The sequence below is a fragment of the Ruegeria sp. HKCCD7251 genome, assembly GCF_013031165.1.
In the GTDB taxonomy this organism is placed as follows: domain Bacteria; phylum Pseudomonadota; class Alphaproteobacteria; order Rhodobacterales; family Rhodobacteraceae; genus Ruegeria.
Genome location: NZ_WPZC01000007.1, coordinates 1 through 57,671, shown reverse-complemented (window position 1 = coordinate 57,671; position 57,671 = coordinate 1). Strand labels below are relative to the sequence as shown.

Below are 57,671 nucleotides of genomic sequence, written 5' to 3'. Positions count from 1 at the left end.
GCCCTTTCAAAAGAAAAATCCGAATGTCACGATCACCGTACGCTCGGGGAATAGCGAAGAGATTCTGGAAGAGCTAAGGGCTTATAACGCGGAAATTGGCGTAGTGGGCAGCCTTTCTCCCGGCAAGGATATGGATGTCTTAAGTCTTGGTTCCACTGAGATCGTGGCCTTTGCCGCACAGGGTGTTCTCTTGGCGTCGAAGCCGACACTGTCTCTAGAAGAGCTATCAAATCTACCGTTAATTTTCCGCGAGACGGGATCAAAAACGCGCCAGAAACTTGAAGACGAGGCCAAAAAACATGGGATAACGTTGAAGCCCGCGATTGTAGCTGAGGGGCGCGAAGCGATACGGGAGCTTGTGGCCTCGGGCGCAGGTATCGGTTTTGTCTCGCAGGCGGAATATGGTCATGATGACCGTCTCCGGCAAATCAAACTTAAAGGCATCAACCTGCAGATGGGCGAGAGCATTATATCGCTGTCTCAGAGGCGCGAAGTGAAGATCATCCGCGCCTTCACAGAGTTTGCGCAACGTACCTTGGAAGAAAACCCCGCCAACGATTGATTGGCGGGGCTTGGTATCAGCAGGAGTGGCCGTCAGCGACTGCGCCAGGCCTGAGTGCGTTTTAATATCCCTTTAGATGCAATCAGGTGAATGATCCGGGCCGCAGCATTGGTATAAAAGATCATCATGCCCATCGCCGCAGCTGGTGCAATATCCCCGGCATCATCCATGTTCAGTACTGCGATAGACGCGAGCGTCGTTTTAGGCGAGTAAAGGAACACGACCGCTGACACAGTCGTCATTGCATTTACGAACAGATAAATGGATATGTCCAAAACTGCTGGCAGGCAAACTGGAACCGTAACACGCGCAAACAGTTTCATCGTTGGCTGTTTGAGCGAGGCCGAAACGGACTCGAACTCGCGGTCCATTTGTTTCAGCGCGGTCACCGCCGTCAGGTGCGATACAGTGTAAAAGTGCGTTACTGTACAGATCACCAGTATTGCCATGGTGCCGTAGATGCCGTTCAAGGGGTTTGAAGGGTTGTTGAAGAAGAAGATGTAGGACAGCCCCAGCACCATACCAGGAATTGCCATCGGCAACATCGCAAACATCTGAAAGATCGATCTGCCGGTGCGGAACCCTTTCGACTTTTCAACCAAATAGGCCCCGAAGAACACGACGGTGGTGCCGATTACTGCGGTCAACAGGGCCAGCCGGATCGAATTGAAATACGATCCCCATCCACCGCCATCCATCTTGTCGAACTGATAGTTCCGCAGGCTCAGGCTCAGGTCGTAGGGCCAGAACTTGATCAGCGCCGCGAACTGGCACACCGCCAGAAGACCGACAATGAACAGGCCGATCAGGCTGCAATAAATCAGGAACAGCCGGTCCGCTTTTGGGTTTGGGGTTGCCTGGTACGGCACCGACCGTGCGGACAGCAGCGCAACCTGTTTGGACTGAACCATACGGTCAATGGCAAAGGCCAGGATTGCCGGGATCACCAGAACCACTGACACAACCGCGCCCATCTCAAAGTTCTGCTGGCCGATTACCTGTTTGTAGATATCCACCGCAAGCACGTTGAATTGTCCACCGATGACTTTGGGCAACCCAAAATCGGTAATCACTAGGTTGAACACCACAAAGGCGGCTGAAATCAGGCCATAACGCGCACCCGGGACCGTGACCGTCCAGAACGTGCGCCATGGGGTTGACCGCAAACTTGCCGCAGCCTCGTACAGCCGCGCATCCGAGATTGCGAGCGCCGTTGAAATAATCAGGAAGGCGTGCGGGAAGGTGAAAAACACTGATCCGATCACAATGCCGATCGGTCCATAGATACTTGCACCGAACAACAGTTCCTTGATCATGCCCTGATTGCCAAACAGGTATACCAAAGCGATACCCGGCAAGAGCGAGGGGACAAGAATCGGTGCCATCGCGATCAGGCGAAAGACACCTTTGAACCGCATACAACTGCGATTGAGCGCATAGGCAAACCAAAAGGCCAGCGTTACTGTAACGATGGTACTGACAACGGATATCCAAAGCGAGTTCTTGATCGAATTGAACAGCGCAGGTGTCGAGAAGTAGTTTACAAAGTTGTCCAGGCCCCGTGATTGAACGGGCCGCAACTGAACCCGGCGGAAGGTGTTGGAATCAAGCTCGATCCAGTCGGTGCCGTCCTGCAGAGTTGAGCCGACCAGAAAGCGCCCGGTGTCGCTTGTGTTGCGGATCTGGTACATGACCGGGCTGCGGAAGCTAAAATCCGGAAACAGACCCGTCACTGGCAGACGTCCGTCTGAACCGGTAACAAGATCGGTATCGGTGAATACCTCGGTCTGCCGGTTCAGCGCATCGCCTGTCAGAACCGTGCCGTCGAAAATGCCCGCCTCGTCGCTGACCTGAAACTCGTATTGCGACAGTTCCACTCGATAAGTGGAAAACGACTTGGAAAGCATTGTGTAAAGCGGCAGCGCCAGAGTTACGATCAGGTAGAGCACGATGACCATCATGCTGCCACGCATCAGTAAATCGTCACGGCTGAGCTTCGGCTTGATATCCGGTCCGGGGGGCAAGGTGCCAGTATTTGTGGAAATCGTGCTCATGCCTCGGTCTCCGCAACATCAAAAGCCATCAGACGGTTCTCAGGAAGCTCAATCACCATGCTGCGCCCCTCGTCCAGTTCAAGACGGCGCACAGCATTGATCGAGAAATCAGCAATCAGTTCTGAAGACCCGAACCGCTCGTTGCTTAGACGGCAGCGCCAGAACGAGCCCAGAAACTCCATCTCATCAAGTGTCACTTCGATGCAGTTGCGGTTTCCGCCGGTATCCAGATACCCAGCTTCATGGGGAATTACGTCTTCCGGCCTAATTGCTGCAACAACCGGTGTTCCATCGTTGAACTGATGACCCAGGCAGGCAAAGGTTTTTTCACCCACGCTCAACCGCCCGCCCTTGGTAACTTGAGACTTAATCTGATTCATTTCGCCAATAAAATCGGCCACAAACAGGTTGGCCGGTTCCCGGTAGATTTCTGTGGGTGAACCCACCTGCTCAATTACTCCGTGATTCATGACCACGATGCGATCAGCCATTGCCAGCGCCTCTTCCTGATCATGGGTCACCATCACGGTGGTTACGCCTAGCTTGCGCTGCAGTTCCTTGATTTCGTGCCGCAAATGGACACGTACCTTGGCATCCAGTGCCGAAAGGGGTTCATCCAGCAGCAATAGGCCGGGCTTGGACGCGATGGCGCGTGCCAGTGCAATCCTTTGTTGTTGCCCGCCCGACAACTGCGCCGGGTATTTCTTACCCTGATCAGGAAGTCCGACCAGATGCAGCAACTCGTTCACACGGACAGCGATTTCAGACTTGCTGCGGCCCGAGTTTTCCAGACCAAAAGCGATATTCTTCTCAATCGTGAGGTTGGGAAATAGCGCATAGGATTGAAACACAATCCCGAAATCACGCTCGGACGGGGGTAAGTTGGACACGTCCATACCGTCCTGCATGACCGTACCTTTGGTTTGCAGGTCCAAACCTGCAATGGCACGCAGCAGAGTTGTTTTTCCACAGCCTGACGGGCCCAGAAAGCAGACAAACTCGCCTTCGTTGATTTCCAGCGAAATATCCTTGAGTGCAAGAAAGCTGCCAAAGGCTTTCCACAGGTTTTGGATACTGAGATACAGTTCACCGGGTGGCGTTTTCTGAAGCACGGGAGAAGTCCTCATATCTGCACCTCGGGCACGGCCGTACCTGGCCGGTCTGAACCGGGTGAGTAGGTTGTATTGTTGGGAACAAGAGTGTGGTGCGCAGGAGAGGCATGATCGCCCCTCCCGCGAATGGGACTACTTCGCTTCCGACTTTCCGTCATAGCGAGACTGCCATTCCTTTAGGATTGCCGCGCGATTGTTGGCGGCAAACTCAAAATCATTGTCAATCATGGCATCCAAAAGGCCCTCTGGGAAGTGCTCGACCGGCTTTGCGACGCCGGGATAGGCCACAACCGCATAACCGCTGTTGTACATCTCATTGGCTTCTTTGGTGACCGTGAAATCAACCAGTTTCTGAGCAGCTTCCAGATTCCCAGTGCCGGCAACAATTGCGGTTGCTTCCATGTCCCAACCGACGCCCTCAGAAGGCACGATGATTTCAAGCGGGGCGCCGTCCGCCTTGGACTTGGCACCGCGGAAGGCAAACGAGATACCGATTGGGATTTCGCCCGCAGCCGCCAGCTTGCAAGGCTTCGATCCCGAATGGGTATATCGCGCAATGTTTTCGTGCAGCGCATCCATGTATTCCCAGCCGCCGTCTTCACCAAACATCTGCAGCCAGCTTGAAACATCAAGGAAACCAGTACCTGATGAGTTCGGGTTGGGCATGATTACCTGATCCTTGTACATTGGATCGGTAAGGTCCTGCCATGACGTTGGCGGCGTCAGCCCAGCCTTTTCGGCCTCGACTGTATTGTAGCAAACCGACGCAACCCAGGCATCCATGCCAACCCAGGCTGGAGGATTGTCGCCGTCAACAAACTTGACATCAAGTTCTCCAACGCCAACCGGTGCGTAGGGTTCCAGCATGCCTTCGGATTTCAGCAGCAGCAGCGACGTGGCCGCCAGCCCCCAGACGACGTCTGCCTGAGGGTTGTCCCGCTCCGCCAGCAATTTGGCGGTAATGATCCCGGTCGAGTCACGAACCCAGTTAATTTTGATATCAGGGTTGCTTTGGTTAAACGTCTCGGCATATCGGGCCAGATCTTCGGCCTCGACGGCGGTATAAACGGTCAGTTCTGTCTCTGATGCCGCTGCCGTTGCAGTCAGTGTGCCGATGGCGAGAGCGGTTAGAAGTGATGTTGTGTGTCTCATTGTCATCCTCTGTTGGTGATTTATTAGACAGGTTCGCCATTCTCGTGCGGCGTTTTCATTCAGATTAGTACCGACAGTTTGACAGATTAATTCTTCAAGAAAAATCGATTATACCTTCAACGTTATAAGTTTGTCCTATGGATAAGAATACTATTTTCCGCAAAGCGTTTACGATAGATTTTGGTTTCGCAGCAGCAGGTCTTCAACGTTTAAAATCGCGGGTTTGCATATACTTAGTAAGACCCGGTCTTAACGCCTCCAGGGCGCACAATCGTTTGAGCAAAGGTGGGATCGGCATTTTTCATGCGGTGTTGCAGCATCTTGCGGGTCAGGTGAAGCAGCGTTGGTGTGATTTCAGTTTGCGTTGCGATAGACTCTGCTTCCCCACGCTCGTCCATGTCAAAGAGTACTTGCGGCAGCCCTGCGCCAAACTCGACCAAGCGGTGATCTTTTGTGCGCAAAATGCCCAGATTTGCCTGCCGCGAGGTCAGACCTAACTCAGCCATCCATGGAGTCGGCTTTACCGGATTGCCAAAATCGAACTCGGAAAAGCTGTAATCCGCCCCTTCCGTTTCAGTATCGCCCAAAATGCCAAGCAAACTTCGCCCGTTCATCGAAGAGGGGGGTCTCGAGCCGACTCTTTCGAGAATGGTGACGGGTATATCGATGGACTCCGTGAACCCGGAATGCACCCGACCGTGCATATCAGGACGCGCGGGATCACGCACAATCAGGGGCACATGATAGGCAGCATCATGGAAGGCACCTTTTCCCCATAGCCCGTAGTCGCCCAACATCTCACCGTGATCTGCGGTAACGATCAGAACAGTATTGTCCCACTGGCCGGACGTCCTTAGCCAGTCCACCACACGCCCAATATGATGATCGACTTCCGTTGCTAATGCCAGATAAGTTGCCCGCAGTTGGGCGATGGTTTCCAGATCATTCATCAGATCGGGGAAGCCAACAACCATGCTTGATATCGGTTGCTTATCCTGTGCAGGGGCAAGAAACGGGTGCCAGTGCCGGTCTCCTAAGGGATCGCGGGTTGAACGCGGCGCAGGCATATCCCTTGGGTCATAAAGCGTATTGTAAGGTGCAGGTGCCACAAGCGGAGGGTGAGGCCGGATATAGGTCAGCGTGGCAAACCATCCCGGCTCAGCATCCTGCATTTTGGATAGAAACTGATCCGACAGAAACGCCGTATCGCTCATATCCGCCGGATACAAAGCCGGATCACCGACCTTCGGGCCGTTGGGGCGGTAGGTGTCGGGGTAGGGGGGCAGGTCAATGCCCTGCTGCGACAGATGCGAAAGCCAGGCTCCAACGTCTGATTCCATGCGCATTCTCACCGCCTCCTCAAAGCCAGGAAGTAATTCCTCATAGCTTTGAAGCCTTGGGTCATCGGGGGGTAGAACCCTGGGATCGCGGGTCGTGTCGGTATAGCCGAACAAACGTGGATTGTACCCGGCCTGTCGCATCGCACGTGCCAGGTTCGGGGTATCGTGCCGGAGCGGAGTGCCGTTTCGGACCGACCGGTGGTTGAAAGCATATTGCCCGGTGAACAGGGATGCCCGGCTTGGTCCGCAAGGCACTGTGACGGCAAAGTGGTTGGCAAAGCTGACGGCGTTTTCTTGAAGTCGCCGAAGGTTGGGCAATTGCGCTATTCGTCCGAGGCCATCCTGACCCAGAAGATCGAAGCGGAACTGATCGATGACGATCAGCAAGACATTCGGGAGTGTTTCTGTGTTTTCTGTCTGCAAGTTTCCCCCCAATCCCTTCAACTTGCCATCGCCAGAGCCACTATCCCAATCACCACGATGGTCGCAGCCAGAAGCCTATTGGATTTTGGCCCTTCGCCGAACCACATGACACCAATAATCGAAGCAAAGATGACGGAACTCTCCCTGAGCGCGGACACCATGCCCAACGGCGCGATTGTCTTTGCATAAAGAACTAATCCATAGGCCAGGCCCGAGATGACACCGCCTGCGAGGCCTGCCCAGACATAGCGTCGAGGCAGAGTCACCACGCGCTGCCACCGGGTTGTAAAGATGAATCCGGCCACAAAAATCTCGGCCACAAACAATGCCGCGATATACCCCAGCGTGTTCTCGGACAGCCGGACGCCAATACCGTCGACAAGCGAATAGGACGCAATCATCATGCCGGTGCCAAAAGCAGCCGCGATGGCGATCCAGTTCGTGTGTTTGCCCAATCCGGCAAAGGACAGGCACCCAATACCCAAGGAGATACAGGTAATGCCGATCCATGCCGCGGGTGGCAGAATTTCACCCGCGAACAGAATTGCACCCATGGCAACCAAAATCGGAGTCATCCCGCGTGAGATTGGATAGACCACCGACAGGTCGCCATGTTTGTAAGCGGTGTTCAGAAACCAATAGTACCCCCAATGGATCAGGGTCGAGCCTATGATAAAGGGAAAGGCCGCCCATACCGGCAAGCCTGTGAATGGCAATACAAACATCGCTGGTATCGCATGGCCGAGCGAGACCAGCCCCAAAACGACGGCTTTGTCCGGCGCGCCTTTAACTACGGCATTCCATAGCGCGTGCAGAAAGGCTGCGGTCAAAACGATGAGAAACGCGTGGATTGTCATACGAACATGATGTCCCGAGGTAATGTGTTGAACACTAGCAGCGCATCAAGTTTCGAACCTTGAGGCGTTCATCCGGGCGCGTACGCATGCTGGAGTTTGCCCGAACCTTTGTTTGTACTTCCGCGACAGCGTGGCATTGGACCCAAACCCACAGGCCAAGGCAACCTCGGTAAGCGTCAGATTGGTGAACCTGACGATTGCCTGGGCCTTGTCCAACCGTTCCTCCAGGTAGTAGGTTTTTGGGGTAAGCCCTGTTGCTGCTACAAATTTCCTTTCAAGCTGGCGCACCGAAATCCCTACTTCCTCAGCAATGCTCGTAATCTGGAGGGGTTCTTCCAGATGATACCGAAACAGTTCTATAGCCTTGTCAACAACGATGTCGCCAGTAAAGCCATTGTCGACTCGGGCGATGTCGTGTGCGCAAGCGATACACCTGCCGAAATTCGGTCTGTAGCTTAGGAATTTCCGGTCTAACCGGGGTTGTTCCTGCGGAGTAAGGGTGTCGCTTGTAGTCTTGGACAGCAGGTTGAGTAGAGAGAACCTTGATCCTGCAGACCATATCGCTCCACGGGCGTGGCTATCGTTGGATGCGGGCGAGATATCTGGGAACTGTTCCTCCAACGCGCTCAGTACTGGGGCTGTTGCGGCGACTGTCGAACCACTGAGAAGCCCGGTATGCGCCAGCGGGATCAAGGCCGCTTCAACCGCGCCCAGAACCCGACCTGCCCTGAGTTGTGCGCGTGCCACGCGGCCGAGGATATTCTGCTGATCAGGAGGAAGGACTGGTCCGCCGACCAGAAACAGATAGCCGTATCGCGCTGTGTGGTCATTGATGCGGCTGGTGCTCAATTTTACTCCGCATTCGCTCTGCACGTCAGTGCCTGCCAACGACAGGACCGAGACTCTGAATTGTATGTCAGCGGCCAGCTGGTTCGCCGCCTTCAAATAGGTCAGCCCCACCGAGAGCTGATCCAAGGGCAGGCCATCCCAGCACAAAAAGCCAATCTCTGTGGCATGACCCGTGTCGGATTCGATGACCGAATAGTGTTTCATTCCGGGTTACGCCGTCTGAGTTTCATCGGGCCTAGCCGTCCACTTTGGGCCGTTCGCTTTTTGCATCATAGGGGGTTCGGATATGCGCCGATGCAGACAGTCGGCTACCGGCAAGGTCGATCTCGAACTTACCCTTGGCAATGTAATCCGCCGTCACACGTTCGGGTGCATCCAACTGACAAAGGGCAACTGACGCGCCCAGCGTATGACCATAGGCGGCCGAGCGGACCTCACCGATTTCGACGCCATCATACAGCACAGCCTCGCCGCCCCACAGCTGCGGCTCGTCATCGTCCAGTACCAGCTGAACGATACGGGTTTTCAGGTGATCGGGGTTCGCTTTTGCGACCAGCAGCGCCTCTTTCCCGATGAAACCGCCGGGTTTGTCATAGTCCACGGCAAAGTTCAGACCAGCCTGGATCGGCGTAATGTCTGGTGTCAACTCGCGGCTCCAGGCGCGGAAGCCTTTCTCGATCCGCAGACCTTCCAGCGCATAGTAGCCAGCGTCGATCATACCGAACGCGGCCCCTTCGCGCATCAGGTCATCGTAGACGCCTGCCGAAAATTCGACCGGCACGATCAGTTCCCAGCCCAATTCGCCGACATAGGTCATGCGGTTAGCCAGAACGGTGGCATAGCCCAGATCGATTTCCTGAACGGTGGCAAACGGGAAGGCTGCGTTCGAAAGGTCCGCCTTCGTCAGCTTTTTCAGAACATCGCGCGAGTTTGGACCCATCACCGACAGCACTGACCATGCAGCCGTCACATCCGTCAGGAAGACATGGGCGTCTGCGCTGAAATTCTTGCGGACCCAGTCCGCGTCATGAATGGTTTGGGCCGATCCTGTGATCAGCATGAATTCCTGCTCTTTCAGTCGCAGAACCGTCAGGTCGGATTCATATCCCCCGCGTTCGTTCAGCAAGCCGGTGTACACTGTCTGCCCCACGGGCACGTCAACATTTGCGGCGCAGATTCTGTTCAACTCGCGGCAAGCATCGCGCCCTTGCACCAGCAATTTCGAGAACGAGCTTTGGTCAAACAGCGTGACCGCTTCGCGTGTGGCCTTGTGTTCTTTGCCCACATTCTGGTGCCAGTTCTGACGACCAAAGCTGTAGTCGATCTCGGCCTTTTCACCATCCTCAGCAAAATAGTTCGCCCTCTCCCACCCCATTTTCGATCCAAACACGGCGTTCTTGGCCGCCAGCCGATCATAGAGAGCCGAGCGGCGAAACGGCCGCGCCGTGTCCAATTCCCGGTTAGGCCAAGGCATCGCATAGTGCAGGCCGAGCGTTTCCTTGACGCGGTCATGCAGCCATGTGGGGTTGTTGTTAAAATCTGCAAACCGCCGGATATCCACCGCAAACAGATCCGAGGTTGGCGCCCCTTCGACAATCCATTCGGCAAGCGCGCGTCCGGCCCCACCTGCACTGGCAATCCCCATCGAGTTGAAGCCCGCGCCAACAAAGAAATTCTTCAACTCGGGCGCTTCGCCCAGCAGATAGTTATTGTCGGGGGTAAAGCTCTCAGGCCCGTTATAGAACTGACGTACGCCTGTCTCCGCCATGCTGGGTACTCGGATAAGTGCATTTTCCATCAGAATTTCAAATTGGTCCCAGTCATCCTCCAAAAGCTGGAAGAAGAAGTTGTCTGGTATGCCATCCATGCCCCATGGCTTGGCGTCCGGTTCAAAGCCGCCCATTACCAGACCGCCTGTCTCTTCCTTGAAATAGATATAGCCATCTGGGTCGCGCAGAACGGGCAAGTCGGGCTTCACACCTTCGATCTGCTCGGTCACGATGTAGTAGTGTTCAGCAGAGTGCAGAGGCACATTGACGCCGCACATCTTGCCCAGTTGTCGGGCCCACTGTCCACCGCAGTTCACCACGATCTCGGCATTGATCGTGCCCTGATCGGTGATCACACCGGTGGCAGTGCCATCTTTGGTCAGAATGTTAGTGACCTTGATCCCTTCGATCACTTTCGCGCCACCCATGCGCGCGCCTTTGGCCAGAGACTGGGTCAGATCAGTCGGGTTGGCCTTACCGTCGCCAGGCATCCACAGCCCGCCTTTGACGTCATCCACCTGCATCACTGGCCATTTGTCCTGCGCCTCCTGCGGGGTGACGACCTGGACCTCGACCCCCTGCGCCCGCGCAGCAGCAGCGGTGCGCATCAGCATGGTCATGCGATCGTCGGTCCGTGCCACTGTGACCGAGCCGCATTCCATCCAGCCGGTGGCAAGCCCGGTCTCGGCCTCAAGCTGTGAATACAGCTCGGTCGAATAGCGGATCAGGTTGGTCATCGCGGGCTGGCTACGCAGCTGACCGACTAGACCCGCCGCGTGCCATGTGGTGCCGCAACTCAGCTGCCCCTGTTCCAGCAGAACGACGTCGCGATGCCCCATCTTCGTCAGGTGATATGCGACCGAGCAGCCAACGATACCGCCTCCCACGATGACATATTGCGCGCTTTGCGGAAGTTGGATGTCGGCCATTGACTTGCTCCGTACAGAAGGATTCGGGTTTGTGCCCACCTTATCTGAACTTTGCAAAATTTGGCAATATTTTTCTTTTATTGGCGTCAGACGCTGACAACATCAACGGGTTGGTCTCTAATCACTTCCGAAATGTCTTTGGGCAAATCGCCGTCAACCACAAGAGTCACATCCATTGAAAATGGCTTCATCGCAACTTGCCCAACTACGTTGAATTTGCTGCTGTCCGCCAATAGGAATGGGCGCTGCGACCGCTCAATCATCATGTGTCGCAGTTTTGCGCCTTCCAGTGAAAAATCGGTGAATAAGGTCCGCGCACTGATCCCACCAACGCCGATCAGCGCATATTCTGCGTTGTATCGGGAAAGGTGGTCCAGCGTGTCCAAACCCATTGTTGCATTCTCCGAAAAATCTAACCGCCCGCCCAACAACGTGACCTCTTCTGCAGCTGGCGCAAGAACCGAAGCTATGGTTAAGTCATTGGTATAAATTGTTAAATATTGTCGACTGGTCGCCAAATCTTGCGCTGCCGCGAGTGTTGTCGAGCCGCTGTCAATGATCACACTCGCTCCATCCGGGATAATACTGGCTACGTAATTGCCAATCCGCTCTTTGCCTTCTCGATTTGTTTGAGTGCGGTCAACCATGGGAGGTTCGTGCGTACGCACACTGGTCGCTCCGCCGCGTACCTGGTTGAGCTTGTTTTCCTGCGCCAGTTGCTCAATATCCTTGCGAACAGTTTCCCGCGATACGCCGAGCCGTTCGGTCAAGGCTCGGATTGAAACCGCAGGTTGACGCGAAACTTCTTCGAGGATTATTGCATGTCGTTCTGATGGTAGCATCGATTTATCTTCTGGCTCAAGGATACCCAAGTTTGCCAAGTTTCGCAAACAGCGTCCAGCCCGTTTCAATACAGATGAGTGTGTTTCGGTGCCCGTTCCACGAAACAAGCCGTATTGCGGAAGGCTTGGCTGCTCGACAGGGAAGTGGAAACTCTTACTTTACAAATGTGGGACATTTTAACTTTGCTGCTACACACGATGCAGCGGCGTAAGCTAAACTACGTGAAACATGCACCTGCGGTCCTTTCAAAGACGAAGCAGTGCGTTTTAGCCAATTTCAGAGATACCTGGTCCACAATCTTTGATCACAGTTACACCCAAGTTCCTCGACCACCTCGTTTGCACTCAAGTTGAACTCTCTCGCAAGGTCCGTGATCTGGACCGGCTGAAAGCTATCAACATTCCGAACCAGTCTGCCGTCTTCAAAGTTTATCAACTCGTGGGACCTGCCACCCCAACGGACGATCCCACCGCAAAGCCGCTGACTTTCCATATTGACCAGTTCGGCTACCGGGTCGGCAAAGAAATCACTCCACTTCAGAAAACCGGTACTGACTGCCCGCGCCACTGCCTGTTCAATCGTCCGGCTTTTGAGCTTGGTGGTGATTGAAGCAGTCAGTGCCTCTACCATTCGCGAAGCATGCCCAGTCTGCCTGGCAATGACAGAGGGTATCAAACCCGACGCGAGCATCTTCAATAAATCCAGTTCATCCCCAGACAGGGAATCTGAGGGAAAGTTGAACACGGTCTCAATGACATCAAGGGCAAGCAGATGCAGAACCTGTGCTTCATGGCGTAGGGCAGGGAGCATTCTCGCGATCAAAGCATCCCATTCTGGACGAGGCGCATTGGACGTGACGGTAAATACCCCCCGCTCCCCAAAGGGGTTGATAACCGGAATGGAAAGACCGTTGCGTCCAACGCCAAATTTTCGGGCTGCCTCAAAAAGCGCTGCGTAGTCATCCTGGTTGTCGAACACTGACCAGTCGATCGGTGCGATCATAGTGGCGCCAAACCGAATGAGGGGATCGGCCAGAACCAGATCGTTGTCGACGTAATACCTGACCCACTCCTCTGGAAAGGTGGTGCATCCGTGAACAACATTATGATGCTTGTCGATATGGGCGTAGGAGGCATTCTCCAACCCGAACCTTTGGCAAATCTCCTGGATGCGTGCCTCCCCGGTTTGCCGGAAATCCAGTTCAGAACTGCCAATATCTGCGATTTTCATAGGTCGTCTTTCTGTTCCGCGTCGCCTTCGCGACCCAGTAGCAACCCAAAGCTGAACTACCACGCCCTTTAACCACCCGCTGAATATGGTCAGTCACAAGATCGCGCTATCGATTGCCACCAACAACTGTATGGTCTGCAAACCGACTGAACTGACGCCGATGACCTGTCTGACATTGGCTGACATCTTGTATGAGGCCGGTCTGCCGCCCGAGATGTTCCAGGTGGTCACCGGCTGGCCGCAGGATATCGGTGACGAGATGATCACCAATGACAAGATCGACATCATCACCTTCACCGGCGGGGTTCTGGTCGGCAAGATGATCGCGGCCAAGGCGGTCTACAAACGCCAGGCGCTGGAATTGGGGGGTAATGATCCCCTGATCGTGCTGAACGATTTGACCGATGCCGATCTGGACAAGGCCGCGACCATTGCCGTGGCCGGTGCCACCGGCAATTCGGGCCAGCGCTGCACCGCGATCAAGCGCATTCTGGTTCAGGACAGTGTGGCGGACAAGTTTGTTCCGCTGGTGTTGGAAAAGGCCAAGAAGATCAAGTTCGGCGACCCCCAGGACCCCGAGACTGAGCTGGGCTGCGTGATCCATGACAAGGCGGCGGAACTGTTTGAGAACCGCGTCTACATGGCCGAAAAAGAGGGTGCTGAAATCCTTTATCACCCCGGTCGTCAGGGCGCGCTTCTGCCGCCCATCGTGGTCGATAAAGTGCCCCATGACAGCGAGCTGGTGATGGAGGAAACCTTCGGCCCCATCATTCCCATCGTCCGCGTACCCGACGATGATGATCAGGTGATGGCGATCTCGAACTCGACCGAGTTCGGCTTGTCGTCTGGCGTCTGCACCAACGACCTGAACCGTGCGATTGCCTATATCAACGGCCTCGACGTTGGCACCTGCAATATCTGGGAACAACCCGGCTACCGCATCGAAATGTCCCCCTTCGGCGGCATTAAGGACAGCGGCAACGGCGTGAAAGAAGGCGTGATCGAAGCGATGAAGTTCTTCACCAACGTCAAAACCTATTCGCTGCCGTGGCCAAGGTGAGGGAATAAGAGAAACCAGAATTTCTCCCCAGCTCGCGGGGCCCCAAACGGGGCCTCGCGCATTTGACTTCACCGGATGCGAGCCAGAATCGAGGACCATATGTCAGTCAGCAATACCCACACTGAAGGTGAGTCCAACACCTCGGATGCGCGTAGGTCTTGGTTAAAGTCGTCGATTGGCCCTCGGTCCGCGCCGTTGCTGAAACGGGACTCGGACGCGTTTTTGCATCAAAGTCTGTCCAGCCCCTGCGTTAGCACCATCGCCAAGGCAGAAGGTATCTGGATCGAAGATTTGGATGGCCGCCGGTACATGGATTTCCATGGCAACTCGGTCCATCACATCGGCTATGGTCATCAGCGTCTGATCAAGGCGATCAAGGCACAGTTGGATGACCTGCCCTTTGCCCCGCGTCGCTTTACCAATGATCCTGCGGTGGAACTGGCTGAGAAGCTGGCCGAGATCGCGCCCAGTGATCTGGGCAAAACCCTGTTCACAACCGGCGGATCGGACGCCAATGAGGTGGCGCTGAAAATCGCGCGTGCTGCGACGGGCCGGTTCAAGACCGTCAGCTTTTGGGATGCTTTTCACGGCGCAGGTTTTGGTGCGGCTTCAGTCGGCGGAGAGGCCACGTTTCGCAGCCATATCGCAGGCCCTCTGATGCCGGGGGCCGAGCACGTCGCACCCTTCGCCTGCTATCGCTGTCCGTATAACCACGCCGGGCCTGAAACCTGCGGTCTGGCCTGTGCCAAGATGGTTGAATTCGCCTTGGAACGCGAAGGCGATGTTGCCGCCGTGATCGCGGAACCCATGCGTGCGGTGCCTTATGTGCCCCCGGCGGGATTCTGGAAATCGGTGCGCGAGGCCTGCAATCGGCATGGCGCGTTGCTGATCATGGATGAGATTCCGACTGGCCTGGGCAAGACCGGTAAGATGTTCGCCTTCGAACATGATGAGATCGTGCCCGACATCGTGACCCTTGGCAAAGCCCTTGGCGGAGGCATCTTGCCCATTGCCGCCTGCATCGCCCGCCGCGATCTGGACGTGTGCGGAGATTTCGCGATCGGGCATTACACGCATGAAAAAAACCCGGTCACGGCGCGCGCCGCTTTGACCACGATCCAGATCATAGAAGATGAAGGTCTGGTCGACCGGTCCTCCGAACTGGGGGCCCACGCGATGGGGCGGCTGGAATCCGAACTGGCTCAGGTTGAGATCGTAGGGGATATCCGGGGCCGTGGCCTGATGTTCGGGGTCGAGATCGTCAAAAGCCGCAGCACCCGCGAGGCAGACGATGCCAGTGCCGAACGCATCTATTATGATTGTCTGAACGGCGGTGTAAGCTTCAAGATCAGTCAAGGCTGCGTGCTGACGCTTTCTCCGCCGCTGACCATTTCGCGGGATGATCTGGATCGCGCGCTGGATACCGTCATTGCGGCGATAAAGGCGCAAGCTTGACTCTCTCGATTGTGCTGATCGTTTTGACTGCGGCAATTCTTCACGCGTCCTGGAACGCAATCGTCAAAGGCGCACCTGACAAAGCCATCGTTCTGGGGTTGGTGTCGCTGGGTCACGCTATTCCGGCATTGTTTGCACTGCCTTTTCTGGGCTTGCCGGTCTGGGCAGCGGTTCCGTTTATCGTCGCCTCAACCCTTATCCACTGGGGGTATTATTGGTTTTTGAACGCCGCCTACAAGCATGGCGACTTGTCGGTGGTCTATCCGATCTCACGCGGAATAACACCGATCCTGGTTGCACTGGGCGCGATCTTTTTCGCAAATGAGTTTCTTTCGATCGGGGCGTGGATCGGGATTCTTTGTATTTCTGTGGGTATTGGATTTCTGGCTCTTGCCGGATTGGGTAAACACACCAATTGGATCGCAATAGCGGCAGCGCTCGGCACCGGGCTGATGATTGCGTCTTATTCAATTGTTGATGGAATAGGCATAGGATTGTCCGAAAACACGCTGGGCTATATCGCGTTACTGTTTGTTGCAGAAATATTCGTTGCCTTCTTTGTCTTTACGACTCGTTGGCAAAGACTTGTAGCCATGCCCAGAAACTTCGTTTGGGCTGGTCTCACTGGCGGGGTAATATCGGGACTGGCGTATGGTCTTGTATTATATGCCAAGACGTTTGCACCTTTGGGCATGGTTTCCGCACTGCGCGAGAGTTCTGTAGTCTTCGCCGCCATAATCGGCGTTATGTGGTTTGGCGAAGGGCCTAAATCCAATCGACTTTTTGCGGCGATCACCGTTGCCATTGGAATTGTCGTATTGGCGTTTTCGCGGTGACTGGCCCGGCTGCTTGCGCCGATGCGACGTCAGTCGACATTTGATAGCCAATCGTAATAGTAGACTGCTTTTCAGTTCCCAGGGTTTCCAGCGCGCAATTGAGTAAGAAAGGCTCGGGTTTTTCAACTTTGATTGGTGATACACCAGAGGCCGTTTCAATTGCCTGTAACAATGAAACTGTGCCGGGCACAACTCCGGTTTCCTATGGAGCCATCGTGTCCGGATTGGTGCCGATAAAGAGTGCGCCTCGTAAAGTAGCGGATTGCGCCCTGGACACTTTTCATAGCTGAAACCAGGATCAATTCGCGCGAGAAAGGCAGAAACATCTTCGTCAGAAACAACGAAGCCTTGATCCCGAACCCAATTGGCGAGATTGGCAGACCCCAAAACCACTACCAGCGCGTTTGGTTCCAGAAGTTGCGCTAGCTTCTCGGCTGCAACGATCGTGGTTGTATGGATTCCTGCTGGGCTGGTTGCTATCCCGAGCCGGTTATCTTCGTCTTGGCAGCCATATGGGGACTTCCGTATCTCGGGGCTGTACTGGAAAAGAGGTCACTTTTTCATAACCAGCGCATAGATCGAGACAGCGATCGTGATCGTAAGACCATAGATCAGTTGGGTATAGAAGCCCTGCACGCGCATTGCGACGATACCGGCCTCAAGCGATCCGATGATCAGGATGCCTACGAAGGTGCCATACATCGAACCACGCCCGCCAAAGACCGACGTGCCTCCGATAAACACCGCCGCCAACGCGGGCAACAGGAAGCCGTCGCCGCAAGAGTCGCCAGTGTTAGTCCGAAAGCCGACGCCAATAATCTGTTCATAGTTATCCTCCCAAATACCTCGTGCGGCACTTTTGGCGCAGATCCGACTGCGCGTCGCCGAGCGATATTCGACCGAGCGTGCAAAAAAGGGATTGGCGGGTTAAAGGATATTTGAATTTAGTACGTCTTATGAAATATTTTTCATTAGAGCATTGTTGATCCCTGACGTTTTACGTGGGTTGGAGCCAGCCTTAATTGTGACGGCACTCCTATAAACAATGTATGAAAAAAATTTCATCAGTACCAAAAATTTTCACAAAGCTGTTGACGGGTGTTTTGGCTGACCTCTAAAACAACTTTACTGCAATAACACGCAATTAATGAAATTTCTTGCATTTGCCACGTAATGGAGGAAAACTACGAGGCAGGTGCAGGGACACGCTCTTGGGAGGAGTTCTATGAAGTACAAGAAAATCAATGGGTTTGTTGCATCTGCCGCAATTGCAGTTGCTGGTGTAGCGGCGGTTCCGGCACAGGCCGAGGGCATCATGTGTGATCCGGGCGAGACCTATATCATGAACGTCATGGTTTCGGGTCACCCCTATTGGGTACCGGTCTATCAGGGCTTCAAGCAGGCCGCCGAAGCCTTCGGATGCGAGACCGTTTTCTCGGGAACCCCGGATTACGACATCACTAAGCAGATCGCCTCGTTCGAGCAGGATCTGGTGAAATCGCCTGCGGGAATTCTGCTGCACCCGATGCAGTCTGACCCGTTCATCGAGCCGATTGACCGCGCCATCGGCAACGGAACCGAGATCGTGACCTTTGCCGCCGATAGCCCGAATTCCAAGCGGACCGGCTATATCACTTCGGACAACCATGCCGAGGCAAAATTCGCAGCGGAAGAAATCGTCAAGCAGGTAGGCGACAGCGCCGAATATGCGGTTCTGGAGAACCCCGGCCAGTCGAACCATGACCTGCGCGTGACATCGCTAATCGCGTATATGGAGGCCAACTATCCGAATATGAAACTGGTGGGCCGTCAGGCGACCAATCAGGACAGCAACGCGGCTTATCGTGCGACGGCTTCGATCATCCAGGCCAACCCGAATGTCGCGGCAATCTGGATCCCAGAAGCGGGGTCTGCTGAAGGTGCCGTGGCCGCCAAGCTGGAAGCTGAATCGGACATCCTGATCATGCATGCGGACGTCACGCCCACAACGCTGGAGCATATTCGCGCGGGCAACATCCACATGTCGCTCAACCCCAATCAGGGTGTGCAAGGCTTCATGGGCTTCATGGCGGTGCATCTGGCCAACCGGGCGGACATCTTTGATCCGTTCAACGACTGGCAGACCAGTGGATTCAACCCGGTTCAGATCCCGTTCATGGACAATGGCTTTGCGGTCATCACCAAGGACAATGCCGACAGCTTTGATCTGAACGTCTACATGGAAGGCCGTGACCCGGCCTGATCGGGAAACATGCTTCTCCCCGAGGACCGTTTGCTGCCTAAAGACGTCTTCTAAGGTGGGCGGTCCTCAACTCTAAGACTTAGTTAGCCAAGAAATGAACATCGTGATGCGGGATGTGATCCTCAAAATCGAAAACCTCAGCAAGTCCTTTGGTCCGGTCAAGGCGCTGCGAGGGGTAAATTTCGAACTTAAGAAGGGTGAGATTCACGCGATTGCAGGCGAGAATGGCGCGGGCAAGTCGACACTAATGAATGTGATCGACGGGATTTTGCAACCGGACAGCGGGGATATTGTGCTGGACGGTAAAGCGGTCAAAATCTCGTCGCCCACAATGGCACAGCAACTGGGCATTGGTTTCGTCCATCAGGAAATCGCCCTGTGCCCGGATGTGTCGGTGGCCGAGAATATCTTTATGGCCACCACGAATGTCAGCCGGTCGTGGCTGATGGACTACAAGAAACTGGAACGCGAGGCGGTGGATGTATTTCGCCAACTCAGCGATATCGACCCTTCGGTTCTGGTAAAAAACCTATCTATCTCGAATCAGCAACTGGTCGAGATTGCCAAGGCCCTAACGCTGGATTGCCGCATTCTGATTTTGGATGAGCCTACAGCCGCACTCACGGAAACCGAGGCTCAGACCCTGTTTGGGATCATGCGCAATCTGGCAGATCAGGGAATTTCGATCATCTACATCTCGCACCGGATGGTCGAAATTTTCGACAATTGCGACCGTGTGTCGGTGTTCCGCGATGGGCAGCACATTGTCACGAATGACGTAGCAGATATTCAGCCCAGCGATGTCGTCAACGCGATGGTCGGCCGGGTGATCGACAACCTGTATCCCGATAAAGCCGCCGAAGGCGCGATTTCGGAGGAAACCGTCCTTAAAGTTAAGGGTCTATCCGAAGCGACGCGGTTTCAGGACGTCAGCTTTGAGCTGAAGAAAGGCGAAATTCTGGGCATCGCGGGATTGATTGGTGCCGGACGAAGCGAGATCGTCAAAGGCATTTGCCAGCTTGAGGGGGATGTCACGGGGGATGTCTGGCTCAATGGTGAAAAGTTAGCGCTACGCAACTATCAAGACAGCATCGCCAAGGGAATGGTGTACCTGTCTGAAGACCGAAAAGGCGACGGCGTTTTCCTTGATATGTCGATTGCGTCGAATGTGTCAGCCTTGAAGGTCGAACAAGTGGCAGGGCCGCTCGGATTGATCCGGACCGGCACCGAAGAGGCTCAGGCCGAGGCTTTGGGGCGTAAGCTGAACCTGAAATGCAGGTCGTTGAGTGATCCTGTTTCGTCCCTGTCGGGGGGGAACCAGCAAAAGGTGGCAATTGCTAAAATGCTCTCGGTCAATCCGCGGCTGATCTTTCTGGATGAGCCGACCCGAGGTGTCGACGTGGGCGCGAAATCGGAAATTCACAAGATCCTGAGAGACTTGGCAAACGATGGTGTCGGGATCGTTGTGATTTCGTCCGAGTTGCCCGAACTGATTGGTGTCTGTGACCGGGTGCTGGTGGTGCGTGAAGGGCGTATCAGCGGCCAAGTCACAGGCGATGAAATGACAGAAGAAAACATCATGCATCTGGCCTCGGTCACGGACGCGCAGGCATCAGTCGCATGAGTGGAGAAGCGAAAATGGACAACACCGTAAATCTGGCCCAAGCGGATGCGGCCGACAATATGCCGTTTCTGAAACGGCTGTTTCGGATGCGCGAAACCGGATTGATCGTGATCATTCTGGCGTTGTTCCTGATCATGTCCTTTGCCTCACCGTATTTTCTGACCTGGGCTAATATGCGGGCAATGTCGATGGCCTTTGCGGTGGATGGCTTGCTGGTGATCGGGATGACGATCCTGCTGATATCTGGAGGCATTGACCTTTCGGTGGGCTCGGTCACGGCACTGGCCATGGTGATCGCGGGCTGGCTGTTTCTGAGTGGAGTAAACCCATGGGTGGCCTCGGCCATGGCAATTGCACTCTGTACGGGTATTGGCGCGTTCATGGGGTTCTTCGTGACGCGCGTAGGGCTGCACCATTTCATCGTATCGCTGGCGATCATGGTGATCGCGCGGGGCGCATGCCTGCTGTTCACTGGAGGGCGTCCGCTGGGCCTTTATACCCTACCTCCCGAGTTCAAGTTCATCGGGCAGGGCACCATCGGGCAGATCCCGATCGTGATCGTCATTTTTCTGGTCTTCGTGATCGCCTTTGACTTCATGCTGCGGCGCACGACTATGTTCCGCAAAGTGTTCTACACTGGCAGCAACGAAAAGGCCGCCGCCTATTCGGGTATCCGCACCAAAAAGGTGATCTTCCTGACCACCACGCTCTGTTCAACTCTGTGTGGCATTGCAGGCATTATCTACATGGCGCGGTTCGGCTCGGCCCAACCGACCTTCGGGCTGGGGCTGGAGCTGACCATCATTGCCGCCGCCGTCATTGGCGGGGCCAGCCTGAATGGCGGGTCGGGGTCAATCCTTGGCGCAATCCTGGGCGTGATCCTTTTGTCGTTGGTCTCCAGTTCCTTGGCGCTGCTGGATGTGTCGGTCTACTGGCAGGACATCATCCGCGGCTCGATCCTGTTGGCGGCAGTGACCATCGACCATTACCTGAACAAAAGGCGAGGGTGATGGTCGACAAGAAGAAAGACTTTGAGCTGATCCGGCAGATCCACACCGTTCTGGTCCTGCACTATCTGGAAGGCCAGAAACAGGCCGATATCGCGCGGGCGCTGAACCTGTCGAACTCGAAGGTCAACCGTCTGATCACACAGGGCCGCAAGATGGGCATGGTCAAGATCGACATTGAAAGCCCGTTCGAGACACTGATGGATATCGAACGGGATTTGACAAAGTCGTCGGGCCTGTCTGAGGCCATCGTCACCCCTTCGGTTGCGGGTAGCGAAGAAACAACTCTGCAACAAGTCGGGCGGGCCGCTGCCAACCATTTGATCGAAAACCTTAGCGAAGGTGATGTTATTGCGATCACTGGCGGAAAAGCCGTCAGCGCCACGGTCGAAGCGTTGGAGGTCGAACGCGCAGTCGATGTTACTGTAGTGCCCCTGACCGGCGGCATTCAGGGCAAATACTATACAGATGTGAATCACTTGGCGACGCAGATGGCAGAGCGGTTGGGCGGCAAGACAATGTTGTTGCATGCGCCGCTATTTGCGGAGAGCCGCGATCAGCGGGACATGTTGGAACAGGTCTCTTCGATCCGCGAGGTGCTGGATCTGGCCCGCCACACCAATGTAGCGCTTGTAGGGGTTGGGTCAATCGAGCCGGAAGGCTCCAGCTACTACGACCTTCACCCAGTGCCCGAAGCAGATCGTAAGATGCTGATGGGCATGGGCGTGATCGGAGAGTTTCTGGCCCACCTGATCCATATCGACGGCTCGGTCTCGAACTATGCGCTGAACTCGCGGCTGGTCTCGGTGTCGCCAAACGATCTTGCGCATTGCAAGCGGGTGATCGGGGTGACCGCAGGAGCGCAGAAAGTGCTGCCGATCAAGGCGGTACTGAACGGAAAGTTTCTCAATTCGCTGATCTTGGACGAGAGCACAGCGACTGCAGTCTTACGGGAAATGGAAGGAGCACGAAATGTCGCATGAAATGTTGACGCGGGAAATCGGAAACTCTGGTATCGAGGCCTCTGTGGTCGGTCTTGGAACCTGGGCCATCGGCGGGTGGATGTGGGGCGGAACGGATGAGGCGAAATCCATCGCCGCAATCCAGGCCTCGGTCGATGCGGGGATTACGTTGATCGACACGGCCCCTGCCTATGGGCAGGGCGTAGCCGAAGATATTGTTGGCAAGGCATTGAAAGGGCGCCGCGACAAGGTGGTGCTGGCCACCAAATGCGGGTTGGTTTGGCATACGCAGAAGGGCAACCATTTCTTCGACTATGACGGCAAGCCGGTGCATCGCTATCTGGGCAAGGACGCGATTATCTATGAGGTCGAGAAAAGCCTGACCCGACTGGGTACCGATTACATCGACCACTACATCACCCATTGGCAGGACCCTACCACCCCCATCGCTGAAACGATGGAGACGTTAGAGACCCTGAAACAGCAGGGCAAAATCCGCTCTATCGGGGCCAGCAATACTTCGGTCGATGAGGTCAAGGCTTATGTCGCCTCCGGTCAGTTGGACGCCATTCAGGAAGAATACTCGATGGTCAAGCGCGACATCGAAGGCACGCTGCTGCCTATGTGCCGCGAGAATGGTGTGTCGGTCCTTAGCTATTCATCGCTGGCGCTAGGGTTGCTCAGTGGCAAGATCGGTCCTGATCGGGTGTTCGAAGGCGACGATCAGCGCAAGGACAATCCGCGTTTCTCGATGGCTAATCGCCAGAAGGTTGCCAATCTGATGGGGACCATCGCGCCTATTGCCGAGGCACATGGCGCGACGCTGGCGCAGACGTTAATCGCTTGGACCGTGCAACAACCCGGTATCTCATTCTCGCTTTGCGGCGCGCGTGACGCGGCACAGGCGGCCGAGAATGCCAAGGCGGGCCAATTGCGCCTGACCGAAGCTGAAACCACTGACATCAGTGCGCAAGCTATCGCGCACCTGAGCGATCTCGACAGCTAAGACCCCAAGGCCCCCGCAACGAACAGGACCACCATGTCAGAACAAAGACAACAATGCCTGACAAAGCTGCACGAGAACGCTGTTTTTGACGCCGTGGTTATCGGCGGGGGCATAAACGGGATTGGAGTTTATCGGGATTTGGCCTTGCAGGGGCTGCGGGTCTTGCTGGTTGAGCGCAACGACTTTGCCTCGGGGTGCAGCGCCGCGCCGTCGCGGATGATCCATGGTGGATTGCGTTACCTAGAGAATGGCGAATTCGATCTGGTGCAGGAGTCGCTGCGCGAACGCGATGCACTGCTGTTGAACGCTCCTCATATGGTGCGGCCTTTGCCGACGGTCATTCCGATCACTTCGGTGTTTTCGGGTATGTTAAACGCGGTGGCCAGTTTTGTCGGTTGGCAGGGCAAACCCTCTAGTCGTGGTGCGATGCCGATCAAGCTGGGGTTGTCGCTGTATGATTGGGTGACGCGCAAGCGGCGTATCCTGCCAAAGCATCATTTCAACAGCGCAGGGCGAACGCGCAGCGACTGGCCTGAGCTAACGCCCAAGGCCACTCGATCAGCCGTGTATTATGACGCGCAGATCACGCATCCAGAACGTCTGTGTGTCGAAATGATCCGCGATGTGCAGATCGCCGCGCCTGATTGCATAGCTTTGAACTATGCCGAAATGACGCGGGACGGTGAAGATTATGCTGTGACAGACCGGCGCAGCGGTCAGCAATTGCCAGTTCAGCCCAAGGTGATCGTGAATGCCACTGGTGCCTGGCTGGATGATACAGTCCGCAGCCTGGGCGGCGAAGCCAGTCAGCAGATGGTCTCGGGCACCAAGGGTTCGCACCTGATCATCGACAACCCGGCACTGTTGCAGGCGCTTGGCGGTCATATGGTCTATTTCGAAAATACCGACGGGCGGGTCTGTATCGTGTTTCCCTATCAGGGAAAGGTGCTGGCGGGTTCAACCGATATTCGCGTCGACAAAGCAACGCGCGTGCGATGTGAGCCGGAAGAGTTCGACTATATTCTCGGTTCACTGCGGTTGGTATTTCCTGAGATGCAGATCGCTGCCGAACAGGTTGTGTTCAGCTATAGCGGGATCCGCCCGCTGCCGCACAGTGATCAGGATTTCACCGGTCGGATTTCGCGTGGTCATTACACGACGCGGCTGGACGGATCGGTGCCGCAGTTCTGCATGGTTGGTGGTAAATGGACGACCTTCCGCGCATTTGGTGAACAGACCACGGATAAGGTTCTGGCCGCGCTTGAAAAACCGCGTAAGACGTCGACCCTTGGATTGCCTATCGGGGGCGGAGCACAGTTTCCCGATGATGCGAAAACGCTGCAAAACAGGCTGGTCGAGGACTTTCACATTTCGCCCGACCGCGCGCTGCACCTGATGGAACATTACGGCACGCACGCCGACGATGTGGGACAGTTCTGCCAATCGGTTAAGGATACGCCACTGTTGGCTGGCTGCCCTTATACCGAGGCCGAGATTATTTGGCTGCTGCGCACGGAATTTGTCGAAACCCTGTCTGATATCGTCCTGCGCCGGACCGCTTTGGCGATCACAGGGCAGATTTCGGATGCGCTGCTGGGCCAGTTGGGAACTATTGTGGCCGCCGAACGCGGTATCAGCCCGCAGGAAATCACTGATCAGACCCAAACGCTTATACATGAATTGTCCGAGTATTACGGCGTGTCCGCCGAAACTCTGACCGCACGAAACAAGGAACGGAGAACAGAATGCGTGTAAGTACCAAAGCCCGAATGAACCGGATGTTTACCAATGGCGGATGTCTGGACGTGGCGATCGACCACGGGGTCTGCAATGAGCCCAGCTTTATGGTCGGGCTTGAGGATATGGCGGGTGTCATGGACACGCTGATTGGGGCCAAGCCGGATGCCATTCAGTGTGCCTATGGGCAAGCCGACCTGCTGCAATCGCGCCCCGAAAAGGACAAGCCCGCGCTGGTGATGCGGATCGACATGGGCAACCCCTATAACGATCAGCGCCACCGGGTGATGTGGTCGATGCTGCAAAACGCAGACGAGCCGATTATCGGCGCACTGGAAATGGACGCCGCCGCCGTTGTCGTCAACCTGTTCATGCTGCCGGACGAGCCTGAACTGTTTCGTCAGTGCGTCGAGAACATCAGCAAGGTGCGCGCGGCCTGTCACAAATACGGTATGCCGTTGATGATCGAACCTCTGGTCATGCTGCCCAATGAAGTGCGCGGTGGTTATCAGGTGGATGGTGACGCCGAGAAGATCGTGACGTTGGTGCGACTGGCCTCGGAAATGGGGGCTGATATCATCAAGGCAGACCCAACCGAAAACCCCGAGGACTTCCACCGCGTGATTGAGGCTGCGCGCGTGCCCGTTCTGGTGCGCGGCGGTGGTAAGGAAGAACTGAAGAACGTGTTGATGAAATCGGCGGCACTGATCGCGCAGGGTGCGCAAGGGATGGTTTATGGCCGCAACATCTATCAGCACGACAATCCCAAGGCGGTTGTGGCAGCATTGATGGCGATGATCCATGATAAGGCCAGCGGCGAAGAAGCGTGGGATATCTATAACCGTGGCTAACAACCAATACATATTGGGCCTGGATGCGGGGAATACGGTCATCAAGGCCGTGCTCTTCGACCTAAACGGGCAGCCCGTGGCGATGCAGGCGCTGGACGGTCAGTCTTCGACCCCGCAACCGGGACATGTGGAGCGTGACCTGAATGAGCTTTGGGCCAATGCACGGCAGGTGATCTCTGGTTGCATCGACAAGGCCGGGGTCACGTCGGATCAGATTATTGGCGTCGGTTGTGCCGGGCATGGCAACGGGCTGTACCTGCTGGACAAGGCGGGTGAACCGCTTGTCGGCATCCAGTCGCTTGACACGCGCGCTGCCGGTCTGGCCGAGGAATTGTCCGAAGCCGCAGGGGATGCTCTGCACGCGCTGTGTTTGCAAAAACCGTGGCCGTCGCAAACCCCGGTTCTGCTGGCTTGGATCAAACGCCACCAGCTCGAGATTTATGTACAGACCGGCACTGTGCTTCTGTGCAAGGATTTCATTACCTACAAGCTGACAGATGAGCAGGTCAGCGAGATATCGGACATGTCGGGCAGTGGTCTGACCCGGATGCCGGACTGCACCTATGACGACACACTGTTGGCGCTTTACGGTTTGGAAGACGCGCGCGAGATGCTCCCGCGCTTGATCGACCCGGCGGATATCGCCGGAACCGTCAGCGCCGAGGCCGCCGCAGCAACCGGCCTGGCCGAAGGCACACCGGTGATTGGGGGCTATTTCGATGTGGTCTCCAGCGCAATGGGCTCGGGCGTCGTGCGTGCGGGCGAGGCGTCGATCATAGCAGGAACCTGGAGCATCAATCAGGTGTTTTCGGACAAACCTGCCGTCAACGATGATCTGTTCATGGTGTCGGGCTTTGGCCCCAACCGGTTCGTGAACATCGAGGCCAGCGCGACGTCGGCCGCCAATCTTGAATGGTATGTGCGTGAATTCGTCGAATGCGGCGCGCATCACGACGATCCTTTTGGGTTCTGCAATGACAAGGTGGCCGAGGTCACCCCTGCGGCGGATGACCCGTTCTTCCATCCGTTCCTTTATGGTTCGGGGCAGGGGGCGTCGTTCCGGGGCGGGTTTTATGGTGTTGCGGGCTGGCACGGTGAAAGCCACATGTTGCGCGCCTTGTTCGAGGGTGTTTTGTTCGAGCACCGCCGCCATATCGAGGTTCTGAAAACCGCAGGCGTCAGCTTTGATCAGGCGGTTCTGTCTGGCGGTGGCTCGCGCAGCTCTGTCTGGCCGCAGATGTTCGCCGATTGCCTTGGTGTACCGATCTATGTGGCCGAAGCGCAGGAAACTGGTGCTTTGGGTGCGGCGATTGGTGTGTCGGTGGCAACGGGCGCGTACGGCTCCTACGAAGAGGCCATCGGTCAGATGACCCGCCGCAAGGCCGAGTTCCAGTCGAATGCGGACATGAAAGCCCATTACGATAACCGCTACGCGCAGTACCTTGCGCTTATCGAAGCCATGCGCGGGTTTTGGGACAGCGCTCAAACTTCAACCGAAAGGTAATCAGCATGAAAGCCGTGGGATTTCTGAAATCACTTCCAATTGACGCGCCTGACAGCTTGATGGATGTCGACCTGCCAGAGCCGGTTCTTCGACCCAACGATCTGCTGGTCGAGGTCGAGGCAATCTCGGTCAATCCCGCAGATGCCAAGCGCCGCATCCGAACAGCAGCCGAGCAGGACCATGCCGAGCCGTTCATTCTGGGATATGACGCCGTAGGTATTGTGCTTGATATGGGCCCCGACGTTACAGGATTCACCAAAGGTGACCGGGTGTGGTATGCTGGCGATGCCGATCGCCCAGGGTCTTATGCTGAGTTGCAGGCGGTCGATCATCGCATCACATCACTTGCTCCGAAGTCGATGGGCCCCGCCGCGGCGGCCTCTTTGCCCTTGGTGTCGCTGACCGCGTGGGAAATACTGTTTGACCGATTGCAAGTTCCCACAAATGAAACGCCGGCCAGCCTGCTGGTTATCGGCGGGGCCGGAGGGGTGGGTTCGATTACCCTGCAACTTGCACGTAGGCTGACTGGATTGAATCTGATCGCCACTGCATCTCGCCCTGAAACGGTCGATTGGTGCAAGGACATGGGTGCGCATCAGGTGGTTAACCATCGCGATCTGATCGCCGAGGTGCAGGCCGCAGGGCATGAAACCGTGGACTACATCACGCAATACGCCGACACCGCACAGCATTGGGATGCCATGTGTGAACTGATCGCGCCGCAGGGCCGCATTGGAACCATTGTCGAAACGTCGGAAAAGCTGGATATCTCGGCATTGCAGGGCAAGTCCGCTGCTCTGATGTGGGAACTGATGTTCACCCGTTCGCTGTTTGGAACGGCAGATATGGCTCGGCAGGGGCAGATTTTGGCTCGTGTTGCCAGTATGGTCGATGACGGGATCATCCGAACGACCGAACAAAAAACACTGAACGGCTTGTCAGCGGAAACGCTGAAAGAGGCTCACGCGCTCATCGAAACCGGTCGCATGATCGGCAAACTTGTCGTCGCATTCTAACCAGAAAGACCAGAATTTCATGACACACGCCCGGAAACTTGATGGCGAATACGACTATATTATCGTCGGTGCAGGCACGGCGGGCTGTGTTCTGGCAAACCGCCTGACTGAAGACCCCAAGACGCGGGTTTTACTGCTAGAGGCGGGCGGATCGGACAATTACCACTGGGTCCATGTCCCCGTTGGCTACCTCTATTGTATTGGCAATCAGCGCACTGACTGGATGATGAAAACCGCTGCTGAGCCGGGGCTAAACGGGCGTTCCCTGGTCTATCCGCGCGGCAAGGTTCTGGGCGGCTGCACCTCGGTCAATGGCATGATTTATATGCGGGGGCAGGCGGCGGACTACGATCATTGGCGTCAACTGGGCAATGCCGGTTGGGGATGGGACGACGTGCTGCCCTATTTTCTGAAGTCCGAGGATCACCATGCGGGCGACAGTGAGATGCACCGCTCAGGTGGTGAGTGGAAGGTTTCAAAGCAGCGTTTGGAATGGGATATCCTGAAGGCTGTGCAGGAAGGGGCCAAGGAATTTGGCATTCAACCACGCGCGGATTTCAACGATGGCAGTAACGAAGGCACCGGGTTCTTCGAGGTCAACCAACGCAAAGGCGTGCGCTGGAATACAGCGAAAGGTTTTCTGCGCCCGGCGATGAAACGCCCGAACCTGCGCGTAATGACTCATGCAGAAACACAGACGTTGTTGTTCGACGGTAAGCGAGTGACAGGCGTTTGCTTTCAGCAAAAAGGCGTTCGCTATGATGCCTTCGCAGGGGCCGAGGTTTTGCTGGCCGCCGGGGCGATCAACTCTCCCAAAATTCTGGAACTCTCGGGTGTTGGCCGAGGTGATGTGTTGGCCGAACATGGCATTGCTGTGCATCACGAAAGCACAGGCGTGGGTGAGAACCTTCAGGATCATCTGCAAATCCGCACCGTGTTCAAAGTACAGAACGCGAAAACGCTGAATACGATGGCTAACTCGTTGGTCGGCAAGGCGAAGATCGCTCTGCAATACGGGTTAACGCAATCGGGGCCGATGTCCATGGCACCCAGTCAATTCGGGATGTTCACCAAATCCAACCCAGATCTGGCGACGCCGGATCTGGAGTATCACGTTCAACCCTTGTCCACTGACAAACTGGGCGATCCGTTGCATCCGTTTCCGGCCATTACCGTTTCGGTCTGCAATCTGCGCCCTGAGAGTATTGGAACCTGCCATATTCAGGGAGCGGATACCTCGGACCAGCCCGATATCCGTTTGAATTATCTGTCCACGGACAATGACAAGCGTGTTGCCGCGAAATCAGTGCGCCAGGCGCGGATGATCATGACGGCGAATGCCCTCAAGCCTTATCAGCCCGAGGAAGTTCTGCCGGGTCCAGCCATGGAAACCGAAGAGGATCTTGTGAAAGGTGTTGGTGACATTGCCACCACGATCTTCCACCCAGTCGGGACATGTAAGATGGGGTCTGATGCATCGGCGGTAGTGGGTACGGATCTCAGAGTGCATGGCCTTGGGGGGATTCGGGTTGTTGATGCGTCAATCATGCCGAAAATCGTTTCGGGCAACACTGCATCTCCTGTTGTTATGATCGCTGAGAAAGCGGCCGACATGATCCGCAACAGGGCCTGAGACATGTCGGAGATTGTGATCATCGCGCGCATCGAGCTGGAAGAAGGCCAGTCAGAAGTGGTGCGCACCGCAATCGAAGATCTCGCAAATGCCAGTCGTCAAGAGGCAGGTAACCGGGGCTATGATGTGTTCTTATCACCCGACAAAAAGACCGAATTTCTGATCCACGAGATTTGGTCCGGGGGTGAGGCGATTACCAGTCACGGGCGCATGCCGCACATGGTCCGGTTCAAAGAAATCGTGAAGGGAAAAGCGCGAATTTCCGTTCAGAAGCTGGCGAAGCTGTAAGCTCGGCGGGATTCTTTTCACCAAAATCTAACAGTGATTCAGAGCATTTTTCTTTTCGGTCACCATTGTGCTGACCAGGATACGTCTGTGCTGTAACGCCCTTCTAAAGAGAATGAACTTTATGTGTTTATTTTCAAATATTTATGAGATTATTGCAATAGCGGATCCACAAATTTCTTAAGCTTATCGGGCGCCAAAAACAGTTGACTAGGCAAGCAAAATGATAATAATAACATATACTGTAATATATTTCAGCATCGATTCCTGAGGAGAAGTTCGGGCTGGAATTGCGGCTCTGATGCCTATTGTTTCAGATCAGCCGCGCTCTGGAGGAAACAAAAAGGGAAAAGATGAAAATGCAGCGGAGGAATGTACTCAAGGCGGGTCTGCTGGCCACGACACTGACTTTTGTTGGTGGGGCCGGGGCTTTTGCTGATGATGGGAAGCGGATCGCATTCTTTGTGTCCGACTTGTCGAACGTATTTCACCAATCTCAGGCGGCCGAGGCCGAGCGCTATGCAAAAGAAAAATATGGTGCAGAGGTTGTGGTCTTTGACGGCCAGGCAGATTCTGCTGTCATGACTCAAAATGTCGACCAGATCGCCGCCGGCGGTTTTGATGCAGCCACTCTGCACATCTGGGATGCTGAGGCCGCGACGCCCGGCGTCGAAGACGCGTTGGCCGACGATATTGTCATGACCTCGTTCTTCAGCCCGATCACCGACACGGGCATCCCGACCGCACGCAGCGATGAAGCCGCAGTGTCGTTCGAAATGGGCGCACAGATGGCCAAAGCGTGGAAAGAGGCACATCCTGACAAGTCGATCGTCATGGTGCAACTGGGTTGGCCGAACCACACCGAGGTAAACTCGGGTCGGACAGCGCCTTTTGCTGAAGGTGTGCTTTCGGTTGATCCTGACGCTGAAAACCTGGGCGCGCTGGATTCCAGCAAGGGTCAGGAAGCGGCCAAGCAGATCATTGTCGACCTGCTGACCCAACGGCCCGAGGTGAACTTGATCTATTCCGAAGCCTCTAACCTGACCGTCGGTACTATGGCCGGCCTGGCGCAACTGGGTCGTGGCAAGTTCGACAACGGCAAACCGCTGACTGAAATCGTGGCAAGCGTCGATTTTGACTCGGTCGAATTCGAGCAGGTCTATGATCCGAATTCCAGTCTGAAAGTCTCGATGGGCCTGCCGCCGGTTGAAACCGCACAAGGCCGCATCGACCTGATCATGGATGTTCTGGATGGCAAGGTCGCACCAACCTCAGACACAGCGGAAGAGTTCTTCTATAAGGCCTACACTGTATCTTACTGGTCGATGCCGAAAGATGAGGCAGAACAGTGGCTTAAGGACCAGTTCGGCGGCTAACCGACCCTGACGAACCTATCGTTGCGATCAGGCCTAATACCCGACTTTTGACCTGATCAGCCCGGTTGGTTCTTTAATTGCTGCCAACGTCGTAACCGCGTCCTCCCTACTGAGGCCGGCGTTGGTAGCAACCTATTCAAAATCAGATAAGCTTGGCCCATGGAAGCGACCAGTTCGCTGCCACTGTTGTCTTGCGAAAATAAAGGGAATGATCGTGCAGACTGCCTTTGCCGACAATGCACAGGAAAAAGCTCTGTCCGTCAGGGATCTGACCAAGGACTACCCCGGTGTACGCGCCGTGGACACCGTGTCGTTCGATATTGACCGGAATACGGTGCATTGCCTGGTCGGCGAGAATGGGGCGGGGAAGTCAACTATCGTCAAGATGCTGACAGGCGCGCTTGCCCCGACAAGCGGATCAATGGCCATTCTGGGTCGTGATCATGCGCCCAGCAGCACGCAGGATGCACGCGAAAGCGGTATTGGCACGCTGTTTCAGGAACTGCACGTTGTTGATCAACTGACTGTCTTGGAAAACCTGACCCTCGGGATGGAGGCCAGTCGGCTTGGTTTCCTGGTCAAGTCCGATCTAGAGGAGCGGGTGACTAAAACAATCGCGGCAATTGAACCGATGATCGACCCCAGTGCGCGCGTTTCATCGCTGAGTGTGGCGCAGAAACAGATTGTCGAGATTGCCCGCGCGGCCTCATCAGGGGCCAGTATTATCATCATGGATGAACCCACCGCCGCCTTGTCAGAACGCGAGGTCGAGCGCCTGTTCGGAGTAATCCGCAGGCTTCGGGACTCGGACGTGACGGTCATCTATATCTCGCACAAGCTGGATGAGATTTTTGAGCTGGGCGACAACGTCACCGTCATGCGTGACGGCAAGCACATCGCCACCAAACCTCTGGCGGACGTGAACGGCCGGCCCGAGTTGATAGAGATGATGGTGGGGCGCGCGATCACCCATGACTACGAACCGCGTGGTGAAATTGCCGACAAACCGGTGCTGACGGTCAAAGGGCTTAGCAATCACCTTCTGAAGGACGTTTCATTTCATGTGAATGAAGGCGAAATCGTTGGTTTTTATGGCCTCGTTGGCGCGGGCAAGACCGAAGTGGCGCGCGCCATATACGGGGCCGACAAAGCGGACGGGCAGATTGATTTTCTAGGCCGAAAACGTCCCTCCTCGCCGAAAGAGGCCATCGCGGCAGGGATTGCTCTGGTCCCCGAAGAGCGGCGCACGCAAGGTCTGTTCACGGAACTGACGATCCGGCGCAACATTCCGATCATGAACATCCGCAAGCTTGCCAGTTTCGGTGTGTTTAAGGATGAACGCGAAAAGGAAGTTGCCCGGGAATATGTCGGTAAACTGGGGATCGCGACCAATTCGATTGAGAAGTACGCCGAAAAGCTTTCGGGTGGGAACCAACAGAAGGTCGTTTTGTCCAAGTGCCTGTTCGCGGATGCAGATATGCTGCTGCTGGACGAACCAACACGCGGCGTCGACGTCGGGGCAAAGTCCGAGATTTATGATCTGATCCGCGATCTGGCCAATAATGGTCGCGCGATCTGTATCTTTTCATCCGAACTGGAAGAGGTGTTGGGCATCTGCGACCGGGTGTTCCTGATGTATGACGGGCGGGTTGAAGCTGAAATCCAAAACGAAGCAGAGGTCGATATTCCTCAGATTCTGAATGTCGTAACCGGCGGAGGCGGAAAGAAGCCATGACCGACCAAGCAATTGCGGGCCGCAGGCTGGCCGCACGGGACAACAGGTTAAGTGATGAGATGTTCATCACGTCGCTTGTCGCCGGAGCTGCGGTGGCGTTGTTCCTATTAGCCTCCATTCTGGTGCCGAATTTCTTTCAGTTTCAGAACGTTGTGAACCTGGTGACAAACAACTGGGCGGTGATCTCACTCGGGGTCGGTGTGACGTTCTTGTTGGTTTCGGGGAACTTTGACCTGTCAGTCGGAGGCATCGTCGCACTGTCGGGTGTTTTGGCCGTGTGGTTTGCGCAGTCGACCGAAGGTGCGAACGTTTTGTCCTCGGGCTGGGGAATGCCGACTTGGCTGGCGATGGTCTGCGCCCTGATCGGCGCAATGCTGATCGGGGCAATCAATGCGGTATTTGTTGTCGCGCTGCGGGTGCCGTCAATCATCGTCACGCTGGGCACGATGATGCTGGCGCGGGGGATCGCGCAGGTGGTCACGCAAGGCTCGCAACGTAACACAAACCTGCCGTCAGATTTCGGTGTGCTGGGGAACATGACCATGTTCGGCACTTCGATCAAACTGCCGGTTGTGCTTATGACGGTCCTGATCCTTGTGGCCGTTTTTGTAGAACGCAAGACGGTGTTTGGCCGGTTGATCTATCTGATCGGAGCCAACCCTGTCGCATCGCGGCTTTCGGGGGTCGATAACGCGCGGCATGTCATCAAGCTGTATCTGTTCAGCGCGGCCATGGCCGGAGCTGTTGGCATTTTGCTGGCCTCGGAATTCAAATCCGGGTTCTCAAACCGTGGCATGCTAATGGAGTTTGACGCGCTGGTCATCTCGCTGTTGGGTGGCGTCGCAATTGCAGGCGGGTTCGGGTCAGTGATCGGGATGTTCTTTGGAGCAATCATATTGGCGACCGTGACGTCTGCGGCTACCGGGTTGGTTCTTTCGCCTGACTGGCAATTCACCCTCAAGGCCATCGCGGTGTTCATCGCAATCATGGCTCAGACTTGGGCTCTGGCCCGGAGACATGCATAATGACCGATCTGACCCAAAACCCCAGTTCTGGCGATCGTGTAAAACGGTTCCTCAAGGACTATTACATCTATCTGGTCCTGATCCTTGTTGTGGTTGTTCTAAGCACCGCCAATCTGGACAAGTTTCCCCTGTTCGAGCGTGGCAACTTCCTGAGTGAGCGCAATATCATCAACATCCTGCGTATTTCGGCACCGATCCTGACGCTGGCCGGGGCGTTCACGTTGTTGATGATCTCGGGCTATATCGACTTGTCCGTGGGCAGCGCCATGAGCCTGAGTGCGGTTGTCTATGCTATGCTCGTAATCAACGGGGTACCTTTCCTGCCGGCTTTTGTTGCGACCGTTGTATTGGGCGTTCTGCTGGGGGCTATTAACGGGTTTCTTGTGATCCAATTAAAGATCACGCCAGTCATCGCCACGCTGATCACCCTAAGCCTTTATAAAGGCATCGCATTGTTGCTGGTTGAGGATGGTGTTTCGGCGATCAAATCCGGCGGCGACCTGAAAATGCCCAGTTGGTTCAACGATTATGGACGAGATGGTGTGCTGTTTGGTCTGCCGTGGGCCTTTTGGGTGGCCATACTGGTTACGATTGCAATGATCATCGCGCAGGATCGGATGAAACTGGGCAAATACGCCGCTGCAACCGGGGGCAATCCGACGGCTGCGAAATTGTCAGGTATCAATACGGCGCGGACGGTGATCCTGCTTTATGTGCTGGTCGGGGTTTGTGCGGCGCTGGCGGGCATTGCGCGGTCCAGCTTTATGTCGCTGGGCGACCCACTGTCGGGCGACGGGATGGAACTAACCGCTATACTTGTGGTTCTGTTGGGTGGTACAGCCTTCAGCGGCGGCGAAGGGCGGGTTCTGAAATCCTTTATCGGGGCGCTGATCATCATGTCTTTGACTGTGGGCATGTTGACACTGGTGCCCGCCTATTTCCAAACTCTGGTCGTTGGCACCGCGTTGTTGCTGGCGGCGGCATCGAACCATTTGGTGAGCAGAAGGGACAGTGAAAATTGAACGCATCCGGACCCGATCCCGACACGCTGCGCCTGATCGCCCGTGTCCTGACCCTGCATTTTCAAGAGGGGCTGCTTCAGGCTGACATTGCCAACAGCTTGAAATTGTCGACGGCCAAGGTGAACCGGCTGATCAAGCAGGGCCGCGAGATGGGCATGGTCGAATTTCGCATCCACAGCCCGTTCCAACGTCTTTTCGAGCTGGAACGCCAGATGAAGGAGCGCTGGCCGCTGTCCGCTTGCCTTGTGGTCAACACCGTAACCGAAAACGCTGAAATCACGCTGGATCAGGTCGGAAAATCGGCGGCGCAGCATCTGCAGCATATTCTTGGACCCACCGACGTTTTGGCAATATCTGGCGGCAAAACGCTCAGCGCCGTCGCGGACCATTTGAAGCCGGGCGGAGCAGCGTCGAATGTCGTGGTGCCAATGACCGGAGGGGTGCAAGGCCAGCATTATACCGATGTGAACCACATCGCGACCCGTATCGCCGACGGTTTGGGAGGTTCGGCAACCCTGATCCACGCGCCCTTACATGCTGATACGCAGGACGAACGAGATGTTCTGCTGTCAGTGCGTGCAGTGAGCGATGTGCTCACCCAAGCGCGGAACGCAAATGTCTCTCTCTTGGGACTGGGAGCTGTAACCGAAGAGGATGCGACTTATTACAAAGCGCACCCCCTGTCCGAAGAGGACCGGTCGCAGCTCTACGATAGCGGGGTCAGGGCGGAACTGCTTGGGCACTTGGTCGATTGCGAAGGTGAGCTGTGCAGCACCGCGCTTAACTCCAGACTTGTCAGCCTGCCGCTGAAGGACGCCAAATTAGTTCCGATCCGCATTGGTGTTGCCTCCGGTATCGATAAGGCTGAACCGGTACGTGCTGCACTAAATGGGGGCCATATCAGCACTTTGGTCATTGATGATGTTACAGCGCAGGCGGTATTAAACGAGGCAAGCGAAAACGCCGTTTGAGAAAACACTGGTTTTGTCTGATTTTGCTGCCAAAGACTGAACATCTGGCTGAAGTCACCGACTGAACTTTGTGCCGTCGCTGACCCTGTGGTCGCCGGATCTGACTAATGCTGGGATGCAAATCTTTCGCTAGATCAGCAATGGTCAATTCACGCACAGACTCCGCCCGTTACAGCAGTTCACACAGGATGCAGGAAAATTGATTCTCCTGCTCAACCTGCGTTGCCTTCAAAGAAATTTGCGAAAAAACCCTATTGATTTGTCACTGGGGCATCTCCTGACATGAGAGACGCGACAGGTGCGATCTGTGCCGCGATTTGAGTTCTGAGCTGAACGAGTGTGATGTCATCTTGTTTGACGAATTCAATGAACGCCTGATTTAATGCGCCAAATATTAGTGTGCCCAGGTCTGTGGCGATTAGGTTCTGGCGCACCAGCTTCCGGCCCTGCAGAACCCTGATCAATTCGGTCACCTGTGCTGCAAGCCGACGATCCTGTTCCGCGTAACGCCGACCACTTGGTGTGTTGGGGTGTTCGATGGAATGGGCAATCGCCGCGCGCCACATTTCCTTGGATAGGTACTCGAGCGAGTGATCGTAATATTGATAAATCAACGCCAGAAGCGCGTCGTCTACGCGCTGTGGTGGGTTGGCCAGAATCGGCGCGCCTGCGGCGATGACTTCTTCGACCTCCATGGCGACGGTGGCAATCAGAATGTCGCCCTTGGTCTCATAATAGTTGTAGACCGTGCCGACCGACACTTCGGCCATTTCTGCCAGATCTTCGATTTTCACCGACCGATAGCCGTGTGACCGGAATTTCGCGGATGCGGCTTCCAGAATGCGACGCTCGCGCGCTGCTTTTTGCCGCTCTCGTAATCCTGCCATGTGGAAAAACGACCTCGTGTAACACAAATCCAAATTTAGAGTTGACTTAAAAGATGAGGCTGTTCAAGTTTTTTCGGGCAGACCCACACAAAAACCGGGCAATCCGTAATCAACAGGAGATGAACGAATGCAAACCGGACGTAAAATCCTTGGCGCGTCGACGCTGGCCTTGTTGGCTGGCACTGCCTGGGCCGAGGGCGAATTGAATGCGTTGGTGTGGTGCGACCATACTGATCCCGAACTGATCGCGCCGTTTGAGGCGGAACATAACGTCAAGGTCAACCTTCGCGAATACGAAGGAACCGGCGCGGCGCTGGCATTGCTGGAGCAATCCAGACCCGGCGACTGGGATGTGCTTGTGGTGGACGGGATCGACGTGTTCCGCGCAGTCGAAGCCGGTGTTCTGGCCCCGCTGCCCGAGGGCGCGATCTCGACTGCGGATTACTTCCCCGAAGTGGTCATGGCCGAAAACAACTCAGTCGACGGCGTGACCTATGCCGTGACCGAGAAATTTGGCTACAACACGATCTCATACAACTCGGCCAAGGTCGATCCCGCGGATATGGAAAGCCTGACCAGTGTCTGGTCCGAGAAGTATGACGGGCGGATTTCGATCTATGACTACTACCTGCCCGTGATGGGGCTGGCTGCTATTGCCGAAGGCATTGCAACGGATGCGATTGGCCCGGGAGATTTGACAAAGATCGATGGTGTGCTGTCAACCATGCGAAGCCGAGCGGCCTCGGTCGCGGGGGTGGTTGCGGCGCAAACGGCGCTGGCGACAGGCGAGGTGGATATCGTTGTCGGTGGGGGTGAGTGGCTGACGGCCGTGCTGGCCTCGGAACAGCCGGAACTGACATGGACCATCCCCAAGGAAGGCGCGGTTCGCTGGGCACAATCCATCGGCGTGGTTGAAGGGGCCAGTAACCCAGATCTGGCGGTTGAGTTCATCAAATATATCACCAGCCCGGAAGGGCAGGCTCGTTTGGCGACGTCTTCGTGCTTTTGGGGAATGCCCGCAAATGCCAAGGCCGGAGACGTTCTGACCGATGCGCAGAAAGACATCCTGCGCTGGGATCAGCAGCCTGACTATTTGGCGCTGACACAGCTATATCCTGCACCGGATGCGGATCTGGATATCGAGATGCAGGATCTGTGGCTGGAAACTCTGCAGCAGTGAGCATGTCCAAGGACCAGATCCGGGGCTGGGGCTTTGTGACTCCGGCCCTGCTGTGGACCATCGCTTTTTTCATCGTGCCTTTCGTCGTGATGGGCGCGATGAGCCTTGCTTCGCTTGAAGGGCGCACGCTTGTCTGGGACCTGTCGCTGGCCAACTATGCCGAGCTGCTTGAAAAGAAGTATCTGTGGCGCGCGGTTCTGGTTTCGCTTGAAATCACGCTGGCGGTGACTGTGATCTCGGTCGTGCTGGCTTATCCGCTGGCCTGGATCATTGCCTTTCGTGTGTCGCCGCGCTGGCAGCGCCTGGCCCTGCTGCTGGCAATCCTGCCATTCTGGACCTCCTATGTGGTGCGGTCCTATGCGTGGCTGCTGGTTCTGGCGCGCGAAGGCGTAGTGAACGAGACCCTGATGTGGATCGGCGCCATCGCCGAGCCGATCACGCTGGCCAATACGCGCTTTGCGACGGTGACGGGCTTTGTGCATTTCTTTGTGATGCTTCTGACCCTGACGATTTATGCCAACCTGATCCAGCTATCCCCGAACTATCGCCGGGCGGCAATGGACCTTGGCGCCAACGCCTTTCAAACCTTCCGGCACGTGATCTTGCCGCTCACGCTGCCCGGTATTGTCACCGGAGCATTCCTGACCTTTGTCCTGTGTATCGGCGATTACGTCACGCCGCAGATTCTGGGCGGCAATACCGAACTAACCGTGCCACAGGTCATCATGGTGCAATTGGGACGACGTGCGGATTTCCCGCTGGCCTCGGCGCTGGCCATCGTCTTGATGAGCATCGTCGCGCTGGCCTACCTGCTATCTGCCCGCTGGTTAAGGCTTGACCGGCTATGATGCGTTTTCTGCCGTGGGCTTACCTGATTGCCGCTTTTGTCTTTATCTACCTGCCGGTGGGTGTGCTGGTCCTGTTCTCGTTTCAGGAAGGAACGCTGCCGGTGCCGCCGTTTAACGGACCGTCCCTGCAATGGTACCAGACCATTCTTGGGGACGAGGATTTGATGGCAGCGCTGCGCAACTCGATCCTTGTTGCCTTCGGGTCGTCTGCGGTTGCCGTAACGCTTGGATTTCTGGCCGCATACGGTTTGGCGCGGCACGTTCTGCCGGGATCGACCCTGATCCGAGGGCTGCTGATTGCCCCCCTGACTGTCAGCTACCTGATCGTCGGGCTGGGTCTGCTGATCGTTCTGACGCGGTCGGGCTTTGGCGTTTCGCTATGGACCGCCGCCATCGGGCACGTGGTTATCAACCTGCCGCTGGCTTTTGCCATCATCTACGCCTCGATGGGGGCGCAACAGCAAAATGCCGAACGAGCGGCCCGTGATCTGGGCGCGTCCGAGCCCAAGGTGATCATGCTGGTGACGGTTCCGATGTTGCTGCCGTCGATTGCGGCGGCCTTTTTCCTGTCGGTCACGCTCAGTTGGGACGAGTTTATCATCTCCTTCCTGCTGACCCGCTTTGACGTCACCCTGCCGGTTGAAATCTGGTCGCTGCTCAGGTCTGGCCTGTCGCCGCAACTGAATGCAATCGGCAGCTTCGTCTTCCTGATCTCGGTGGTGGTTGTGCTGCTGCTGGAACTCACCATCTTTCGGAAAGGCCGCCAATGACCGCGTCTGTCACGTTTTCAGGTCTCAATCACTGGTTCGGTCAGTTTCAGGCGCTGTCCGGGATCGACCTACAGATCGAGGCCGGTGAATACGTAACCCTGCTGGGGCCATCCGGCTGCGGCAAGACCACCCTTTTGTCTATCCTTGGCGGGTTTCTGGAACCCACCGAAGGCCGCGTGCTGATTGGCGGTCAGGATTTGACCCGTGTCGCGCCAGTTAAACGCCCCACGACCACGGTGTTCCAGGACTATGCCCTGTTTCCGCACATGTCCCTGCGGGACAATGTGGGCTTTGGCCTGCGTATGAGCGGTATGGGCCGGAAAGCCCGCCACGCCCGCGCCGAACAGATGTTGGATCTGGTCGGTCTGAAGGATGCGGCGCTCAAACGTCCCCATGCCCTGTCCGGCGGTCAGCGTCAGCGCGTTGCGCTTGCGCGGGCATTGGCCGTAAACCCGGACGTTCTACTGCTGGACGAACCGCTGGGCGCGCTGGACCTCAAGCTGCGGCGATCCATGCAGGATGAACTGAAATCCATTCAGCAACAGATCGGAACAACCTTTGTGCATGTCACTCATGATCAGGAAGAGGCCATGGCCATTGCCGACCGGATCGTGGTCATGAGTAAGGGCCGGATCGAAGATCATGGCACGCCCGACCGGGTTTATCGTCACCCCGCAACACTGTTCACGGCGGATTTCATGGGTGAAAACAACCATATAGAAGGTGTGAAATCTGGGGCTGGTGTAGAAACACCCTTTGGGCTTCTTCCCGCACAGAATGCTCCAGCGTCTGCGGCGGCCGCAATCTGCCTCCGCCCCGAGGATATCCGCGCGGACGATCAGGGCTCGTTCCCGATGGGGCAGGCCACCGTGACTACAGCGGCGTTTTTCGGAACCTATTGCCGGGCGCATCTGTCACCGGCCTGTGCCCCGGACCTGAACCTTACGGCCTATCTGGCGCCCGACCGCGCGTGGGCGCAGGGGGATGTGCTATCGTTATCCGCAGATGTCGAGAATTTTCGTCTGTTCGAACCGGAGACCCCCTGATGCAACGCGCGCAACCGCAGGATTGGTACCGCACCACCCGCAAAGGCGAAGACGTCACCCTGATCGATGAGCCTTTCATCACGCCGTTCTATCGCTGCAACATGTGGCATGTGCGTGGGCGTGACCGCGATATGCTGGTCGACAGCGGTATGGGTGTTGTGTCGCTGCGAACATGGGTGCCTCTGGTGACCGAACGTGCGTTGACGGCGGTCGCAAGCCACACCCATTTCGACCATATCGGCTGTCATCACGAGTTTGAGGACCGCGCGGTTCACAGGGCCGAGGCCGATATTCTGGCGAACCCAACCCGCGTGGCGACGTTGGCCGACCCCTATGTGACGGACGAGATTTTCGACTGCCTACCGCCCTTGCCCTACCGATCCGATACATATGCGGTCAGCGGCGCGCAGGCGACGCGCCTGCTGGACGATGGCGATATCGTCGATCTTGGGGACAGGCATTTCGAGGTGATCCATACACCAGGTCATTCGCCGGGCGGAATTGCCTTGTGGGAGGCCGCGACAGGCATCTTGTTTTCGGGCGATATTGTCTATGATGGCGAGTTGATCGAAGACACTTATCATAGCAATGCGGACGATTATTACCGCTCGATGGTACGTCTCTATGATCTACCTGTACAAACTGTGCATGGGGGTCACTTCCCAAGCTTCGGGCGCGATCGCCACCGCGCAATCATTCGCGCGTGGTTGGATGGAAAGAACACGGCGCGATGACAGCAATTCCCGCAAAGATGGCCTGTTCGCGGGACACATTTATCCTGCAGCTCCAAAGAAAACCCACAGGCCGGAAACCGTTGTCCTGATGGGCCGAGTACCAGCCATGCGCCAACAGAACAAACAAGCGGGGCTGATCGCTTGGAACATAATTGGCTAATAATCTTGAGTTTTTGTTTACAGATGCCGTGACCCGTTTCTACTATCAAATTGTAATTTCTGATATTGATAAACATGGATAAGAACCGATGTCCGAAACTCTTGATTTACACAAGTTCGAAGATCTTAGCCCTTTTGAGATCAAAGACGAGCTCATCAAGCTGGCTCAGAAAGAGTCACGCGCCTCGACCCTACCGTATCTGAACGCTGGTCGGGGAAACCCAAACTGGATTGCAACCAAAGCGAGAGAAGTCTTTTTCTTTTTGGGGCAATTCGCGATTACCGAGGCGCAGCGTGACCGGAATGAACCACAAGTCGGGTTGGCCGGAATGCCACAAGGGCCGGGGTCTTATCATCGTTTGATGGCTTATTGTGCCAATGCGGAAAGTACTAGTCCTGCCGCGGCTACCTTGGCAAGTGTCGTGGATTTTGCAATTCAGAAGTTCGATTTTAATGCGGATGACTTTGTGCTGGAACTGACCGACAGCATCATTGGCGATCATTATCCTATGCCGGACCGCTGTCTCGTTCACAATGAACAGATTGTTCATGAATATTTGATGTGGGCAATGTGCGCGGGCCATCGCCCTGATGCCAAGTTTGACATCTATGCGGTCGAAGGAGGAACAGCCGCAATGTGCTACATCTTCAAAGCGTTGAAAAATCAACGGCTTTTGAACGCGGGCGATACGATCGCGTTGGGGACACCTATTTTTACGCCCTACCTCGAAATGCCAGAACTTGAAGACTATTCACTGAATGTCGTGCATGTCTCATCCGAGGAAGAAGATCACTTTCAATTGACGGATGAAGATCTGGAGTCGCTGGCAGATCCTAAGGTCAAAGCCCTATTTCTGGTGAATCCCGGAAATCCTTCGTCAGTCGCAATAAGCCCTGACGTATTGAAGCGATTGGTCAGTTTTGTAAAAACCCGTCGGCCAGATCTGATCATTCTGACGGATGACGTGTACGGGACTTTTGTGCCAAACTTTGAATCCGTGATGGCGCATCTGCCTGAAAACACAATCGGGGTTTACTCATACTCCAAGTATTTCGGCTGCACGGGCTGGAGGTTGGGTACAATCCTCGTGGCCGAAGACAACATATTTGACAAAATGATCGCCGAGGCCCCGGCCGAGACTAAAGCGGTTGTCGAAGCGCGCTACAGAACCCTGACACCCGACCCCTCCACACTCAAATTCATAGACAGAATTGTTGCGGACAGCCGGGATGTTGCCCTGAATCACACGGCTGGCCTTTCACTTCCTCAGCAAGTGATGATGACGTTGTTTTCTCTGGTCGAGATGATGGACGAAGACAAGGCATATCAAGCCCTTTGCATGAGCATTCTTGAACATCGCTTCACTGAATTGGTCGAAGGTATGGGGATCGAAGTACCGGATAACCCCTTGTACGACAGATACTATGGAATAATTGATTTTGAGTTCTGGCTTCGGAAATATGTAGGTGAAGAAGTCGTGGATTGGATAAAAGAGAACGTCCACCCGCTCGACATTTCGTTCAAACTTGCGCAGGACCATGGGATTGTCCTTTTGAATGGATCGGGATTCGACGCGCCTAACTGGTCTGCACGTGTGTCCTTCGCAAATCTTGATGATGATGCATATCGGAAAATCGGGCGTGCGGTGCGTGCCGTTGCGACGGGATACGTGCAATCGTATCGCGCTTCAAAAGGTCTGCCGATTCACGGTTGAACTCGCATTACAGGATAGGGCCGAGGGACAGCCGTTTTCATGGAAGCAATCATTTCGATATTCAGAACTCACCCTGAATTGGCGCTGTTTTGCAGCCTGACCCTTGGTTACGCGATTGGAAAAGTTTCCTTCGGCTCTTTTACTGTTGGCTCAGTGGCGGGATGCCTGCTTGCTGGTGTCTTGGTCGGGCAGACCGGAGTGGTCGTGTCCGATGACTTGAAGCAGACATTTTTCCTGTTGTTTCTGTTTTCGATTGGCTATCGCACCGGGCCTCAGTTCTTTCGTTCCTTGAACCTGGGTGCCCTGCCTCAGATCGGGATTACCGTTTTATTATGCGCAATTGCGTTGCTGGTTGCGGTCCTTCTAGCGCCACTTATGGGTCTTTCGGTTGGTGTCGCGGCGGGGCTTTTGGCAGGTGGGGCGACTGAAAGTGCGACTTTGGGTGTGGCCATTGATGCATTTGCGAAAACAGGTGCTGACGCAGCAAGCCAGCAGATATTTGAAGCCGAAATCGCGACAGGTTTTGCGGTTGCATATTTTGTTGGTGTCATCGCCACGATTGTGTTCCACACGCAAATTGCACCGCGGTTTTATGGGCGATCTTTGCGGGACGCATGTGCTGAATATGAATCTGAACTGCAAGATGACGATGCCCCGTGGCATTCCGAGCATCGTGACTTTGAAGCGCGGGCCTATCGCATAAATCCTGACTTTGCAGGACATACCGTGGCCGAATTGGAAGCTCGGGTTCCGATCCACGTGCGGGCTTTCTTTGATCGCGTTCGCCGAGGCAACAAAATCCTGCCGACGTCACGGGACATGGTCCTGCAAAACGGAGATATCGCAGCGATCGCCGGGATGCGGTCCTATCTTATTGACCATGGTAGCCTTCTGGGGGAAGAGGTCGAAGACCCTGAACTTTTGGATCTTCCCGTTGAAACCAGCGACATTGTTGTAACTAACAAAGAGTTGGTCAACAAAACCCTAGGTGAACTTTCCGTCCGCCCCGAAGCCCGAACTATCTTTCTTCGTGGGATCATGCGCAGCGGTGAACGGCTACCGGTTTTTCGGGGTGTCCCATTGCACATGGGAGATGTCCTGACAGTTTCCGGTACGCGCAGCCATATTCAGGACGCAGCAAGCAAGTTGGGTTATCTGGACCGAGAAACAAGCAAAACGGACATGGTGTTTGTTGCGTTTTTTATCCTGTTGGGTGGTTTGATTGGGATTCCAGCCCTGCATTATGGCGCGGTCGAGCTTGGTCTGGGCACTTCGGTAGGGGTATTGTTGGGGGGGCTGGTCGCAGGTTGGTTGCGCTCGGTTCGCCGCACATTTGGATTTGTTCCCGAAGCCACGCTTTGGATATTCGATTCAGTTGGCCTGTGCGTCTTTGTGGCATGTGTGGGCATTACCTCGGGGACAAGTTTTGTGGCTGGTGTACTGGCAAGCGGCCCGTCCCTGATTTTTGGTGCGCTGGCAATCGTTTTTCTGGCGCATGGATCAGCGATTTTTGTGGGTCGTAAGATATTCAAAATCAACGAAGGGGTCCTGGCCGGAACATGTTGTGGGGCAGGGACATCCGCACCCGCTTTGGCAGCTGTACAAGAGGCCGCGCAGAGCCAAGTACCAACCCTTGGCTATGGGTTGGGTTATGCAGTTGGTAACGTCCTTCTCGCCCTATGGGGTTCAGTGATTGTCCTGCTATTGGTCTAGAGTCGAAAGCGTGGCACATCCAAGCAGTGTGCTGAATTAAACCAAAACCTCGCGCAAAACCGCAGTTTTGGAGAGCGAGAGCTTTTGAACAAGATTATGCGGATAATCGTTCGAATATAATTCGGCAGAATCAAACATCCGATCCTGCTGGCCGTCTATTGGGCGCTATAGCTTGCTGCAAATCCGTCGGGTATCAAATTTTCTTGGATGAGAATTTCAATGCGTATTTGCTCTTGCGACTGCATGATCTCACGGTTGTCGCACCTTGCGCGCAGCAACCGGACCGAGCTGCGTACCAGATGACCGGGATTTTGCGCGATGATTGCATCCACTTCTTTGTTCAATAGCGCGCTGCGTGTACGTTCCGTCAGCTCATGTGCAATTACGACCAGCTCACCGTGATCAGTTTTGCAATGCAGGGCATTCAGGGGTGAGCGCGCTTCGGAACTCATGATATACGCAGCGATAACGTCTTGATTGTTTCGCAACGTGTTCAGGACGATTTCTTGCGCCCGTGACTGATCACCATGCGTCTCAAGTGAGGGCAGCGCAATTAGATTTGGATAGTCCTGCTTGAGAACCTGATCGAACCCGTGACGCCGTTCCAGACTGTCACGTGCGTTCATGGTTTCTGAAACGACCATGACTTTTCCCTGCCGCCCGCAAATGAAACGGCCAATTAGGCGGGCCGCGGTTGCGCCCGCGGCGCGGTTGTCGATGCCAACGAAATCCATATCGGACATTTCAAGCTGACCGGATATGAGGTGCACAACCTGAACGCCTTTTTCTTGAAGCCGGATGGCGGCATCCCGCACCTGAGGTGATTCAGGCGCCATCAACGCAATCCCGTCGACCTTATCAGGCGACAGCTTCAGCAATGTGCGTGCGATCAGATGCGGATCGGCCTGCGAAATTTCCTGATGCGAAATCTCGATCCCTTCGGCCGCAAGGCCTCGGTCGGTTTCGGAAATGCGTTCGCGCAGTTCTGAAATAAACAAATCCCCGCGGCGCGGAAGCATGAACCGAAACCTGTACCTCTTGCTTTTGGCCAGATTGGCAGCGGACAGGTTGCGCACAAAGCCGATCTTATCGATTGCTTCATTCACCGCCTTCACGGTTTTCTTGCGCACGCCCGGGCGATTGTTCAGGACGCGATCCACAGTGGCCAGACTGACACCGGCAGCTTTGGCGAGGTCTTTGGTTGTTGGTCGCATCGAGTCGGTTTCTATCCTTTGGTGTTCAAAAATATTTGCCCAGTTTCAAGGCACATGCAAGCGAAATGAGGCACGTACCTCAGAAAAAGCTTGATCTGAGGTACGTGCCTCATTTACGACTATTCCATCAATGAGTCGCCGTCAGAGGAGTCGGCGCCAAACAAATGGGAGGAGCTTTCTGATGAAGACGCAGCTTAAACTTTCTGTTGCAACTGCCGCGGTGATGGCCGTTTCCGGCGCCGCCAGCGCCGAGGACCTGACCCTGTGCTGGGCATCCTGGGATCCGGCCAATGCGCTGATCGAACTGAGCAAGGACTTCGAGGAAAAGTCCGGCCACACCATGAATTTCGAATTCGTGCCATGGCCTAACTTTGCAGACCGGATGCTGAACGAACTGAACTCGGGCGGTAAACTATGTGATCTGATGATTGGTGACAGTCAGTGGATCGGGGGCGGCGCCGAAAATGGGCACTATGTCAAACTGAACGATTTCTTCGATGCCGAAGGCATCACAATGGATGACTTCATCCCGGCAACCGTGACAGGTTACGCGGAATGGCCGAAGAATACCCCCAACTATTGGGCGCTGCCAGCGTTCGGAGATGTTGTCGGCTGGACCTATCGCAAGGATTGGTTCGAACGCCCCGAACTGCAGGCTGAGTTCAAGGAAAAGTACGGCCGGGATCTGGATGTCCCGAACTCTTTGGACGAGTTGAAAGACATCGCTCAGTTCTTCCAAGGCCGCGATATTGACGGAACGACGGTCTACGGCGCCGCGATCTATACCGAGCGCGGGTCCGAAGGCATCACGATGGGTGTGACCAACGCGCTGTACAACTATGGGTTCGAATATGGTAACCCCGACAGCCCGTATGAACTGGATGGCTTCGTCAATTCTGAAGATGCGGTCGCTGGTCTGGAGTTCTACAAGGACCTCTATGATACCGCCACACCGCCGGGATCTTCGAACTGGTACATGGGTGAAAACATCGACGCTTATAAGTCCGGTCAGGTCGCATTGCAGATGAACTTTGCCTTCATCTGGCCGGGTGTTGAGGCTGACGCGAATGTGGGCGGCGGCAAGTCTGGTTACTTCCCGAACCCCGCAGGTCCGAGCGGGCAGTTTGCCCAATTGGGCGGGCAGGGGATTTCTGTTGTCTCTTATTCCGACAAACAGGATGCTGCACTGGAATACATCAAGTGGTTCGCACAGCCTGAAATTCAGTCTCGCTGGTGGGAACTGGGTGGCTATTCCGCGCTGAAGGCGGTCGTCGAAGACCCTGGTTTTGCAACCAGCCAGCCCTATGCGCAGACCTTCCTCGATTCGATGGCGATCGTTAAGGATTTCTGGGCGGAGCCAGCTTATGCCGAACTGCTTCTGGCCATGCAGCAACGTGTGCATGACTATGTGATTGCGGGCAATGGCACGGCCGAGGAAGCCTTGAATGGTCTGGTCGACGATTGGACCGAGACTTTCGAAGACGAAGGCAAAATCTAAGCGTAAATTTTGCCGGGCAATCCCGTTTGCCCGGCGCTCCCTCTCCGGATTGGCAAAATGCTAATCCGGAGCACTCCGCCACCTTCGGAGACAGCGTCGCTGTCGCCGATGAAGGATCAAACAATGATACACACACCGATGGATAAAATCGCCAAAGCGACACCCGAGCCGATGGCTCGGAAAGTGCGCGGGCTGTCAGATCGAACCATCGCCTGGATTTTCGTCGCGCCGTCCATTTTCCTGCTGTTGGCCGTCAACATCTTTCCGCTGATCTGGACCATCCGGCTGAGCTTTACCAACTACAAGGTGAACAGGCCCAACCGTGAAATCGATTTCGTCGGTCTGCGCAACTACGAACGTATCCTGACCGATAGTGACACATGGATGACGATGCAGGCCACGGCGCATTTCCTGATCTGGACCATCGTTCTGCAGGTTCTGATCGGCTTTGCACTGGCCTATTTGCTGAACATGAAATTCAAGGGCAATGATATGTGGACCACGATCATCGTGTTCCCCATGATGTTAAGCCCGGCCGTTGTAGGTAATTTCTGGACTTTCCTCTATCAGCCGCAAATCGGCCTGTTCAATTATGTAGTGACGTTCTTTACCGGTGGTGATCCATCCAGTTTTTCTATGATCGGCGATGTTCATTTGGCGCCTTGGGCCATTGTAATCGCCGATACCTGGATGTGGACGCCATTTGTGATGCTGATCTGTCTGGCGGGTCTGCGTTCAATCCCGGATTCGATCTATGAAGCCGCCGAATGTGACCGCGCCAGCAAGTGGCGGCAGTTCTGGACGATCACCATTCCGATGGCGCTGCCCTTCCTGATGCTGGCCGTGTTGTTCCGCGGCATCGAGAACTTCAAGATGTTCGACCTTGTGGTGCAGCTGACCGGCGGTGGTCCGGGCAATACGACCACGCTGACCTCGATCGACCTGAAACGCGAAGCGTTCGAGAAATGGCGCACCGGCTATTCCTCGGCCTATGCGGTCATCCTGTTCGTCACCGTCTTTGGGCTGGCTTCGATCTACGTCAAAGCCCTGAACAAGGTAAAAGAAAGATGAGCTTTTCTGTTACAGAGCCGTCCAACCGGACGAAGTGGGTCGCTGGTACCGCTGTGGTACTGTATGCGGTCATCACGATCCTGCCGCTGATGTGGATCATCGCCACCGGGTTTAAGTCGCCTGCCGACTCGATCTCTTATCCGCCCAAAATCCTATTCGAGCCGACGCTGGAAGGCTACGTCAACCTGTTCACGCAGCGCACGCGCCTGAATGAAGAAGACCTGGCTGCGCTGCCCCCGCCAGAGACATGGTATGATGAAATGGTTCGCGAACAGGGGCAGGTTATCACTGGCGCGTCGCGCTATGGCGAGCGTTTCATGAACTCGGTCATCATTGGGTTCGGCTCGACCTTTCTGTGTATGGTGCTGGGCACCGCTGCGGCCTATGCGTTCAGCCGGTTCCGGGTGCCACTCAAGGATGATTTGCTGTTCTTCATCCTGTCGACCCGGATGATGCCGCCGATTGCGGTGGCGATCCCAATTTTTCTGATGTTCCGGCAACTAGGGTTGAACGACACGCATCTGGGTATGATCCTGCTGTATACGGCCGTGAACCTCTCCCTGTCGGTCTGGTTGCTGAAAGGGTTCATCGACGAGATCCCGGTGGAATATGAAGAGGCCGCATTGATCGACGGATACACCCGCTTTCAGGCCTTCTACAAAGTGGTGCTGCCGCAGGCCGCGACGGGCATCGCCTCAACCGCGATTTTCTGCCTGATCTTTGCGTGGAACGAATACGCCTTTGCTGTTCTGCTGACCTCGGGCACCGCACAAACCGCACCGCCCTTCATCCCGACCATCATCGGTGTTGGCGGCAAGGACTGGCCCGCCGTGGCCGCCGGGGCGACGATCTTCTTAGTTCCGGTCATGGTCTTCACCATTCTTCTGCGCAAGCATCTGCTGCGCGGCATCACATTCGGAGCTGTACGCAAATGACAAGCTTTATCAATGGCCTGCTGCGGCTGCGCCGTGGCCCTTGGGAAATGGTGGCCTCCATCCTTATCGCGTTGGGTGTGATCATGCTGATGCAGCCCTTTGTGCTGGCCCTGTTCACCTATTCCTTCATTGTCACGCTGATTGGCACGGTGATGTTCATCATCGTCAGCCACTTCCCGGAGTAAGAACATGGCACAGATCAGAATCGAAAACGTGCGCAAGGAATTCGGGACGTTTACCGCCGTGCAGTCGTCGAGTTTCACCATCGAAGATGGCGAGTTCTTCATGCTGCTTGGCCCCTCGGGCTGCGGCAAGACCACGACGTTGCGTATGATGGCCGGGCTTGAGCTGCCCACCAGCGGCGAGATTTACATCGACGGTGAAGAGGTGGGTATGAAGCCTGCCAGCCAGCGCGATATCGCCTTTGTGTTCCAGATGTTCGCGCTCTACCCGCATATGAATGTCGGCAAGAACATCAGCTATCCCCTGCTGAGCCAAGGGATGCCCAAGGCGCAGGTCAAAAAGAAGGTGGACGAGGTCGCCCAGATTCTGGGGATCACCGATATTCTGAAGAAACCTGTTGGCGGGTTGTCAGGAGGCGACCGTCAGCGCGTCGCCTTGGGGCGCGCCATTGTGCGGGACCCCAAAGCGTTCTTCATGGACGAGCCGCTGGGTGCGCTGGATGCAGAATTTCGCGAGCATATGTCCGAAGAATTGCGTGCCTTGCATGACCGGATGGGGGCAACCACGGTTTACGTGACCCACGACCAGCTAGAGGCGATGCAGATGGGCGACAAGATCGTCGTCATGAACCACGGCGTTGTCGAACAATTTGGAGTGCCGCAAGATATCTATGACTGGCCCGCTACGATGTTCGTGGCCAGTTTCATCGGTTCACCTTCCATGAACTTCCTGAATTTTCATGGCATTGTTGGCAGCGGCACTCACTCGGTCGATCTGGGCGACAGTCAAATTCGCATCCCCGAACAGCATGGCGGCGCGCGTGGCGATCTGGCGCTTGGTGTGCGACCTGAACATGTGCATCTGGATGACAGTTCCAGCTATCGCGGCGAAGTGACGGCGACGGAATACCTTGGCACCACTCAGATCGTGACACTGAACACCCCGAATGGCGAGATCAAGGCGCGCATCCCATCCAGCGATCGCGTTCATGTGGGCGAAAAAACGGGCCTGCACTTTGATGAGCGTACAATCACGGTGTTCGAAACGGAAAAGGGCAGGGCATTGTTGTCCGCAGGAAACGAAGGAGTTCTGAACCATGGCTGAGGTTGAGCTTCGCAATGTGACAAAAAGCTTTGGCGACATGGTCGCTTTGGACAACATATCCATGACGATCCCGGATGGGGCTTTTGTCGTCCTTCTTGGGCCAACCGGGGCCGGCAAGACAACGACGCTGCGCATGGTGTCCGGGCTGGACAAGCCGGATGAGGGTGACGTCCTGATGAATGGCCAAACCCTGACCGGATTGACCCCGGCTCAGCGCAACGTCGCCATGGTGTTTCAGCAATACTCGCTGTACCCGCATCTGACAGTCTATGAAAATCTGGCCTTCCCGCTGCGGTCCCCTTTGCTGAAGACGCCCGAGGACGAGATTAGGATCAAAGTGCAGCGCGTCGCTGAGACATTGCAGATCGCGCACAAACTTGAAAACAAGGCGACCGCCTTGTCTGGCGGGGAAATGCAGCGTGTTTCGATTGGTCGTGCCTTGGTGCGAAATCCCGAAGTCTATCTGATGGACGAACCCCTCAGCTCATTGGATGCCAAGCTGCGCGCTGATCTGCGGGTTGAGCTGAAGAGCATTCAGGCGGATAGTGGCGCGACGCTACTGTATGTGACACACGATCAGGTCGAGGCGATGACCATGGCGACCCATGTGGGTGTTCTGGATAATGGAAAGCTGATCCAGTTTGGCACGCCGCGGGAAATCTACGAAGCCCCAGTCAGCATCTATGCGGCCAGCCGCCTTGGCCAGCCCCGGATCAACATTCTGCCTGCCGATATCTTTGGTCACGCCCCAAGCGGTGCCAAGTCCATCGGCCTGCGCCCAGAACAGATCGGACAGGGGGACGGGCAGGACAGTCTTGTTACGCGGGTCGAACATCTGGGCGATCAAACCAGATTACATCTGTCTTTCAGGGATCATGATCTGATTACTGTAACCGACGCACACACCTCGCTCAAAAGCGGCGATATCGTCAAGATCGCTCCGAACAACCCGTTTTTCTTCGACGCCGAAGGCGTCCGGATTCAGTAAAAGAGGCTGAAATGACCCATTTTATCAATAGAAAAGAAGACATCGTTGCAGAAGCCGTTGACGGCGTGATCGCAACATCGGGTGGTCGCCTTGCCCGGCTGGACGGTTATCCACATATCAGGGTGGTGGTGCGCACGGACTGGGACAAGTCGAAGGTTGCGCTGGTGTCTGGCGGGGGGTCGGGTCACGAGCCCGCGCACGCCGGGTTCGTTGGCGAAGGTATGTTGACCGCCGCGGTGTGTGGTGACGTATTTGCCTCACCTTCTGTCGACGCGGTTCTGGCCGGGATTTTGGCTGTGACCGGACCGGCAGGTTGCTTGCTTATCGTCAAGAACTACACCGGCGATCGCCTGAACTTTGGCCTTGCGGCTGAACGTGCGCGCGCCTTTGGACTCAATGTGAATTTGGTCATCGTGGATGATGACGTCGCGCTGCCTGATCTGCCCCAGGCACGCGGTGTTGCGGGGACGCTGTTCGTGCATAAAATCGCCGGTGCATTGGCCGAGAATGGCGCTGACCTCGATGCGGTGGCAACCGCAGCCGAGCGCGTTATTGCTGGCACATCGTCCATCGGTATGTCGCTTGACACCTGTACGGTGCCCGGCGCACCGAAAGAAGATCGCATTCCAAGCGGTAAGGCTGAACTGGGCCTCGGTATCCATGGTGAGGCCGGGATTGATCAGGTTGAATACTCGGATGCTAAATCCGCCATTGCCATGATGGTTGAAAAGCTGGGTGCAAAGATGGACCCTGACCAGCGCTATGTTGCTTTGTTGAATAACCTTGGCGGGGCTTCCGTTCTGGAAATGTCTATTCTGGCGCATGAGCTCAAGCATTCGTCGATCGGGCAGCAGATTAGCCATATCGTTGGACCTGCGGCGTTGATGACTTCTCTTGAAATGCGCGGATTTTCGATCTCGGTCTATCCTGCGCCGACCGAGGATCTGATGGCATTGCAGGCCAAAACGCACCTGAGCGCATGGCCCGGTGTAAACGCATTGGTCGACGTTCCCGTGCTTGAACTGCCCGATGGCCTGAAGCCAATTAAGCCTCTGGCCTCAGATCATGCCGAGACGCGTTCGTTCCTGATAAGATGCTGCGAGATATTGATAGCGGCCGAGGCTGACCTGAACGCGCTGGATGCCAAGTCCGGCGATGGTGACACAGGCTCGACGCTTGCAGGCGCGGCACGTGCCCTGATCGCAGCGATGGACAAGCTGCCTTTGGCGGATCACACGCAACTGTACCGCGCAATCGGCCAAGAGCTGAGTCAGACTATGGGCGGGTCTTCAGGCGTTTTGCTCGCCATTTTCTTTGCGGCGGCGGGGGATGCGGCATCAAGTGGTGAAACGATGCAGAAGGCGTTGCACGTTGGTTTGAAGCGGATGCAGGATATTGGCGGTGCTCAACCCGGTGACCGGACAATGATTGATGCATTGAAACCGGCTCTGGACAAGCTGGAAGGCGGATTGCCCGATGCAGCAGTTGCCGCGCGAGCTGGGGCTGACAAAACGGCAACGATGTTGCGGGCCCGAGCTGGTCGCGCATCATATATCAACGCAGAACAACTGCGGGGACATGTCGATCCTGGTGCCGAAGCTGTCGCGCGGCTTTTTGAACGATTGGCCAGCTAACTACGACCGCAAGCGGTCGCAGGGCGCCACCTTGGCCTTGCGACCGCGCCTCAGGGTTGCGCGACGTTGATGGATGTGCCGAGTTCGCGCGCCTTCTGCATCATACCGTCCGGCAACGGTGCATCGGTGAAAAGGATATCGGTATCGGCAAGATTCCCAATCCGCCCAGGGGCTGACCGCAGCATTTTTGAGCTATCGGCAACCACAAAAGTCGACTTTGACTGTCGTATGATGGACTTCGTCGCGCGCACTTCCTGAAAATCGAAATCCAGCAGATCCAAGTCTGCGTCAATTCCGGCGCAGCTTATGATTGAATGGTCGAATTTGAACAAATCCACCACCTGTGTTGTCAGGTTGCCAAGTAGACCACCGTCTGTGCGCCGCAACGAACCACCTGCGACAACAATTTCGATATCCGGGTTCACCGCAAGGATATTGGCGGTGTTCAGGCTGTTGGTGACAACCAACAGGTCTTTGTGGGCCAGCAACTCATGGGCAACAGCTTCGGTGGTGGTTCCGATGTTTATGAAAACGGTTGCGCCGTTTGGAATGCTGCCGGCGCATTCTCGGCCAATTCTTGCCTTGCCTTCAGTATTTCGATTGCGGCGCTGCACATAGTCGAGATTTCCCGCCCCCGAAGACACGACAGCGCCCCCGTGAACGCGTTCCAGTTGGCCGGTATCAGATAGCTGCGCAAGGTCTCGGCGGATGGTCTGCTCGGCGACCCCAAAGCGTCGGGCAAGATCTTCGACCCGGATCGTTCCTTCGATTTGAGCGATGTGCAGAATCTCAGATTTTCTGTTCTTGCCGAGCATGTTTTGATCCTTTGCGCTCAAAAATAGATGTGCGGTTTTTGTGTGGTTTTCAAGATAATTCGAAATTATCGAACATAATTTCCAAAAAAGAACGCCTGAATGCGCGAAAATGTTGACTTTTGGCTTGAATGATGATTGTTAGCGATAACAAATGAAAATGGTTCAGGGGCAAGGTCCGAATGATCCGAAACAGAAACATCAAAGTTGTGGCGACGCTTGGTCCAGCCTCAAGCAGCTATGAAACCATCCGTGCCCTAAAAACCGAAGGGGCGGATGTGTTCCGCCTCAACATGAGCCACGGACGGCACGATGATATCGCCCGGTTGCATGCCACGATCCGCAAGGTTGAGGCGGATATGAACGCGCCCATTTGTATTCTGGCAGACCTTCAGGGCCCCAAGCTGCGCTGCGGCCTGTTCGAAGGCGGTGGTGCGCTGTTGGTCGATGGGCAGAGCTTTCGGTTTGATCTGGAGGGCACCGCGGGAAATCAAAATCGTGTTCAGTTGCCGCATCCGGAAATCTTCCGGGCTCTGACCCCGGGTGCAACGCTACTGGTCAATGACGGTCTCATTCGCATGTCTGTGATTGATTGCTCAGACCAACATGCCGAGTGTCGCGTTATGGTAGGCGGGCGTATTTCTGACCGCAAAGGCGTGAATGTCCCTGATGTCGTGCTTCCTTTGGCTGCGTTGTCCGACAAGGACCGGGCAGATCTTGAGTTTGTGTGCGAGCTTGGTGTCGAATGGCTTGCCTTGTCATTTGTGCAAAGGCCCGAAGACATCGAAGACGCGCGCAAACTGGCAAAAGGCCGGGCGCGTATTTTGAGCAAGATTGAAAAACCGGCGGCGGTAAACTGTTTTCCTGCAATTCTGGATGCGTCGGATGCGATCATGGTGGCGCGTGGCGACCTGGGTGTGGAACTGCCCATCCAAAAGGTTCCGGCAATCCAAAAGCAGCTGGTGCGGGGGTGCCGCGCGGCCGGGAAGCCTGTGATTGTCGCAACTCAGATGCTGGAAAGCATGACCGGCAGCCCTGTGCCCACCCGCGCTGAAGTGTCCGATGTCGCTTCGGCCATTTATGACGGTGCCGATGCGGTCATGTTGTCGGCAGAATCCGCAGCGGGACAATTTCCGGTCGATGCAGTTCAGATGATGAACGCTATAGCCGAGGAAACGGAACAGGATCCCGGTTACCTTGAAGCGATGGAAGCAGCACGCACCCCCTGCAAGAGCACGGTGTCCGAGGCGATTACATCTGCGGCTCGGGAAATCGCTGAGACGACCGCGCTGAAGACGATCTGTTGTTACACCATGTCCGGCTCGACGGCCACGTTGGCCGCACGGGAACGCCCGCGCGTGCCTATTCTGGCGCTGACCCCCGATCCGTCCGTCGCCAGAAGGCTGGGCCTGGTTTGGGGTCTATCCTGTGCTCCGGTCGATCCCGCCATCCGTTTCAAGGGCGCGGTAAAAGCGGCAGTCTGCGCCGCGCGGGATATGGGGCTGGCCGGTCAGGATGACCGCATCGCGGTTACGGCGGGCATTCCTTTCAACACTGCAGGCACCACGAACATCCTGCGCGTCGTGTCGATGTCAGAATCCCTTGATGCGCAATCCGAAGCGGCATTCTAAATTTTTGGAGAAGTAAAATGACGGTAAAAGTAGCAATCAACGGGTTTGGTCGCATCGGTCGCAGTGTCCTAAGATCTTTGGTTGAGGCAGGGCGGAACGATGTCGCCGTGGTGGCCATCAATGATCTTGGTCCGATTGAGACGAACGCGCATTTGTTGAAATACGACAGCGTTCATGGGCGACTGGATACAGATATTCAGGTTGATGGAAACACTTTGCTTGTTGGTGGGCGCGAAATACGCGTCAGTGCAGAGCGCGACCCCGCAAAGCTGGCTTGGCAGGATGTCGACGTCGCACTTGAATGCACCGGTCTGTTTACAAAACGCGAAAGCGCCATTCAGCACGTGAGCAATGGGTCAAAGAAAGTTTTGGTTTCCGCCCCGGCTTCGGGTGCTGACAAGACGATCGTTTATGGCGTGAACCACAAAAGTCTGACAGGCAACGAGATCGTTGTGTCGAATGCAAGTTGTACAACCAACTGCCTGTCTCCGGTTGCCAAGGTGCTGGACGACGCCTTTGGGATTGAAACGGGTTACATGACCACAGTGCATTCTTACACAGGTGATCAACCTACCCTGGATACGATGCACAAAGACCTCTACCGCGCCCGAGCGGCCGCGATGTCGATGATCCCGACCTCGACAGGAGCGGCCCGTGCTGTCGGTGAGGTTCTTCCCCAGCTCAAAGGGAAATTGGACGGTTCTGCCATCCGGGTGCCGACACCGAATGTTTCGGCTGTCGATTTTTGCTTTATGCCGAAACAAGACGTAACCGTGGATCAGATCAACGACGCAATTCGCGCCGCAGCAGACGGCGAAATGCGTGGGGTACTGGCGGTGACAGATGAGCCGTTGGTTTCCGCAGACTTCAATCACGACCCCCATTCGTCGATCTTTGCCACCCAGCAGACCCGTCTGACCGAGGGTGGAATGGTTCGGATTCTGAGCTGGTACGACAATGAATGGGGTTTCTCCAATCGAATGCTGGACACCGCCCGCGTGATGGCAACCAAAGTCTGAGGGCCACATAATGAGCACAATCATCGACATCCACGCCCGTGAAATTCTTGACAGTCGGGGCAA

The 57,671-nt window shown here is 55.6% G+C and carries 49 protein-coding genes and 1 pseudogene (1 of these 50 running past the window's edge); 36 read left to right on the top strand and 14 right to left on the bottom strand.

Translation table 11 applies throughout. The features are described from left to right. Window positions 1–562: the 3' portion of a LysR substrate-binding domain-containing protein gene (locus tag GOX75_RS16015; protein WP_170744499.1), read on the top strand. 323 nt of this gene lie to the left of the window's left edge; 562 of the gene's 885 nt are visible here — the last part of the coding sequence; its start codon lies off the left edge, out of view; it ends in the stop codon at window positions 560–562. 32 nt (window positions 563–594) lie between these two features. Here the strand turns inward: GOX75_RS16015 and GOX75_RS16010 are convergent, their stop codons facing one another. The 9 genes from GOX75_RS16010 to GOX75_RS15970 all read right to left on the bottom strand — a co-directional run bounded on the left by GOX75_RS16010 (window position 595) and on the right by GOX75_RS15970 (window position 13,120). Further along, on the bottom strand, window positions 595–2,616 hold the full coding sequence (locus GOX75_RS16010) for a putative 2-aminoethylphosphonate ABC transporter permease subunit (protein WP_171124789.1): 2,022 nt from the start codon (window positions 2,614–2,616) through the stop codon (window positions 595–597). Then, window positions 2,613–3,743 carry a putative 2-aminoethylphosphonate ABC transporter ATP-binding protein gene (locus GOX75_RS16005; protein ID WP_171124787.1) on the bottom strand — a complete coding sequence of 377 codons (1,131 nt, stop codon included), beginning with the start codon at window positions 3,741–3,743 and terminating at the stop codon, window positions 2,613–2,615. The genes GOX75_RS16010 and GOX75_RS16005 overlap by 4 nt, the downstream gene beginning before the upstream one ends. A gap of 117 nt (window positions 3,744–3,860) precedes the next feature. Further along, entirely contained in the window at window positions 3,861–4,880 is a 1,020-nt protein-coding gene (locus GOX75_RS16000; RefSeq protein WP_171124785.1) for a putative 2-aminoethylphosphonate ABC transporter substrate-binding protein, read from the bottom strand. Between the two features lie 233 nt (window positions 4,881–5,113). Further along, window positions 5,114–6,643, bottom strand: coding sequence for a sulfatase-like hydrolase/transferase (locus GOX75_RS15995; RefSeq protein WP_171124783.1), 1,530 nt, complete (start codon window positions 6,641–6,643; stop codon window positions 5,114–5,116). A gap of 17 nt (window positions 6,644–6,660) precedes the next feature. Next, the gene (locus tag GOX75_RS15990; protein ID WP_171124781.1) at window positions 6,661–7,500 is read right to left on the bottom strand and encodes an EamA family transporter; all 840 of its coding nucleotides are present in this window, start codon (window positions 7,498–7,500) and stop codon (window positions 6,661–6,663) included. A 45-nt stretch (window positions 7,501–7,545) separates the two neighbouring features. Continuing rightward, window positions 7,546–8,553, bottom strand: a complete 1,008-nt coding sequence (locus GOX75_RS15985; protein WP_171124779.1) for a GlxA family transcriptional regulator — start codon at window positions 8,551–8,553, stop codon at window positions 7,546–7,548. Window positions 8,554–8,584: 31 nt separating this feature from the next. Then, a complete protein-coding gene (locus GOX75_RS15980) occupies window positions 8,585–11,047 on the bottom strand; it encodes an FAD-dependent oxidoreductase (RefSeq protein WP_171124777.1) in 2,463 nt (820 codons plus the stop codon). Window positions 11,048–11,133: 86 nt separating this feature from the next. Next, the gene (locus tag GOX75_RS15975; RefSeq protein ID WP_171124776.1) at window positions 11,134–11,889 is read right to left on the bottom strand and encodes a DeoR/GlpR family DNA-binding transcription regulator; all 756 of its coding nucleotides are present in this window, start codon (window positions 11,887–11,889) and stop codon (window positions 11,134–11,136) included. Between the two features lie 277 nt (window positions 11,890–12,166). Then, a complete protein-coding gene (locus GOX75_RS15970) occupies window positions 12,167–13,120 on the bottom strand; it encodes an autoinducer binding domain-containing protein (protein WP_171124775.1) in 954 nt (317 codons plus the stop codon). A 73-nt stretch (window positions 13,121–13,193) separates the two neighbouring features. On the opposite strand from GOX75_RS15970, the pseudogene GOX75_RS15965 reads away from it, so the two are divergent. The 3 genes and pseudogenes from GOX75_RS15965 to GOX75_RS15955 form a co-directional block, all read left to right on the top strand. Next, window positions 13,194–14,180: pseudogene (locus tag GOX75_RS15965) on the top strand (aldehyde dehydrogenase family protein); the annotation flags it as partial. Between the two features lie 99 nt (window positions 14,181–14,279). Then, on the top strand, window positions 14,280–15,635 hold the full coding sequence (locus tag GOX75_RS15960; protein ID WP_171124774.1) for an aspartate aminotransferase family protein: 1,356 nt from the start codon (window positions 14,280–14,282) through the stop codon (window positions 15,633–15,635). After that, on the top strand, window positions 15,632–16,471 hold the full coding sequence (locus GOX75_RS15955; protein WP_171124773.1) for an EamA family transporter: 840 nt from the start codon (window positions 15,632–15,634) through the stop codon (window positions 16,469–16,471). The genes GOX75_RS15960 and GOX75_RS15955 overlap by 4 nt, the downstream gene beginning before the upstream one ends. Here the strand turns inward: GOX75_RS15955 and GOX75_RS20615 are convergent. Together GOX75_RS20615 and GOX75_RS15945 are read right to left on the bottom strand one after the other, a co-directional pair. Next, window positions 16,428–16,661, bottom strand: a complete 234-nt coding sequence (locus GOX75_RS20615; RefSeq protein ID WP_171124772.1) for an HAD hydrolase-like protein — start codon at window positions 16,659–16,661, stop codon at window positions 16,428–16,430. The genes GOX75_RS15955 and GOX75_RS20615 overlap by 44 nt on opposite strands. Window positions 16,662–17,023: 362 nt before the next feature. After that, window positions 17,024–17,233, bottom strand: coding sequence for a hypothetical protein (locus GOX75_RS15945; RefSeq protein WP_171124770.1), 210 nt, complete (start codon window positions 17,231–17,233; stop codon window positions 17,024–17,026). Window positions 17,234–17,696: 463 nt separating this feature from the next. Here GOX75_RS15945 and GOX75_RS15940 point away from each other — a divergent pair, with 463 nt between their 5' ends. From GOX75_RS15940 to GOX75_RS15865, 16 genes are all read left to right on the top strand, one after another. Further along, window positions 17,697–18,713 carry a substrate-binding domain-containing protein gene (locus GOX75_RS15940; protein WP_171124768.1) on the top strand — a complete coding sequence of 339 codons (1,017 nt, stop codon included), beginning with the start codon at window positions 17,697–17,699 and terminating at the stop codon, window positions 18,711–18,713. A gap of 94 nt (window positions 18,714–18,807) precedes the next feature. After that, complete coding sequence (locus GOX75_RS15935) at window positions 18,808–20,337, top strand: sugar ABC transporter ATP-binding protein (RefSeq protein ID WP_217354442.1); 1,530 nt, start codon at window positions 18,808–18,810, stop codon at window positions 20,335–20,337. Between the two features lie 14 nt (window positions 20,338–20,351). Further along, entirely contained in the window at window positions 20,352–21,347 is a 996-nt protein-coding gene (locus GOX75_RS15930; protein WP_171124766.1) for an ABC transporter permease, read from the top strand. Further along, window positions 21,347–22,327: a sugar-binding transcriptional regulator gene (locus GOX75_RS15925; protein ID WP_171124756.1), complete on the top strand. Its 981-nt coding sequence runs from the start codon at window positions 21,347–21,349 to the stop codon at window positions 22,325–22,327. The genes GOX75_RS15930 and GOX75_RS15925 overlap by 1 nt, the downstream gene beginning before the upstream one ends. Further along, entirely contained in the window at window positions 22,317–23,312 is a 996-nt protein-coding gene (locus GOX75_RS15920) for an aldo/keto reductase (RefSeq protein WP_171124754.1), read from the top strand. The genes GOX75_RS15925 and GOX75_RS15920 overlap by 11 nt, the downstream gene beginning before the upstream one ends. 33 nt (window positions 23,313–23,345) lie before the next feature. After that, window positions 23,346–25,067, top strand: a complete 1,722-nt coding sequence (locus GOX75_RS15915; RefSeq protein ID WP_171124752.1) for a glycerol-3-phosphate dehydrogenase/oxidase — start codon at window positions 23,346–23,348, stop codon at window positions 25,065–25,067. Then, a complete protein-coding gene (locus GOX75_RS15910; RefSeq protein ID WP_171124751.1) occupies window positions 25,058–25,900 on the top strand; it encodes a class I fructose-bisphosphate aldolase in 843 nt (280 codons plus the stop codon). Before GOX75_RS15915 ends, GOX75_RS15910 begins: the two co-directional genes overlap by 10 nt. After that, complete coding sequence (locus GOX75_RS15905) at window positions 25,893–27,404, top strand: FGGY-family carbohydrate kinase (protein ID WP_171124749.1); 1,512 nt, start codon at window positions 25,893–25,895, stop codon at window positions 27,402–27,404. Before GOX75_RS15910 ends, GOX75_RS15905 begins: the two co-directional genes overlap by 8 nt. Window positions 27,405–27,409: 5 nt before the next feature. After that, a complete protein-coding gene (locus GOX75_RS15900; RefSeq protein ID WP_171124747.1) occupies window positions 27,410–28,420 on the top strand; it encodes a zinc-binding alcohol dehydrogenase family protein in 1,011 nt (336 codons plus the stop codon). Between the two features lie 19 nt (window positions 28,421–28,439). Beyond that, complete coding sequence (locus tag GOX75_RS15895) at window positions 28,440–30,053, top strand: GMC family oxidoreductase (protein ID WP_171124745.1); 1,614 nt, start codon at window positions 28,440–28,442, stop codon at window positions 30,051–30,053. Between the two features lie 3 nt (window positions 30,054–30,056). After that, window positions 30,057–30,341, top strand: coding sequence for a putative quinol monooxygenase (locus tag GOX75_RS15890; protein WP_171124743.1), 285 nt, complete (start codon window positions 30,057–30,059; stop codon window positions 30,339–30,341). 356 nt (window positions 30,342–30,697) lie between these two features. Beyond that, the gene (locus GOX75_RS15885) at window positions 30,698–31,714 is read left to right on the top strand and encodes a substrate-binding domain-containing protein (RefSeq protein WP_217351022.1); all 1,017 of its coding nucleotides are present in this window, start codon (window positions 30,698–30,700) and stop codon (window positions 31,712–31,714) included. Between the two features lie 208 nt (window positions 31,715–31,922). After that, window positions 31,923–33,449, top strand: a complete 1,527-nt coding sequence (locus GOX75_RS15880) for a sugar ABC transporter ATP-binding protein (protein WP_171124739.1) — start codon at window positions 31,923–31,925, stop codon at window positions 33,447–33,449. Beyond that, on the top strand, window positions 33,446–34,474 hold the full coding sequence (locus tag GOX75_RS15875) for an ABC transporter permease (RefSeq protein ID WP_171124737.1): 1,029 nt from the start codon (window positions 33,446–33,448) through the stop codon (window positions 34,472–34,474). Before GOX75_RS15880 ends, GOX75_RS15875 begins: the two co-directional genes overlap by 4 nt. Then, the gene (locus GOX75_RS15870; RefSeq protein ID WP_171124735.1) at window positions 34,474–35,496 is read left to right on the top strand and encodes an ABC transporter permease; all 1,023 of its coding nucleotides are present in this window, start codon (window positions 34,474–34,476) and stop codon (window positions 35,494–35,496) included. Before GOX75_RS15875 ends, GOX75_RS15870 begins: the two co-directional genes overlap by 1 nt. Then, the gene (locus tag GOX75_RS15865; protein WP_171124733.1) at window positions 35,493–36,467 is read left to right on the top strand and encodes a sugar-binding transcriptional regulator; all 975 of its coding nucleotides are present in this window, start codon (window positions 35,493–35,495) and stop codon (window positions 36,465–36,467) included. The genes GOX75_RS15870 and GOX75_RS15865 overlap by 4 nt, the downstream gene beginning before the upstream one ends. A gap of 251 nt (window positions 36,468–36,718) precedes the next feature. Here GOX75_RS15865 and GOX75_RS15860 read toward each other — a convergent pair whose 3' ends face one another. After that, window positions 36,719–37,354 carry a TetR/AcrR family transcriptional regulator gene (locus tag GOX75_RS15860; protein ID WP_171124731.1) on the bottom strand — a complete coding sequence of 212 codons (636 nt, stop codon included), beginning with the start codon at window positions 37,352–37,354 and terminating at the stop codon, window positions 36,719–36,721. Between the two features lie 127 nt (window positions 37,355–37,481). On the opposite strand from GOX75_RS15860, the gene GOX75_RS15855 reads away from it, so the two are divergent. The 7 genes from GOX75_RS15855 (at window position 37,482) to GOX75_RS15825 (ending at window position 45,519) form a co-directional block, all read left to right on the top strand. Then, entirely contained in the window at window positions 37,482–38,534 is a 1,053-nt protein-coding gene (locus GOX75_RS15855; protein WP_171124729.1) for an extracellular solute-binding protein, read from the top strand. A 2-nt stretch (window positions 38,535–38,536) separates the two neighbouring features. Next, window positions 38,537–39,382, top strand: a complete 846-nt coding sequence (locus tag GOX75_RS15850; protein WP_171124726.1) for an ABC transporter permease — start codon at window positions 38,537–38,539, stop codon at window positions 39,380–39,382. After that, the gene (locus tag GOX75_RS15845; RefSeq protein ID WP_171124724.1) at window positions 39,379–40,152 is read left to right on the top strand and encodes an ABC transporter permease; all 774 of its coding nucleotides are present in this window, start codon (window positions 39,379–39,381) and stop codon (window positions 40,150–40,152) included. Before GOX75_RS15850 ends, GOX75_RS15845 begins: the two co-directional genes overlap by 4 nt. Beyond that, window positions 40,149–41,198 carry an ABC transporter ATP-binding protein gene (locus tag GOX75_RS20610; RefSeq protein ID WP_171124722.1) on the top strand — a complete coding sequence of 350 codons (1,050 nt, stop codon included), beginning with the start codon at window positions 40,149–40,151 and terminating at the stop codon, window positions 41,196–41,198. The genes GOX75_RS15845 and GOX75_RS20610 overlap by 4 nt, the downstream gene beginning before the upstream one ends. Continuing rightward, window positions 41,198–41,932, top strand: a complete 735-nt coding sequence (locus tag GOX75_RS15835) for an MBL fold metallo-hydrolase (RefSeq protein WP_171124720.1) — start codon at window positions 41,198–41,200, stop codon at window positions 41,930–41,932. The genes GOX75_RS20610 and GOX75_RS15835 overlap by 1 nt, the downstream gene beginning before the upstream one ends. 248 nt (window positions 41,933–42,180) lie before the next feature. After that, window positions 42,181–43,806 (top strand): bifunctional aspartate transaminase/aspartate 4-decarboxylase, encoded by a 1,626-nt coding sequence (locus GOX75_RS15830; RefSeq protein WP_171124719.1) that lies wholly within the window; start codon window positions 42,181–42,183, stop codon window positions 43,804–43,806. 39 nt (window positions 43,807–43,845) lie between these two features. After that, the gene (locus GOX75_RS15825; protein ID WP_171124717.1) at window positions 43,846–45,519 is read left to right on the top strand and encodes an aspartate:alanine exchanger family transporter; all 1,674 of its coding nucleotides are present in this window, start codon (window positions 43,846–43,848) and stop codon (window positions 45,517–45,519) included. A 155-nt stretch (window positions 45,520–45,674) separates the two neighbouring features. Here the strand turns inward: GOX75_RS15825 and GOX75_RS15820 are convergent, their stop codons facing one another. Beyond that, window positions 45,675–46,733, bottom strand: a complete 1,059-nt coding sequence (locus GOX75_RS15820) for a LacI family DNA-binding transcriptional regulator (protein WP_171124715.1) — start codon at window positions 46,731–46,733, stop codon at window positions 45,675–45,677. A gap of 181 nt (window positions 46,734–46,914) precedes the next feature. Here GOX75_RS15820 and GOX75_RS15815 point away from each other — a divergent pair, with 181 nt between their 5' ends. The 7 genes from GOX75_RS15815 (at window position 46,915) to GOX75_RS15785 (ending at window position 54,146) form a co-directional block, all read left to right on the top strand. Then, entirely contained in the window at window positions 46,915–48,231 is a 1,317-nt protein-coding gene (locus tag GOX75_RS15815; RefSeq protein ID WP_171124713.1) for an ABC transporter substrate-binding protein, read from the top strand. A 123-nt stretch (window positions 48,232–48,354) separates the two neighbouring features. Beyond that, on the top strand, window positions 48,355–49,302 hold the full coding sequence (locus GOX75_RS15810) for a carbohydrate ABC transporter permease (protein ID WP_171124711.1): 948 nt from the start codon (window positions 48,355–48,357) through the stop codon (window positions 49,300–49,302). Continuing rightward, window positions 49,299–50,237, top strand: a complete 939-nt coding sequence (locus tag GOX75_RS15805) for a carbohydrate ABC transporter permease (protein ID WP_171124710.1) — start codon at window positions 49,299–49,301, stop codon at window positions 50,235–50,237. The genes GOX75_RS15810 and GOX75_RS15805 overlap by 4 nt, the downstream gene beginning before the upstream one ends. After that, window positions 50,234–50,422: a hypothetical protein gene (locus tag GOX75_RS15800; RefSeq protein ID WP_170488331.1), complete on the top strand. Its 189-nt coding sequence runs from the start codon at window positions 50,234–50,236 to the stop codon at window positions 50,420–50,422. Before GOX75_RS15805 ends, GOX75_RS15800 begins: the two co-directional genes overlap by 4 nt. A 4-nt stretch (window positions 50,423–50,426) precedes the next feature. Next, window positions 50,427–51,524: an ABC transporter ATP-binding protein gene (locus tag GOX75_RS15795; protein WP_171124708.1), complete on the top strand. Its 1,098-nt coding sequence runs from the start codon at window positions 50,427–50,429 to the stop codon at window positions 51,522–51,524. Continuing rightward, entirely contained in the window at window positions 51,517–52,512 is a 996-nt protein-coding gene (locus tag GOX75_RS15790) for an ABC transporter ATP-binding protein (protein WP_171124706.1), read from the top strand. The genes GOX75_RS15795 and GOX75_RS15790 overlap by 8 nt, the downstream gene beginning before the upstream one ends. Window positions 52,513–52,523: 11 nt before the next feature. Continuing rightward, window positions 52,524–54,146, top strand: coding sequence for a dihydroxyacetone kinase subunit DhaK (locus tag GOX75_RS15785; RefSeq protein WP_171124704.1), 1,623 nt, complete (start codon window positions 52,524–52,526; stop codon window positions 54,144–54,146). 50 nt (window positions 54,147–54,196) lie between these two features. Here GOX75_RS15785 and GOX75_RS15780 read toward each other — a convergent pair whose 3' ends face one another. Then, window positions 54,197–54,961 (bottom strand): DeoR/GlpR family DNA-binding transcription regulator, encoded by a 765-nt coding sequence (locus tag GOX75_RS15780; RefSeq protein WP_171124702.1) that lies wholly within the window; start codon window positions 54,959–54,961, stop codon window positions 54,197–54,199. Window positions 54,962–55,140: 179 nt separating this feature from the next. On the opposite strand from GOX75_RS15780, the gene pyk reads away from it, so the two are divergent. Both pyk and gap read left to right on the top strand, forming a co-directional pair. Beyond that, window positions 55,141–56,589 (top strand): pyruvate kinase, encoded by a 1,449-nt coding sequence (gene pyk / locus GOX75_RS15775; RefSeq protein ID WP_171124701.1) that lies wholly within the window; start codon window positions 55,141–55,143, stop codon window positions 56,587–56,589. 17 nt (window positions 56,590–56,606) lie between these two features. Then, window positions 56,607–57,608 (top strand): type I glyceraldehyde-3-phosphate dehydrogenase, encoded by a 1,002-nt coding sequence (gene gap / locus GOX75_RS15770; protein WP_171124699.1) that lies wholly within the window; start codon window positions 56,607–56,609, stop codon window positions 57,606–57,608. Window positions 57,609–57,671: the final 63 nt, after the last annotated feature.

Coding starts and splice junctions, on each gene's coding strand:
- GOX75_RS15880 (WP_171124739.1), top strand. CDS start 31,923: ATGATCGTGCAGACTGCCTTTGCCGACAATGCACAGGAAAAAGCTCTG.
- GOX75_RS15925 (WP_171124756.1), top strand. CDS start 21,347: ATGGTCGACAAGAAGAAAGACTTTGAGCTGATCCGGCAGATCCACACC.
- GOX75_RS15855 (WP_171124729.1), top strand. CDS start 37,482: ATGCAAACCGGACGTAAAATCCTTGGCGCGTCGACGCTGGCCTTGTTG.
- GOX75_RS15990 (WP_171124781.1), bottom strand. CDS start 7,500: ATGACAATCCACGCGTTTCTCATCGTTTTGACCGCAGCCTTTCTGCAC.
- GOX75_RS15845 (WP_171124724.1), top strand. CDS start 39,379: ATGATGCGTTTTCTGCCGTGGGCTTACCTGATTGCCGCTTTTGTCTTT.
- GOX75_RS20610 (WP_171124722.1), top strand. CDS start 40,149: ATGACCGCGTCTGTCACGTTTTCAGGTCTCAATCACTGGTTCGGTCAG.
- GOX75_RS15915 (WP_171124752.1), top strand. CDS start 23,346: ATGTCAGAACAAAGACAACAATGCCTGACAAAGCTGCACGAGAACGCT.
- GOX75_RS16010 (WP_171124789.1), bottom strand. CDS start 2,616: ATGAGCACGATTTCCACAAATACTGGCACCTTGCCCCCCGGACCGGAT.
- GOX75_RS15960 (WP_171124774.1), top strand. CDS start 14,280: ATGTCAGTCAGCAATACCCACACTGAAGGTGAGTCCAACACCTCGGAT.
- GOX75_RS15870 (WP_171124735.1), top strand. CDS start 34,474: ATGACCGATCTGACCCAAAACCCCAGTTCTGGCGATCGTGTAAAACGG.
- GOX75_RS15835 (WP_171124720.1), top strand. CDS start 41,198: ATGCAACGCGCGCAACCGCAGGATTGGTACCGCACCACCCGCAAAGGC.
- GOX75_RS15975 (WP_171124776.1), bottom strand. CDS start 11,889: ATGCTACCATCAGAACGACATGCAATAATCCTCGAAGAAGTTTCGCGT.
- GOX75_RS15780 (WP_171124702.1), bottom strand. CDS start 54,961: ATGCTCGGCAAGAACAGAAAATCTGAGATTCTGCACATCGCTCAAATC.
- GOX75_RS15800 (WP_170488331.1), top strand. CDS start 50,234: ATGACAAGCTTTATCAATGGCCTGCTGCGGCTGCGCCGTGGCCCTTGG.
- GOX75_RS15830 (WP_171124719.1), top strand. CDS start 42,181: ATGTCCGAAACTCTTGATTTACACAAGTTCGAAGATCTTAGCCCTTTT.
- GOX75_RS15825 (WP_171124717.1), top strand. CDS start 43,846: ATGGAAGCAATCATTTCGATATTCAGAACTCACCCTGAATTGGCGCTG.
- GOX75_RS16000 (WP_171124785.1), bottom strand. CDS start 4,880: ATGAGACACACAACATCACTTCTAACCGCTCTCGCCATCGGCACACTG.
- pyk (WP_171124701.1), top strand. CDS start 55,141: ATGATCCGAAACAGAAACATCAAAGTTGTGGCGACGCTTGGTCCAGCC.
- GOX75_RS15860 (WP_171124731.1), bottom strand. CDS start 37,354: ATGGCAGGATTACGAGAGCGGCAAAAAGCAGCGCGCGAGCGTCGCATT.
- GOX75_RS15940 (WP_171124768.1), top strand. CDS start 17,697: ATGAAGTACAAGAAAATCAATGGGTTTGTTGCATCTGCCGCAATTGCA.
- GOX75_RS15900 (WP_171124747.1), top strand. CDS start 27,410: ATGAAAGCCGTGGGATTTCTGAAATCACTTCCAATTGACGCGCCTGAC.
- GOX75_RS15875 (WP_171124737.1), top strand. CDS start 33,446: ATGACCGACCAAGCAATTGCGGGCCGCAGGCTGGCCGCACGGGACAAC.
- GOX75_RS15815 (WP_171124713.1), top strand. CDS start 46,915: ATGAAGACGCAGCTTAAACTTTCTGTTGCAACTGCCGCGGTGATGGCC.
- GOX75_RS15890 (WP_171124743.1), top strand. CDS start 30,057: ATGTCGGAGATTGTGATCATCGCGCGCATCGAGCTGGAAGAAGGCCAG.
- GOX75_RS15785 (WP_171124704.1), top strand. CDS start 52,524: ATGACCCATTTTATCAATAGAAAAGAAGACATCGTTGCAGAAGCCGTT.
- GOX75_RS15795 (WP_171124708.1), top strand. CDS start 50,427: ATGGCACAGATCAGAATCGAAAACGTGCGCAAGGAATTCGGGACGTTT.
- GOX75_RS15970 (WP_171124775.1), bottom strand. CDS start 13,120: ATGAAAATCGCAGATATTGGCAGTTCTGAACTGGATTTCCGGCAAACC.
- GOX75_RS15810 (WP_171124711.1), top strand. CDS start 48,355: ATGATACACACACCGATGGATAAAATCGCCAAAGCGACACCCGAGCCG.
- GOX75_RS15885 (WP_217351022.1), top strand. CDS start 30,698: ATGCAGCGGAGGAATGTACTCAAGGCGGGTCTGCTGGCCACGACACTG.
- GOX75_RS15930 (WP_171124766.1), top strand. CDS start 20,352: ATGGACAACACCGTAAATCTGGCCCAAGCGGATGCGGCCGACAATATG.
- GOX75_RS15790 (WP_171124706.1), top strand. CDS start 51,517: ATGGCTGAGGTTGAGCTTCGCAATGTGACAAAAAGCTTTGGCGACATG.
- gap (WP_171124699.1), top strand. CDS start 56,607: ATGACGGTAAAAGTAGCAATCAACGGGTTTGGTCGCATCGGTCGCAGT.
- GOX75_RS15985 (WP_171124779.1), bottom strand. CDS start 8,553: ATGAAACACTATTCGGTCATCGAATCCGACACGGGTCATGCCACAGAG.
- GOX75_RS15805 (WP_171124710.1), top strand. CDS start 49,299: ATGAGCTTTTCTGTTACAGAGCCGTCCAACCGGACGAAGTGGGTCGCT.
- GOX75_RS15820 (WP_171124715.1), bottom strand. CDS start 46,733: ATGCGACCAACAACCAAAGACCTCGCCAAAGCTGCCGGTGTCAGTCTG.
- GOX75_RS15920 (WP_171124754.1), top strand. CDS start 22,317: ATGTCGCATGAAATGTTGACGCGGGAAATCGGAAACTCTGGTATCGAG.
- GOX75_RS16005 (WP_171124787.1), bottom strand. CDS start 3,743: ATGAGGACTTCTCCCGTGCTTCAGAAAACGCCACCCGGTGAACTGTAT.
- GOX75_RS15935 (WP_217354442.1), top strand. CDS start 18,808: ATGAACATCGTGATGCGGGATGTGATCCTCAAAATCGAAAACCTCAGC.
- GOX75_RS15850 (WP_171124726.1), top strand. CDS start 38,537: ATGTCCAAGGACCAGATCCGGGGCTGGGGCTTTGTGACTCCGGCCCTG.
- GOX75_RS15895 (WP_171124745.1), top strand. CDS start 28,440: ATGACACACGCCCGGAAACTTGATGGCGAATACGACTATATTATCGTC.
- GOX75_RS15980 (WP_171124777.1), bottom strand. CDS start 11,047: ATGGCCGACATCCAACTTCCGCAAAGCGCGCAATATGTCATCGTGGGA.
- GOX75_RS15910 (WP_171124751.1), top strand. CDS start 25,058: ATGCGTGTAAGTACCAAAGCCCGAATGAACCGGATGTTTACCAATGGC.